The organism is Bradyrhizobium pachyrhizi (assembly GCF_001189245.1).
In the GTDB taxonomy this organism is placed as follows: domain Bacteria; phylum Pseudomonadota; class Alphaproteobacteria; order Rhizobiales; family Xanthobacteraceae; genus Bradyrhizobium; species Bradyrhizobium pachyrhizi.
Window position 1 is genome coordinate 16,018 of the sequence record NZ_LFIQ01000090.1, and the last position, 50,922, is coordinate 66,939.

At 60.8% G+C, this 50,922-nt stretch carries 33 protein-coding genes and 2 pseudogenes; 16 read left to right on the plus strand and 19 right to left on the minus strand.

All coding sequences use genetic code 11. The features are described from left to right. Window positions 1-604 precede the first annotated feature (604 nt). Window positions 605-2,200: a GMC family oxidoreductase gene (locus tag AKL29_RS21820; protein WP_050385586.1), complete on the plus strand. Its 1,596-nt coding sequence runs from the start codon at window positions 605-607 to the stop codon at window positions 2,198-2,200. A 174-nt stretch (window positions 2,201-2,374) separates the two neighbouring features. Here the strand turns inward: AKL29_RS21820 and AKL29_RS21825 are convergent, their stop codons facing one another. The 4 genes from AKL29_RS21825 to AKL29_RS42130 all read right to left on the minus strand — a co-directional run bounded on the left by AKL29_RS21825 (window position 2,375) and on the right by AKL29_RS42130 (window position 7,133). Then, entirely contained in the window at window positions 2,375-3,391 is a 1,017-nt protein-coding gene (locus tag AKL29_RS21825) for a helix-turn-helix transcriptional regulator (protein ID WP_050385587.1), read from the minus strand. Window positions 3,392-3,741: 350 nt separating this feature from the next. Next, complete coding sequence (locus AKL29_RS21830) at window positions 3,742-5,949, minus strand: xanthine dehydrogenase family protein molybdopterin-binding subunit (protein WP_050385606.1); 2,208 nt, start codon at window positions 5,947-5,949, stop codon at window positions 3,742-3,744. Window positions 5,950-5,953: 4 nt separating this feature from the next. After that, window positions 5,954-6,409 carry a (2Fe-2S)-binding protein gene (locus AKL29_RS21835; protein WP_050385588.1) on the minus strand — a complete coding sequence of 152 codons (456 nt, stop codon included), beginning with the start codon at window positions 6,407-6,409 and terminating at the stop codon, window positions 5,954-5,956. A 334-nt stretch (window positions 6,410-6,743) separates the two neighbouring features. Next, a complete protein-coding gene (locus tag AKL29_RS42130; RefSeq protein WP_152977708.1) occupies window positions 6,744-7,133 on the minus strand; it encodes a hypothetical protein in 390 nt (129 codons plus the stop codon). A 1,533-nt stretch (window positions 7,134-8,666) separates the two neighbouring features. On the opposite strand from AKL29_RS42130, the gene AKL29_RS21840 reads away from it, so the two are divergent. Further along, window positions 8,667-11,453: a UPF0182 family membrane protein gene (locus AKL29_RS21840; RefSeq protein WP_050385607.1), complete on the plus strand. Its 2,787-nt coding sequence runs from the start codon at window positions 8,667-8,669 to the stop codon at window positions 11,451-11,453. Between the two features lie 304 nt (window positions 11,454-11,757). Next, the gene (locus AKL29_RS21845; RefSeq protein ID WP_028337056.1) at window positions 11,758-12,051 is read left to right on the plus strand and encodes a hypothetical protein; all 294 of its coding nucleotides are present in this window, start codon (window positions 11,758-11,760) and stop codon (window positions 12,049-12,051) included. 235 nt (window positions 12,052-12,286) lie between these two features. On the opposite strand, the gene groL is transcribed toward AKL29_RS21845, so the two are convergent. The 3 genes from groL to AKL29_RS21860 all read right to left on the minus strand — a co-directional run bounded on the left by groL (window position 12,287) and on the right by AKL29_RS21860 (window position 17,991). Next, a complete protein-coding gene (gene groL / locus AKL29_RS21850) occupies window positions 12,287-13,909 on the minus strand; it encodes a chaperonin GroEL (RefSeq protein WP_050385589.1) in 1,623 nt (540 codons plus the stop codon). Between the two features lie 215 nt (window positions 13,910-14,124). Next, complete coding sequence (locus tag AKL29_RS21855; protein WP_050385590.1) at window positions 14,125-15,141, minus strand: hypothetical protein; 1,017 nt, start codon at window positions 15,139-15,141, stop codon at window positions 14,125-14,127. 12 nt (window positions 15,142-15,153) lie between these two features. Next, window positions 15,154-17,991, minus strand: a complete 2,838-nt coding sequence (locus tag AKL29_RS21860) for a penicillin-binding protein 1A (RefSeq protein ID WP_050385591.1) — start codon at window positions 17,989-17,991, stop codon at window positions 15,154-15,156. Window positions 17,992-18,187: 196 nt separating this feature from the next. On the opposite strand from AKL29_RS21860, the gene AKL29_RS21865 reads away from it, so the two are divergent. Continuing rightward, the gene (locus tag AKL29_RS21865; protein ID WP_028337052.1) at window positions 18,188-18,766 is read left to right on the plus strand and encodes a hypothetical protein; all 579 of its coding nucleotides are present in this window, start codon (window positions 18,188-18,190) and stop codon (window positions 18,764-18,766) included. Between the two features lie 507 nt (window positions 18,767-19,273). Here the strand turns inward: AKL29_RS21865 and AKL29_RS45320 are convergent. Further along, window positions 19,274-19,781 (minus strand): annotated as a pseudogene (locus AKL29_RS45320) (SOS response-associated peptidase family protein); the annotation flags it as partial. Here AKL29_RS45320 and AKL29_RS43400 point away from each other — a divergent pair. Beyond that, window positions 19,770-19,980: pseudogene (locus tag AKL29_RS43400) on the plus strand (c-type cytochrome); the annotation flags it as partial. The pseudogenes AKL29_RS45320 and AKL29_RS43400 overlap by 12 nt on opposite strands. Window positions 19,981-20,401: 421 nt before the next feature. On the opposite strand, the gene AKL29_RS21875 reads toward AKL29_RS43400, so the two are convergent. Both AKL29_RS21875 and AKL29_RS21880 read right to left on the minus strand, forming a co-directional pair. Further along, window positions 20,402-21,313 (minus strand): complex I NDUFA9 subunit family protein, encoded by a 912-nt coding sequence (locus AKL29_RS21875; RefSeq protein ID WP_028337655.1) that lies wholly within the window; start codon window positions 21,311-21,313, stop codon window positions 20,402-20,404. A gap of 123 nt (window positions 21,314-21,436) precedes the next feature. After that, window positions 21,437-21,805 carry a VOC family protein gene (locus tag AKL29_RS21880; protein ID WP_028337656.1) on the minus strand — a complete coding sequence of 123 codons (369 nt, stop codon included), beginning with the start codon at window positions 21,803-21,805 and terminating at the stop codon, window positions 21,437-21,439. Window positions 21,806-22,066: 261 nt separating this feature from the next. Here AKL29_RS21880 and bfr point away from each other — a divergent pair, with 261 nt between their 5' ends. Beyond that, window positions 22,067-22,549 carry a bacterioferritin gene (gene bfr / locus AKL29_RS21885; RefSeq protein WP_028337657.1) on the plus strand — a complete coding sequence of 161 codons (483 nt, stop codon included), beginning with the start codon at window positions 22,067-22,069 and terminating at the stop codon, window positions 22,547-22,549. A 670-nt stretch (window positions 22,550-23,219) separates the two neighbouring features. Here the strand turns inward: bfr and AKL29_RS21895 are convergent. From AKL29_RS21895 to AKL29_RS21905, 3 genes are read right to left on the minus strand one after another with little or no spacing between them, the layout of a single operon-like run. Beyond that, on the minus strand, window positions 23,220-24,233 hold the full coding sequence (locus AKL29_RS21895; RefSeq protein WP_028337658.1) for an SIS domain-containing protein: 1,014 nt from the start codon (window positions 24,231-24,233) through the stop codon (window positions 23,220-23,222). Beyond that, window positions 24,230-25,186, minus strand: coding sequence for an N-acetylmuramic acid 6-phosphate etherase (locus AKL29_RS21900; RefSeq protein WP_028337659.1), 957 nt, complete (start codon window positions 25,184-25,186; stop codon window positions 24,230-24,232). The genes AKL29_RS21895 and AKL29_RS21900 overlap by 4 nt, the downstream gene beginning before the upstream one ends. A 19-nt stretch (window positions 25,187-25,205) precedes the next feature. Next, entirely contained in the window at window positions 25,206-26,144 is a 939-nt protein-coding gene (locus AKL29_RS21905; RefSeq protein WP_028337660.1) for a glucosamine kinase nucleotide-binding domain-containing protein, read from the minus strand. Window positions 26,145-26,284: 140 nt separating this feature from the next. On the opposite strand from AKL29_RS21905, the gene nagA reads away from it, so the two are divergent. Beyond that, complete coding sequence (nagA, locus tag AKL29_RS21910; protein ID WP_244482282.1) at window positions 26,285-27,439, plus strand: N-acetylglucosamine-6-phosphate deacetylase; 1,155 nt, start codon at window positions 26,285-26,287, stop codon at window positions 27,437-27,439. Between the two features lie 617 nt (window positions 27,440-28,056). On the opposite strand, the gene AKL29_RS40950 is transcribed toward nagA, so the two are convergent. Beyond that, window positions 28,057-28,254, minus strand: coding sequence for a hypothetical protein (locus tag AKL29_RS40950; RefSeq protein ID WP_080667310.1), 198 nt, complete (start codon window positions 28,252-28,254; stop codon window positions 28,057-28,059). A gap of 935 nt (window positions 28,255-29,189) precedes the next feature. Between AKL29_RS40950 and AKL29_RS21915 the strand changes: the two genes are divergently transcribed. Both AKL29_RS21915 and AKL29_RS21920 read left to right on the plus strand, forming a co-directional pair. Further along, window positions 29,190-29,615 carry a YybH family protein gene (locus tag AKL29_RS21915; protein WP_028337662.1) on the plus strand — a complete coding sequence of 142 codons (426 nt, stop codon included), beginning with the start codon at window positions 29,190-29,192 and terminating at the stop codon, window positions 29,613-29,615. 241 nt (window positions 29,616-29,856) lie between these two features. Beyond that, the gene (locus AKL29_RS21920) at window positions 29,857-33,216 is read left to right on the plus strand and encodes an AAA family ATPase (protein ID WP_050385593.1); all 3,360 of its coding nucleotides are present in this window, start codon (window positions 29,857-29,859) and stop codon (window positions 33,214-33,216) included. Between the two features lie 68 nt (window positions 33,217-33,284). Here AKL29_RS21920 and AKL29_RS45325 read toward each other — a convergent pair whose 3' ends face one another. The 4 genes from AKL29_RS45325 to AKL29_RS21930 form a co-directional block, all read right to left on the minus strand. Continuing rightward, window positions 33,285-33,698, minus strand: coding sequence for a hypothetical protein (locus AKL29_RS45325; protein WP_244482283.1), 414 nt, complete (start codon window positions 33,696-33,698; stop codon window positions 33,285-33,287). 82 nt (window positions 33,699-33,780) lie between these two features. Beyond that, on the minus strand, window positions 33,781-34,338 hold the full coding sequence (locus AKL29_RS45330; RefSeq protein ID WP_244482284.1) for a hypothetical protein: 558 nt from the start codon (window positions 34,336-34,338) through the stop codon (window positions 33,781-33,783). A gap of 5 nt (window positions 34,339-34,343) precedes the next feature. After that, complete coding sequence (locus AKL29_RS45335; RefSeq protein WP_244482285.1) at window positions 34,344-34,592, minus strand: patatin-like phospholipase family protein; 249 nt, start codon at window positions 34,590-34,592, stop codon at window positions 34,344-34,346. A gap of 478 nt (window positions 34,593-35,070) precedes the next feature. Next, window positions 35,071-37,569: an autotransporter outer membrane beta-barrel domain-containing protein gene (locus tag AKL29_RS21930; protein WP_050385594.1), complete on the minus strand. Its 2,499-nt coding sequence runs from the start codon at window positions 37,567-37,569 to the stop codon at window positions 35,071-35,073. A gap of 1,047 nt (window positions 37,570-38,616) precedes the next feature. On the opposite strand from AKL29_RS21930, the gene AKL29_RS21935 reads away from it, so the two are divergent. Then, window positions 38,617-39,870 (plus strand): Spy/CpxP family protein refolding chaperone, encoded by a 1,254-nt coding sequence (locus AKL29_RS21935; RefSeq protein WP_050385595.1) that lies wholly within the window; start codon window positions 38,617-38,619, stop codon window positions 39,868-39,870. Between the two features lie 757 nt (window positions 39,871-40,627). Here AKL29_RS21935 and AKL29_RS21945 read toward each other — a convergent pair. Next, window positions 40,628-41,392, minus strand: a complete 765-nt coding sequence (locus AKL29_RS21945; protein WP_050385597.1) for a response regulator — start codon at window positions 41,390-41,392, stop codon at window positions 40,628-40,630. Between the two features lie 35 nt (window positions 41,393-41,427). On the opposite strand from AKL29_RS21945, the gene AKL29_RS21950 reads away from it, so the two are divergent. From AKL29_RS21950 to AKL29_RS21975, 6 genes are all read left to right on the plus strand, one after another. Then, window positions 41,428-42,405 carry a cytochrome-c peroxidase gene (locus AKL29_RS21950; RefSeq protein ID WP_082190657.1) on the plus strand — a complete coding sequence of 326 codons (978 nt, stop codon included), beginning with the start codon at window positions 41,428-41,430 and terminating at the stop codon, window positions 42,403-42,405. Continuing rightward, on the plus strand, window positions 42,402-44,882 hold the full coding sequence (locus AKL29_RS21955) for a two-component system VirA-like sensor kinase (RefSeq protein WP_050385598.1): 2,481 nt from the start codon (window positions 42,402-42,404) through the stop codon (window positions 44,880-44,882). Before AKL29_RS21950 ends, AKL29_RS21955 begins: the two co-directional genes overlap by 4 nt. Before the next feature lie 155 nt (window positions 44,883-45,037). Continuing rightward, complete coding sequence (locus AKL29_RS21960) at window positions 45,038-46,633, plus strand: calcium-binding protein (protein WP_082190658.1); 1,596 nt, start codon at window positions 45,038-45,040, stop codon at window positions 46,631-46,633. A 25-nt stretch (window positions 46,634-46,658) separates the two neighbouring features. Beyond that, window positions 46,659-48,800 (plus strand): type I secretion system permease/ATPase, encoded by a 2,142-nt coding sequence (locus tag AKL29_RS21965; RefSeq protein ID WP_050385600.1) that lies wholly within the window; start codon window positions 46,659-46,661, stop codon window positions 48,798-48,800. Continuing rightward, a complete protein-coding gene (locus AKL29_RS21970) occupies window positions 48,787-50,238 on the plus strand; it encodes an HlyD family type I secretion periplasmic adaptor subunit (protein WP_050385601.1) in 1,452 nt (483 codons plus the stop codon). The genes AKL29_RS21965 and AKL29_RS21970 overlap by 14 nt, the downstream gene beginning before the upstream one ends. Before the next feature lie 64 nt (window positions 50,239-50,302). Beyond that, on the plus strand, window positions 50,303-50,824 hold the full coding sequence (locus tag AKL29_RS21975) for a DUF3455 domain-containing protein (protein ID WP_050385602.1): 522 nt from the start codon (window positions 50,303-50,305) through the stop codon (window positions 50,822-50,824). Window positions 50,825-50,922: the final 98 nt, after the last annotated feature.

Sequence of the window (50,922 nt, forward strand, 5' to 3'; positions counted from 1 at the left end):
TGGTTCGCACGGCGTGAAAATCGTTGAATGATTCCAGCATCCGAAGAGCGGATGCGTCCACTGCGGCTACTTCAGAAGACGCCAAAAAATGCGCTTCGCATGAAGCAGTGGCGCATCGACCGCCAGTTCAATGGCGGCGCTTCGGTCCCAAGTCCATCGTCCCCAAGTCCATCGTCGAGAGCTTCTCGTTCTTGTCGGCTTACAAATGAACGGTGTCGTCTTACGTTCGGACAGGTCGCTCGCGGTCGCGACGGATTTGGGATTGCGCGGGCGCACAGCGGGTTGGCGGCGACGGTGCTCGGCCTATCGAGGCGCGTGGAGGTTCGCTGATCGCCATCTCGTGCCAGGCAATTGAAGAGAACGAAAGCTCGGTTTCGTGGCGCGATGCGGCTGTTGGCGTTCCCGGTACAGCATCATGCGGTACCGCGAACGACAATAACGATCGTCTATCGACTCTATGGCGAGAGGTGATTTCCCTCGCCGGAGGTGCAAGGTCACTCTCCAAAAGCAAGATCCAATCGATCTCTGGATTAAGCGCCGCGATAGCGAGGCGCCCTGGGGCATTGATTGGACGACAAAGATGGTGCGAAAGAGAAAGACACTGATGTCCCAGGAGAGGTACGACATTGTAATTGTTGGCGCGGGCGCGGCGGGCTGTGTCGTTAGCAGTTATCTTGCCGAACACACCGATGCGTCGATCGCGCTGATCGAGGCGGGCGACATGGATCGCGACCCGTTCATCCACATTCCGGCGGGCTTCGCAAATATACTGGTCCACGACCGGCATGTCTGGAAATACGAGACAGTCCCCCAGCACGGCACCAAACGAGCCTATCGCTCAGGCAAGGTGCTCGGCGGCGGCTCCTCGATCAACGCGATGTGCTACGTCCGTGGTCAGACTCGCGACTTCGCCGCCTGGCAGGACGCGGTCGGCGACACCGGCAAATGGTCGTATGAAGACCTGCTTCCCGTCTTCATGGCGCAGGAACGCAACGACACCTTCCACGACGAATATCATGGCATCAATGGTGGTCTGGCGGTCCAGTTGCCCAAGGGCATCAACGAGCTAAACCAATACTGCCTCAAGGCCTTCCAGGAATACGGGCTTCCCTATAATCCCGATTATAACGGCGAGAGCCAGATTGGCGTCTCGCCGGTGCAGTCGACGGTCGGAAATCAGCGCCGGTGCAGCGCAGTTGATGCGCATCTGCGTCCGCACCTCGTCTCAGGCCGCGTCACTCTTCTCACCGGCAAGACCGTCGTTCGGATTCTTATCGAGAACAGGCGAGCTGTGGGCGTCGAACTGAAGGACAACGGCCTCGAGAGGATCATGGCTGGCGAGGTCGTCCTATCGGCGGGGGCCGTTCATAGCCCAAAGATCCTCATGCATTCGGGCATTGGACCGGCCGATCAGTTGCGGCAGCACGGCATCGCGGCGATCGTCGATTCTCCGGAAGTGGGCGAGAATCTCCACGACCACCCGATGGTTCCGGTCCGCGCCTACGTGAAGGGCGATCTTGGCTATCAGGCGGCCGCACAGGGACTCGGCACCGTGAAGGCCGGCCTGCGTTATCTCGTCACCAAGGATGGCCCGGCGTCCGGCAACGGTATTGAGACCGTTACCCACTGGAATCCGTCGGACTTCGCCGCCGAACCCACGATCCAATGCTACCACGCTCCTATCATCTTGAATGAACAACTGGGCCCGGCGGGCGACCGCGCGGGCGTCACCTTCGAACTCGTGGTACTTCAGCCCAAGAGCCGTGGCTGGGTGCGGCTGGCTGATGGCGACCCAACGTCGATGCCTCTCATCAACCCGAACTTCATCGGCGAGGATGAGGACTTGAGGGCCGCGGTGGAATCCGTGCGCGCGATCCGCGAGGTTATGGCCCAGGAGTCATTGGCGTCGGTGATCGAGGAAGAGATGGATCCCGGCTCGCATATCCGGTCGGACGCTGAGATCGGGGAATGGGTGAAGCGAGTCGCAACGACGATGTGGCATCCGGTCGGAACGTGCCGGATGGGTCAGGATGGGCGAGCGGTGGTCGACGCAAGGCTTAGGGTCCGCGGGGTCGACGGTCTCCGGGTGATCGATGCCTCGATCATGCCGAATATCACCAGCGGCAATACCAACGCCCCGACTCAGGCGCTTGCGCGCCACGCCACCGCGATGCTGGTCGACGATCTGAAGGGGACCTAGGGAGTTCTGGCACAAGCTGGCGGCAGCGATGGCCGCAGTCCTCCCGTCCGCGCTGGCCAGGGGGAGGCGGCGCCGGTTGGATGCTCTTCGCGGCTTGGGCGCGTGGACGAAGTTCGTGCTATCGTCCGCGCAGTCGCACCTGGCCCTGTGAATCTCGTTATCGGCACTTCACTCTCAGATGCCCTTCCGGGCTTTGCCATCCTTGGCCATCTGCCGGTAGTCGCTCGGATCTCGCTCGAACGCTTTTCGAAAAGCTCGCACAAAACTCGAACGGCTCTCGTACCCCGCATTTTGAGCAACGACGTCGATCGACATCGTCGTTGTCGTCAAGTCGATCGCAGCTTGGCGCATTCTCAAGTCTCGCAAGATGACCATCGGGGATCGTCCAAAGATATCCGAGAAACGCGCCATGAACGCCGACCGACTCAATCCCGCACTGTGTGCCAGGCTTTGAACCGAATGCGCCGCTCCTGGCCGCGCCACCATATCTGCAAAAGCACGGGTGACCTGCTTGTCGGCGAGTATCGAGAATCGCTCGGTCCATCGCCGGGATGACCTGAGGGACCGTCGTACCAATGAGACGACGATTTGCTTGAGCAGAGACGCTGTCATGGCTCCAACGCCGACCTCCTGCTGCAGGAGCTCGTCGATGGCCTCGCGAAGCTTCAGGTCGATCTTGTCGGCAGGCTCGAACTGCTCGATCACCGGTTCGCGGAGGTCTCCAAACAGCCTCACGGACTGACCAAAGAATGCGTTAAAGAAGCCGCATATCTGGACGATTTCGGGTTGCTCGTTTGGCACTGCGACGCGGAGGATGCCGTCTTGATGAGTCCAGCAGTCCCTCGAAATGAGCTTTGGCGGGCCTTTTCCACCGTCAACCTCGATCATGAACGGAGTGTTTGGCGGAACGATGATGAGTAGATGAGGGCGCAACGGCATCTCCGGTCCGCCGTTGATAGACATGCGTCCTACGCCACTCAAATTGTAATGGATCCCGGGTACGTCAATCGTCCCGAATTGCACCCGATGGCCTCGCGGCACCAGTAGCTCGGTCAGCGCGACGACATCGATGGAGAGCGCCAGCATCAAGTTGTTGAGGTCTGTTGTAGACAACTTGACAGTGGCGCCCGCGGGCGGTGAAGCGTTCTGCCCGACGAGGACCTGCTTTGGAATAGCTTTCGAAGCGTGCATTTGTAGTGGCCCTTTACTGCCCGGCTACCGGTGCCGATAGTGCTCCGAAGCCTGTTCTCCAAGGATCAGCGAGGGCGTCGCCTTGCTCATTCGTAGCACTCAACTTCGTCTCCTGCCACTAGACGAAATTAGGACCTGAAGCGAACCAGGCAGCCCTGGTTGGGTTGCCGGTCCAATCTAGGGAGCCCCAAATGTCAGCTCCGAAACGGATCCGGTTTGCAAGGCGTGACGGCGTCCTTCCGAGAAGTGATTTCTTCCGAGCAGAGAATGCGAACGTTCCCATGGTTGTTATGCTGTGCCTGACCGACATCCGTTGCGCATTGCGACGCTCGCGGGACGACGGGAAAGGACTAAGACGACGACTTCAGCACATCCGTATCGATCGGCAGGCTGCGCACACGCTTGCCGGTCGCAGCGAAGATCGCATTGGTCACCGCAGCACTGACAATGGCTGTCGGAGCTTCACCTACGCCACCCGGAGCTTCGGCATTCTTGATCAAGTGCGTCTCCACCACCGGCACCTCGTCGATACGCATCGGCAGATAGCTGTCGAAATTGCTCTGTTCGACCCGTCCATCCTTGAAAGTGATTGACCCATGGAGAGCGGCGGTCAGGCCGAAAATCGTTCCACCTTGAATCTGTGCTTCGATCGTATCCGGATTGACGTACACCCCGCAGTCAATCACACAGACGATCCGCTTGACCTTGACAGAGCCATCGGCCGCCACTTCGACCTCGGCGACCTGCGCCGTGTAACTTCCGTATGCAAATTGCACCGAAATTCCGCGGCCATGCCGCGCGGGAAGGGGGGATCCCCATCCGGCTTTTTCCGCTGCAAGCGACAGAACAGTGAGCGCTCGCGGATTGTGGCCGAGCAGTCCCTTGCGATAAGCGACGGGATCCTGCTTCGCGGCATGAGCGAGCTCATCTATGAAGCTTTCGACCACAAAAACATTGTGAGTCGGTCCGACGCCGCGCCACCAGGACGTCCGGACACCAGGGGGCTCGACCCGGACAAAGTCGACATGGATACTGGGCAGTGCATAGGGCGGCTCAGCCGCCGCTTCTACGGCATCGGGGTCCAATCCGTCCTTGAAGTAAGGGGGATAATAGCGAGCCATGACTGAGGGGCCGGCGATCCGATGCATCCAGGCAACCAGCTGGCCAGCCGTATCAAGTCCGGCCGACAGCCGATCGAGATAATAGGGCCGATACATATCGTGCTGGATGTCTTCCTCGCGGCTCCAGATCACCTTCACCGGGCCGTCGACGTGTTTGGCGATCTTGACGGCGAGAATAGTGCCATCGGCTTCCAGCCTACGGCCGAAACCACCGCCAATCAGATGATTGTGAATCTTGATCGCATCCTTTGGCAGGCCGGTGAGTTCGGCCACCTGAGACTGCGTGATCGTAGGCGCCTGTGTACCGACCCAAATGTCGCAACGATCCTTCTGCAGATGAACGGTACAGTTCATCGGTTCCATCGCCGCATGGGCCAGGAAAGGCACCTGATAGACGGCGTCAACCCGTTGCGCTGCCTTCGCAAGTGCCTTCGCCACATCACCGACGTTACGGGCAACAGCGCCCGGCTTTCTGGATTCCTCTTCCAATTGTCTGACGATATCGGCGCTGTTGACCTTGCCGTTCGGCCCGTCGTCCCATGCGATGGCAGCGGCCTCTAGCCCCTTCTTCGCCGCACCCATGTGATCCGCCACCACGGCAACAGCTTCATCGATATTGATCAGCTGCCGGACCCCCTTCACTGCCAGCGCGGCCTTCTCGTCCACCTTTTTTGCTTTGCCACCGAGCACAGGCGAAATGGCAACTGCTGCAACCTTCATACCCGGCAGTCGCGTATCGATGCCATAGAGCGCGCGGCCATCGACCTTTATCGGAGAATCCACCCGCTTAGCGCGCGTGCCGATCAGGCTGAAATCCTTCGGATCCTTTAGTTTGACGTTTGCCGCAGGTGGGACAGGCAACTTCGCCGCAGCGGTCGCAAGTTCGCCGTAGCTCAGATGCTTCGAGCCCGTTGCATCGAACACGACGCCGTTCTTGGCGCGGCAAGTCGCTGGATCGACGTTCCAGCGTTTTGCGGCTGCCGCGATCAGAAGATTTCGACCCACTGCCCCTGCCTGGCGTAGCGGCGTCCAGAAGGCACGGACAGAAGCGGAGCCACCTGTATTTTGAATGCCTATGATCGAGTTGACGTAGAGCGCATGATTTGGCGGCGCATGCTGAACCTGAATCTGGTCAAGTGTCACTTCCAGTTCTTCAGCGAGAAGCATCGAGAGCGACGTGTAAACGCCCTGTCCCATCTCGATCATCGGAATGACCAGTGTCACGGCGCCGGTCGGATTGATCCGTATAAAACCATTCGGTGCGAACGTACCCGTGATCTCGTTTTCGACCACCTGCGAAGTAGCTGCCGCGAAGACGGACCCGGTGCTTGCACCGGTCAGCACAAAACCAAGCAGCAAACCTGTGCCCTGAAGGAAGCCGCGCCGTGACATCGCTGTTTCATCGACAATCCGCTCTTTCAGAAAAGGCTCATTCATCATTTCAAACTCCCGCAGCGTGCTTGATCGCGGCGCGAATGCGCTGATAGGCGCCGCATCGGCAGACATTGCCGGACATGGCAGCGTTGATGTCGTCATCCGTCGGCTTCGGCGTGTCCTTCAGGAGCGCCGCCGCCGACATGATCTGGCCGGACTGGCAGTAACCGCACTGCACCACCTCCAGCTCCAGCCACGCCTTCTGCAAGGCTGCGCCCTGCGGCGTCTTGCCGATCGCCTCAATCGTGGTGATCGCACCGTCGCCAACGCTGTCGACCGACGTCTGGCAGGAGCGGACCGCCTGGCCGTCGACATGCATGGTGCAGGCGCCGCACAGCGCCTGACCGCAGCCGAACTTGGTGCCGGTCATACCGAGCACATCGCGCAGCACCCACAGCAGCGGGATGTCGCCGTCGACATCGATCTCGTGGGGGGTGCCGTTGATCTTTAGCGTGAAAGCCATGTATCCCTCTTGAGCCCGTTGGGAGTGAGCGGCGAGCCGATGCACCCACGCATTAGAAGTCCTCGGCAGGATCAAGTCGCCGAAGCGGCATATTCGGGGAGATCGAGTTCGGACTGAGGTTTCGCTGGGTGTCGCTCGATGGAATCTCCGACAGCCGTACCGATTAATCGCAGCGTGGGGCGAGGTTTTCCAATAGCTGGCATAAATAGTTTTCATAACGGCGTGGAATATTGCTGCGGTTGGACATCTCTGCCATTCGAAAATCAAGGCGCGGATGCAGTCTGCGGCAGCATTCATTGCCGATAGATCGACTGAGCGCGGTTTAGACTTCCCTTCAGTTTTCCTGTGACCAATATTTGCAATACGGCGGCGCCGAACGCTGCGCATTGCGCCAGCGTCTTACCGCGATGACGCACTGGTCGATGCGCTCGCTGAGGCGTCGGTCGATGGGTGGAAGCGCCTCGGCTTGCCGCGGCGGCCCTACGCGCTCGCGGCCGAATGACTTCAAGTCGGGGGAGTTCGCGAATTGTTTCGACCCGCGCTTCAGTTTCGCCGCGCAGCCGGTGAGGCGCGGATCACCACAATGTCGAGAAGCGCAGCACGCCGTTTGATCAAGAAAAAGGCCGGCGGGCGCTACGCCGCCGACCTCGTCTTGCAGCTGCCGGCTGTCAGGTCCGGTTCCGCTGCATTGCATCTTCCTGGGATCGATTTTGATCCGTAGCATCCTCCGTCTGCTGGAGCCATTGCACGACGGTAGGGTCAAACCCTTACGGAGATAGGCACGCACTGCATCATCCGGTGGAGCCCGCTATCCCTTGGTTTAGGGGCAGCCCATGAGATGCTGCGACGGTCCCGATAACAACACATCTAGGTCGGCGCGGGGACGCGTCGCCGTACTTCGTCGCGCGGGTCAACAGCGAACCATGCGGCCCGCCGCATGTTGGCAGGTCCGAGCCGGGAAAAAGCACCGGTTTGAAGCGAGAAGGCACGAGTAGGCAGGCCTAAACTTAGGTTTGCTCATTCTTAGACAATGTACTGTGCGCGATCGACCTCTGTGCCATGGTTTGGTTGTTCTCTCGTGACTACGCTGGTGCTGTCAATCGCCCGATCTATCGAGCAACAATCGAGGAGTTCCAGCGATGAGAATCATGGATGCAATCGCATTGTCAGCTTTTGCTTGCAGGACGGCTGAGTCAGCCTCCGACTTTGCGAGCGTTGTTCGCAACTTGATTTTGGACGTGCGAGACAGTTACCGGCCCGAGTTGCACTACATGCGTGGCCCTGGTCCGAAATGGCGCGCTAAGCATCAACCCAGTCTGAAATTCGACCTTCGAGCAGTATCACCGGTCGAGCAGCACCAAGTATCGCCATTGCATGTGCGTCGTCGCGTTGCGGCCAACTCCACTCGATAGTCAGGCCGGGTTCACGAAACAAGGAGGCGGAAAACTCATTTTCCGGTCGTAGCTCGAACAGTGGACTTTTGTCTGACGATGCCGAAAACGCCCTATCTTTTAAGGGGGAATGACTGACTCTCTCTCTCTCTCTGCCGCGGTCCCATTGATTCTGATTTGGGTGCGCGTGCGGCTATGCACCTTCGTAGCTTGGCAAAGACGACCGAGCTGGTCGAGAGATCGAGCGAAGTCATCTGCCGCCGGAGGACTTCGCATCGCGTGACGTTGAGCGTCGGCTCTTACACCTCTTGGACCCCCGTTAAGAACCTGACCTTCTTGGCGGGCGTCAACTACGCGACCAGAAATACGCGAGCGGCAGCACCGTAACGCTGCCATTGCAGGCGAGCATCGCAAAGCCCGGTGCTTCTACGAGCTAAAGGATCAACATAGCCTCACGGTGCTACTCCACGCTCAACGCAACCGGTGAATCGCCTGAGAAATCACCAAAACCAGGAAGGAAAGCGAAGCGAACTTCAATGATCTCCAGAAAAAGCCTCCGGGATGTCCTCCGGAGGCTTTTACGTTTCCGCTCACAAAAACCATTGCGCCGGGAGTGGACGCCCTTGCCTACCACGGGGAAATCGGTAGGTAAGCCACGGCAGGAGATAAAATTATGGCGTAATTTCAATGATATAAGAGTTCACAGCTTTATTCCGAATGGCGTGCCAAATCCGCGCCATTTCATAACCTTGTCCGACGCGGCTCCGCCGCGGGAGCGTGACCTCGCGCCGGCCGCTTTGCACTCCGTGTTGTCCCGGTCCCAATCAAGCGGGCGGGCGCCCCTCATTTGCGCTATGATTGCCGCCATGACGATCGGGATTACCGGACCCGAACGGAAGGCACCACGACAAAGTGGCGTGGTCAGGCTGATCGTTGCGATCATTGTCACTGTGATCTGCTTGATCCTGCTCGCGCTCGCGAGCGATTTCCTGGTCGACTGGCTGTGGTTTTCGTCGGTCGGCTATGTGCAGGTCTTCTGGACAACAATCGGCGCCAAAGCCGCCGTCTTGGCTACGGTCTGGACGGCAACGGCCCTCATCCTCGGGGTGAACGGGTGGCTCGCGCTGCGTTTGGCCGGCAAGCGGTCGACACAGGTTGCCGCGGCTTCCGTCGGGCAGGTCGCGGGCAGCGCGCCGCCGGATCCATTTGCGCAGTTGTTCGATCGACTGCCGTGGCCCGCGATCGCCGCAGGCGGGGCAGCCTTGCTCGCGCTGCTCGTCGCGGCGGCCGAAGTCGGCTATTGGGGCATCTTCCTGAGGTATCTCTATCAGGCGCTCTATGGCGCAGACGATCCGCTCTTCAACAAGGACCTCGGCTTCTACCTGTTCTCGCTGCCCGCCTATGTTCTGGTCAAGAACTGGATGCTGCTTACACTGGTCCTGAGCGCGCTCTTCGCCGCAACAATCTATTGGGCTCGCGGCGATATCGAATACGACGTTCATCACCGGTCGATGTCGCCCATGGCGATTGCCCACGGTTCGGCATTGCTTGGTCTTCTCTTCGCGGTGAAGGCCTGGTCCTACGCTCTCGACCGCTATCTGCTGCTCTACGGCGACAACGGCGTCGTCGTCGGCGCAAGCTACACCGATGTCCAAGTGGGGTTGCCGGCCCTGTGGCTCATGATCGGGCTCTCGATCATCGCGGCGCTCGTCGCGTGGGCAAATGTGCGGGCGCGCAGCTACCGGCTTCCGGCGGCGGCGGTCATGCTCGTCGTCACCGGCGCCCTGGCATTGTCCGGCATCGTCCCGGCGCTGTTCCGGCAATTCGTCGTCAAACCAAGCGAGCTGGAGCTGGAGAAGCCCTACATCGAGCGCAATATCGCGCTCACCCGGCAGGCGTACGATCTCGACAAGATCGTAACCAAGCCCTTTGCCGCCGAACAGAAGCTCACCTTCAGGACGCTCGACGCCAACAAGGCGACAATCGATAATATCAGGCTGTGGGACTGGCTGCCCTTGTCGGATACCTACGCGCAGCTGCAGGAGATCCGCACCTACTACAAATTCCATGATCTCGACGTTGACCGCTACTGGCTCGACGATTCCTACCAGAGTGTGATGCTTTCGGCGCGCGAGCTGCGCTCCTCGCTGTTGCCGCCAAATGCGCAGACATGGGTCAACCGCCACGTGCTGTTCACCCACGGCAATGGCGCGGTGATGAGCCCAGTCACCCGCAAGAGCACTGAGGGGCTGCCGCTGTTCTATTTGCAGGACATTCCGCCGGTTGCGGACGGAGGCCCCAGGATCGTCGAGCCGCGCATCTATTACGGCGAGGAGAGCGACGACTACGTCATCGTCAAGGGAAGTGCGCCAGAGTTTGATTATCCGAAAGGCAAGGACAACGCCTATGCGCGGTATGAGGGCGCCGGCGGCATTCCGATCGGCTCAGTGGCGTGGCGAACGCTGTTCGCGTACTACTTCAACGACCCGAACCTCTTGCTCTCGAACTACATCACGCCGGAGAGCCGGATCATGATCCGGCGCAATATTCGGGAGCTGGTACCCGAGATCGCGCCGTTCCTGAGGCTCGATCATGATCCCTATCTGGTGATCAGCGGCGGGCGGATGTTCTGGATGCAGGACGCGTATACGACGAGTTCCTATTTTCCGTCGACGCCGCCCGTGCATGATTTCGATCTCAACTACATCAGGAATTCGGTGAAGGTCGTCATCGATGCCTATCACGGGACCGTCGATTTCTATTTGATGGATCCTGCGGACCCGATTGCCGCGACCTACGCGCGCATCTTTCCGCAGCTGTTCAAGCCGTTCGCGGCGATGCCCGCGGATTTGCAGAAGCACATTCGATATCCGGAGGACCTGTTCCTGATTCAGGCGCGGCTGTTCCAAGCCTACCACATGGAGGCCGCCGAAGTGTTCTACAATCGCGAGGATCTCTGGCAATTCCCGCGCCAGCCGGGCAGCGGCGGCGGCACCTCGGTGATGAGCCCTTATTACATCATCATGCGGTTGCCCGGCGAGGCGCGGGCCGAGTTCTTCCTCATGGTTCCGATGGTGCCGAGCCGCCGCGACAACATGATCGCGTGGCTTGCGGCGCGTTGTGACGCGCCCGACTACGGCAAGCTGATCGTGTACGAATTCCCGAAGGAGAAGCTCGTCTACGGGCCGTTCCAGATCGAGGCGCGGATCAATCAGAACACGGAGATATCGCAACAGCTAACATTGTGGAATCAGATGGGCTCGCGGGTGATACGTGGGGCGAACCTGCTGGCGATTCCGATTGAGAACTCGATCCTTTACGTATCGCCGCTCTATTTGCGCGCGGAGTACGGGCACTTGCCGGAGCTGAAACGCGTGATCGCGGCCTATGACGAACATGTGGTGATGAAGGAGACGCTCGGCGAGGCCTTGTCGGCTCTATTCGTCGAGCCTGGCGCGGCGCGGCCGGTCTCGAGTACGAATGAGGAAATACCTGTCACAGGCCCGTCGACGAGTCAGGCAAGGGACGCGCTCGATCGCTACAATAAGGCCGTTGAACGATTGCGGTCAGGTGATTGGAAGGGCTTTGGCACGCAGTTCGATGCAATGCGCGAGCTTTTGGAGGAAATGAACCGGCGTTCCACCGGCCGCTAGGGCGTCAATTTCTTGAGTTGGACCCTGCCTCCAACCCGGAAATTGCGAACGCGGGTAATTTCGGTGACGGTGCATTCAATATAGCAGGGCGAGATCGGAGGCGGTGAGGACAACCCGAACGCCTGACTGGCAGCCGCGGGCCCAAGCCGGGTTAGAGCACCAGATCACTAGTCGAGTACCTGCCGCGCTCCTATTCTCAGTCGTCATTCCCGGCCTTATGTATTCGACGACGAGCACCAGCGCGACGGTCACTGCGATATGGTTCGCCCGCCGGCGATGCTGGTGAAACCAAGGGAGTTAATCGATGAGGTCACTCCTGTTGCTCACGGCCAGCGGTCCGTTGCTGGTCCTCACATCCCACGAACTACTGGATGACAAGCTCCTTGGTGAGCTCAAGGCCAAGGGCATCGGCAAGTTTGTCGCCTTCGATGTTCCGCTCGGTCTCGCGAAGGAACGCTATGGTGGGCATTTCCACGCGGTCGAGAGCGATTTGCACGAAACAGACGACTTGAGGATACTCGATTTCAATGGCCAGCGGATCTTTCAGTTGTTTCGTTTCAATGAGCTCGGTGCCGCAATTTTGCAAGAACAAGCCTGAGGTCCAGGCACCCGTCTGGTTCGTGCAGGATGCGTTGAGCTTTTGAGAATACCCATCGCGGCGATCCCGAGATCCCGGCGCAATATGCCTCGCAATCGCGTTCTGCAGCCGCCAGCCAGCGGCTCGTTACCGTCGGAGCACGGCCCGAAAAAAGTGTGAAGCGGCTTTCCGAGACGATCGTGCCCGAGCACAGAACCAAAGCACGACAAGGATTTCATTCGAAATTCATCGCTCCTTAGAAGTCGGGTAGCGGCATAGGCGCATGCGTCTCGGTCTTCTTCGGCTTTTCGGCGACCAGTGCTTCCGTCGTGATCAGGAGCGCAGCGATGGAGGAGGCATCCTGCAAGGCGGTGCGCACGACCTTCGCAGGGTCAATCACGCCGGCGTTCACCAAGTCCTGGTAGTCGCCGGTCGCGGCATTAAAGCCCCAATTGTAGTTGTCGTTCTCGAGCACCTTGTTGACGATCAGCGAGCCATCTTCGCCCGCGTTCTCGGCGATCTGGCATGCCGGCGCCCGGAGCGCACGGCGCACGATCTCGACGCCCGCCTTCTGATCGGAGTTGGCCGTCCTGATACCCCTAAGCGCCTTCTGCGCTCGCAGCAAGGCGACCCCGCCGCCGGGAAGAATGCCTTCCTCAACCGCCGCGCGCGTCGCATGATGGGCGTCGTCGACCCGGTCCTTGCGCTCTTTCACCTCAATCTCGGTTGCGCCGCCGACGCGGATCACCGCAACTCCGCCGGCAAGCTTTGCCAGGCGCTCCTGCAGCTTCTCGCGATCGTAGTCCGATGTCGTGCCCTCGATCTGGCCCTTGATCTGCGTCATGCGCGCTTCGATATCCTTTCTCGCGCCGGCTCCGTTGACGATGGTCGTGTTCTCTTTCTCGACAATGATCTTCTTGGCGCGCCCGAGCGTGTCGAGCGCGACATTCTCGAGCTTGACGCCGATCTCGTCGGAGATTGCGGTGCCCCCGGTGAGGATCGCGATGTCTTCCAGCATCGCCTTGCGGCGATCGCCGAATCCCGGCGCCTTCACCGCGGCGACTTTTAAGCCGCCGCGCAGCTTGTTGACCAGCAGCGTTGCAAGCGCTTCGCCTTCGACATCCTCCGCAACGATCAGGAGCGGCTTGCCCGATTGCGCCACCGCCTCGAGCAGGGGAAGCACGGTCTGAAGTGTGGACAGCTTCTTCTCGTGGACAAGGATATAGGCGTCTTCGAGCTCGACCCGCATCTTTTCGGCATTGGTGACGAAATAGGGCGAGATGTAGCCGCGGTCGAATTGCATGCCTTCGACGATTTCGAGTTCGGTGCTGAGGCTCTTTGCCTCTTCCACCGTAATAACGCCCTCATTGCCGACCTTCTTCATGGCGTCGGCGAGGAACTTGCCGATCTCGGCGTCACCATTCGCCGAGATGGTGGCGACCTGAGCGATCTCTTCGTTGGCCGTCACCTTCCTGGCATGAGACCTCAGGTCGTTGACGATCGCGTCCACCGCGAGATCGATGCCGCGCTTGAGGTCCATCGGGTTCATGCCGGCGGCGACCGACTTGGCGCCTTCCTTGACAATGGCTTGTGCGAGCACGGTTGCGGTCGTCGTGCCGTCGCCCGCGATATCGCTGGTCCTGGAGGCGACCTCGCGCACCATCTGGGCGCCCATGTTCTCGAACTTATCCTCCAGCTCGATCTCCCTGGCGACGGTAACGCCATCCTTGGAAATGCGCGGCGCACCGAACGGTCTTTCGATCACCACATTGCGTCCCTTGGGGCCGAGCGTGACCTTGACGGCACTTGCCAGAGTATCAATGCCCCGCAGCATCCGTTCGCGCGCTTCAGTTGCGAACATCACGTCCTTGGCAACCATGATGCGAACCTCCTTTTTTCTCCTTCCATTCCTTCCGGCTCCGCAAGCGTCTCGAGCCGCCTTCGAGCCAGTGCCTTGGTCGTCTGTCGGCGACCGCTGGATCATACAACAATTTCAATCATGTAAGAGTTCGCATTTTTGTTCCGAGTGGCGCGCCAACCTGCACGATATTCCGCGATCGGAGTCCCGATCGGGAGTGCCAGCCCCATGATCGACTAATCCTGCTCATTCCCGCCCATCATGTCGGCGATCGCCTTGATGCGGCTTCTGGCGTACTTCGGCAGGCCGGCGCTCAGCGAATCACCGCTGTTGAAGGAGCTCTTGCCCATCAGCAGCTGCGCCGGCACGAGATTGCGCAGCATGGGTGTATTGCTATATTCCCTTTGCTTGTTCAGCACGTCGTTCCTGACCGCAACCAGGATGTAGACCGTCGCGATGGCGGCTTCCGGCTCGGTCGGATGCCGTTGCAGAACCGCAAGCAGCTTGCCGAACTGGATAACCTGGTTGACCCAAAAGATGTTCTGCTCGAGCGCGCTGGTGACTGTGGTGTCGAGCTCTGTCAGGCCCGGCAGCTCGGCAAGGTGCGGCTGCGTGATCAACATGATCTCACTCTGGAACTCGATGAAATCCGGAATTGGCTTTTTGCTCTCGTCGCGCAGCTTGTTGGCAAGCTGAATGCCCGCCGGAATTTTCCCTTCGAACATGTAACGGGACTGCGCGCAGATTGCCTTCGCGTCCGCGCACCAGCGGCGATCCGGCGGACGATTGTGCGCGGCGACCCCGTCCTTGTTGGGAATAGCATCCCCCGCCACGATCGGCCGGTGCTTGACCGCCGGATCGATCTGCTCGAGGAACGCGATATTCGCATACCGCGACAGATCCAATGTGGCTGCCGGTCTTGGAAGTCGAAACCGCGCTTCTCCCAGGTAGACCGAGAGCTTCAGCTTCGTTTGTTGGTTGAGCGTGGGCTCAACGAAGCCTGGGAAGAGCGAGAGAAAGCGCCGCTGAACCGGGCGCGAGCGAGCCCAATCTTCGAAAGGAATGAGTCCGCTCGAGGAGTCCGCGAGCTTATCGTTGCGTTGGTCGGCGAAGATGACGGTGCGCGGTTTGATCTGCGCGATCGGAACGCTGGCGGCTGCGGGCACGTCCTCCAGCTGGAATTTCTGCGCCGCCGCGCCCGTGCAAGCGGCCACCCAGGCGGCGATGAGGACAGCGGCACAGTGGAGTCTCATGGGCGTCAATGCTCAATTTAGCCGCCACCAGAAATAATCGGGATCGACTCGGAGCGGCGGTCGCGGGAGGCGATCCTCGGCATCGGGATATCCGCGCCAGGAGGGATATTCGCGCGGACCAAGACGCCAGGTCGGGTACGGAAAGGGCGGCTGGTTGTCGCCGTAAGGGTGGTTGTCGTAGGACCACTGCCGGAATGGCCCGGTGTAGCTTGCCGCACGCGAGACGATCCGAAATTGCGTATCATTGGTTCTGCCTGACGGATCCCGCTTGAAGTACTCGGTGAATGCGCGCCCGGAGCCGGCCGGTGCGGGATCGCCAGTATAGGGATCGATCGACAGAGTAACGAGCTGATGCATGGCTTCGCGGGAAGGGCCGTTCAACACCGTCTTGGGCGCGTGCAGCTCCCATGCTGCCTGCACGATCGGCTCGAACATCGGCAGCGCCACTTTTGCTCCGGTCTGGCCACGCCCGAGGGTGCGGCGTCCCCCGTCGCCGTTGTCGTAGCCGACCCAGATCGCGACGGTGACGTCATTGGTGAAACCGACGAACCAGGCATCGGCCCAATTATCAGTGGTACCGGTCTTGCCGCCGACATAGGGCGAGAGATGCTTCACCGTGTGCGCGGTTCCGCGAGCGAGCACGCCCTGAAGCATTGATTTCAACTGGTAAAACGATGCGCGGTCGGCGGAGCCGATCCAGTCCACCGCACGCGGATCGCGCCGGTAGATCGCGCGGCCGTCCTGTTCGATCGTCTCGATCGCATGGGGCTGGGGCCGTGCGCCTTCGTTGGCGATCGCTGCATAAAACGCCGCAAGGTCGATTAGCCGCACGGTTTGGGCGCCGAGCACGAACGGGTAATAGCGCATGCATTCCTTGTAGAGCTGCGCTTCCATCGCGAGCTCGCAGACCCGGTCGAGGCCGTGCTCGGCGCTGTCGTCGAGGCCGGTCGCGAGCAATTGCGCGGTGGCGAGATTCCGCGAGTTTTCCAGCGCACGCCGCAGCGTAATGGCGCCCGAAGCGCCGCCGTCGTAGTTCCTCGGCGACCAGAAACCGCGCTGGCGCGCGGAGCCCGTCGCGCCGATCGGTGCCAGCGTAATGGGTTCGTCCATCACCAGCGTGTTGGGCTGCAGTCCCTTTTGTAGGGCGGCGAGGTAGGTCAGCGGTTTCAAGGTGGAGCCGGGTTGCCGCAGGCTCTGGACGACGCGGTTGAGCTGGCTTGCCGGATACGAAAAGCCGCCCGCCATCGCGAGAATGCGGCCCGTTTCGTTCCCGAGTACAAGCGCCGCTCCCTGCACGGTCGGTCGAATGCGCAGATCGGCACGCGCCACTTGCTTGCCCTTGGCTTCGCCCACCTGAACATAGACCACGTCGTACGGCTTGAGACCGCGCCGGGTCGCGGCGCTCCAGGTGTTCAGCGGCAGGATGCTTCCGTCGGTCAGACCGACGTTGATCGCATCGCCGCGCTTGCCACGCGTATTCTCCAGGACGACCGCCGCTTCCCAGTGAACGTCATAGAGCGGTAGCCGCGTCGTCTTCAACGCCACGAGCCAGGCCGGTTCCGTTACCGTCAGGTTTGCCGCAATCTGACGGACAGCATCGGAAATGTTCGCCTCGGGTCCCTCGAACTTGTAACGACCGCTGTTCAGCTCGTACCGCGCGAGGCCTTCCTGCAATGTTGCCTCAACTGCGCGCTGCAAGGCCGAGTTGACGGTCGAGTGCACCGTGTAGGAGGAACTGGTGAGACTATCGAGGCCCGCGACCACCTTTGCCTCGCGCGCGATGTGATCGACGAAGTGAAAGCCAAAGTCCAGGCGCGTCGGCCGGTACTCGACGAGCTGCGGCAATACTGGTTGCGCCGCGGCGGCGTCGATCATGGCGTCGTCCTGCATGCGGGCCAGCACGTAAGCAAGGCGCTCGCGCGCGCGCTCATGGTGGTGGTCGGGATTGAAGTAGTTCGGTCCCTTGGCGAGCCCTGCGAGCAGCGCGCCCTCGACTGCGGAGAGCGCCTTGGCTGGTTTGCCGAAATAGCTGCGCGCCGCCATCTCGATGCCCCAGGCCCCGCGACCGAGATAAATCGAGTTGAGATAGAGTTCGAGGATTTCCGCCTTGGTCAGGGCGCGCTCCATCCGCGAGGCTACGATCATTTCCCGCAGTTTTCTTTCGTAGGTGATGTCGTTGCCCACCAGCAGGTTCTTGGCGACCTGCTGCGTAACGGTCGAGCCGCCCTGCGGCCGTCCCGGGTGCGTGAAGTTGCCGATGAAGGCGCGGACCAGTCCGCGCTCGTCAATGCCGGTGTGTTGGAAGAAGCGCTTGTCCTCGGCGGCGACAAATGCATTGCGCACTGCTTCCGGGATATCCGCAAGCTTGACCCAGATGCGGCGATTGTTCGGGACGTAAATCTCAGCAAGACGCTCGCTCCTGCTGTCGAGGACTATGCTGGTGCCAGGAAGCCTGAGGTGCTTAAGCTGCGCGACGTCGGGCAGATCCTTGACCGCGCTGTTGTAGAAAGTGATGACCTGACCAAGATCGACCGGAGATTCTTCCGTTTTTTCGACCTTGCAGAACTGCCTGTAGGCCACGTGGAGGTCGGCCAGCTTCAGTCCTTTGAGTGCCTTGATCTCGCTGCTCAATGCCTCCTTGTCGTCCATGGCGGTGGCAATCAGATCGTCTAGGTTGATGTCCTCGATGTCGAAAGCCTTGCGCATGTGGGCGCAGCCGGCACTCAAGAGCTCCGCCACCTCGGAGCGGTCACGTACCGCATCAAACTCCGTCTTGACCCCATCCGGCCGGGTACTGACCTGGCTGAAGGCCAGCGCCGTGGCGAAGATCTTGATGAGAATCGAGTCCATGACCTGCTGCCGGTCAAAAAAACCGTCCCGTGAGGTCCCTTCTTGTAGAACAATACTAAACAAGGCTGTTTCGAGGAAAAAGTTCCCGAGACGCTTCCGCCGCTTCCCGGCCTTGAGCACCGCTCCGACCTGGCCGGGCCGCGGAACCAACGCTGCGGTCAGTGCGTTTTGGAAATACCGCATTGGCAGCGCACTCATGAACGCCTCTCTTCCCGTCGTACTTGCCGCGGCGCTCCTCGGCGCCGCCATAGCCACGATGCCTGCGGACGCTGCTCCTCGAAAAAAGAACACGCGGGCACTTGCCGCGGTGCCCCCTGCAGCTAGCGCCGCTCAGCCCCCTGCGGACAGATTTTTGGCCTGCGACGTCCGGGTGCGCGACTATCTTCGCGAAGGCGGAGCGGCGATACGGGTGACCAAGATCGAAGTGGACGATGCCCGACTGCAGTTGAACATTCATCATGAGTACGGAGAGGCGGGAAAGTCGTCTCGAAAATACCTCCGCGGGGACAATGAAGAAGAAATGCGCAAGAATCTGCGTGGAATATTGGATGAGTTCGCTGCGGCTGCGAAGGCCGCAGCGGCTGGTCGCGCTTGGTATGTGATCGCTGCTCGCAAGGTCATGCCGGAGCTCCGCGACAATTCGGGCGACACCACGAGTCCGTGGACGGCCATCGTCCTCGCGGATTTCGATGGAAAATGCAGACCCATCACGTTCTATCAGACGGTCGAGCGGAACAAGCTCGATCCTGAACTGAGCAAGAAATTGGATGAGTGAAGTTTTGCGCGTGAAGTGATTTGCAGTCGTAGCGACCGCACCTGGACTCCATGAGAGGCGTGGTGAGGATGCTCAATTCAAGATAGCGCTAAATCGGCAATTGTGTGTGCTGTCGGCGGTGAGTTTGCCGTATTGGCGGCGAGGCTCGGGTTTCGCGCCTAGAGCATGATCCGGAAAAGTGCGAAGCGGTTTTCCGAAAATCGCCATTCAGCTTTGAGATCGCGATAAGTTCCGATCGTTCGTCAGGCATTCAAAAGCTCCCAGAGGGAGCGCTTCGCGTAGCTATTGAACGAATGACTTGCCTGACGGCGCAAGAGATATTTCGTATTGTCGTACGTTTAATTGGCTTGGACTCGCCGAATTGGGCTCACCGATCACTTTGCCTCGTCCGAGCAGTAGGATGGCCTCCGGCCCGCGCGGATGCAGGCCCGAAAGATCCCGCCCAAATGCCGCGGCCGGCAGCTTGTGCTTTACTTTGGGCGTCGGCGACGAGACGCCACCACGGCCTCATGGTGACACCAAGATATCTTCCTTCGCCTCACCGCGTGCGACGATCACTAGCGCATCGTCGGTCAACGGACGCCGCAGCGCCTTGGCCTCGTCCCATGGCGCGCGCATCCAGACATCGCGCTCCTCGTCGGTTGTTAGGACCGGCATCGCCTTGGGATGGATCGGTGCCACGACTGCATTCGGCGCCGTTGTCAGGAAACCATAGACGAGGTGGGCCCGGGGATCGGTTAGGACTTCGTCCAGCGGTCACCCTTGAACTCGGTCCAGATGCCGGCGAAGGCTGTCAGTGGCCTATCGTTTTTCAGCGCGAACCAGACGGCGTCCTTTTTCTTGGTCTCCGGGTTCGGCTCCGGGGCGTATTCAGCGAAGTTGTTGAACGGCACCAGGCACCGATTTTCCGGCTTCAGCCAGCCGCGCCAGTGCGGCGATGATGTGTTGCGGATGTTCGTGACGGGGGTCCGCCCGTGCGCGGTGGAGGCGGCAGGCCGGTGCGTTGCCGAACGATGCCTTCGGTGTTCAGGTGCGGAGGGACGCGACCTCATCACCGCGACATATGCGCATATCGGCCCGGAAGTCGCGGATACCGCAAGGCGGTTTGCGGGCAACAATCTCGCCTGTAGCAACTGCCATCTCGCAGCCGGAACGAAGAGTTTGGATTGCCGATGTCCGGCCTGTTTGAATTGTTTCCGCAATACAGTGCAAGGAACCGCGCTAACAGGCCGAACACATGGCTGCTCCGACCACCGCCGCAGGCGTGAAGAAAACCCTTGCCCGGAGCCGTCCACACATGGCCCAAAGCGTCCGGCCTCGATGCTTGCTTTGCCTTCTGCTGCTGGCGGTAGACCGGACGTCCGTGCGGCATGAACCAATCGACGCTCATGACCCATCGCGTCATTTCGCGGCGACGCCGCACTCCAGTCGCTTTCGGACTGAAGCGGATACAGAGCCACGCTCACCAATCCTGATTTAGAGGTACGCGTCCAAGGTCAGTTGACCCCGAACTACCTGCGGCTGCCGACGGCGCGCAGCCATATTGCCGCCGTCGAACGCCGGATACGCCATCGCGTCCTGTAACAGCAGCGCGCGAACCCGCCATCTGAAGCGGATTTAACCGATGAGCCCTCGTCATCCGCACTTTGACAGCATCTTTTGGAGTATTGCCTCAACCGGCTGCGGCGAAATCCCAAGTTCGACAAGGCCAGGCGACGACACGGTATCGATCTGCATCAACTCCACCTGATTGCGCGTGAGAATCGGGTCCGGGAGTATTTCGGAAGCCCATGCCAGCGCGTGCCAAACGGCGAGCGGGATCGGGACCAGGATGGGCGCGAGGCCAGCCTGATGCGCGACGATTCGGACCAATTCTTCGTAGGAATAAACGCGAGGGCCGCCGCACTCGGAGATCGTCGGTTGCGTCTCGGCTCGCTGGATGATCCGGACAGTCGCCTCCGCCACATCTTCCACATAGGCCGGCTGCAGTTTCATCGAGCCGCGGCCGAACATCGGATAGATCGGCAGTCGCCGGAGAAGATTGAGGATGGTCGTAAGAAACGCATCGTCCGGTCCGAACATGACGGCGGGTCGGACGATTTGCGCGCCGGCAAACGTAGCCCTGACCACCAGTTCACCTTCGCCGCGCGCTCGGATGTACCGCGATTGAGACGCGGCATCGGCGCCGATGCCTGACAAGTGAACGAGTCTTTTGACTCCGGCCCGGTGCGCCTGGGCCGCGACCCGTTGGGCGGACTCGACATGAACGGAATGAAACGTCTCGCGCCCGTGCTCGACGTAAAGGCTGACGGCGTTGACAGCGGCATAAGCGCCGGCAAGCGCATTTGCGACGGACCGTTCGTCGTGAATGTCGGCCTGGACGAACAGAAGTTGGGAATCATGCGGTCCAAACTGACTGCGCCCGCGATCTGGATGCCTTGACGCGATCCGGACGGGAAACTCGTGATCGCGCAGATGCTGAACGATGCGGCGGCCGAGAAATCCGGTTCCGCCGAATACAGTGACGGTGCGACCGTTCGTTGCCATCCTTTGATCTTTGCTCGAGAGAACGCGCCATAGCCCGAGCCGAAGCTGACGTCAGGGCGATGGCCGTCTGTCGGAACAATACCCTTTCGCAGCGACAGTTGGAATGCAGGCCGCTTCGAACCGCTATTGGACGGAAGCCCGATGCAAAGGTCGAGCGAAACTGAGTTCGTGGCCGTCGGGGTCAGCTAGGTGGAAGAAGCGCTCACCCCATTCGGCATCGCGGGGCACAGTCGCCGGCTGGTAACCCACCGCGAGCGCGCGTTCGTAAAGTGCGTCAACATCGGTGACGTAGAAGATGACCCGACCCCACCAGGACCAGCGCCGTTCGGCGGGCTGGTCGATGAGGTTGAGGTAGCTCGGACCTGCTCGAAAGCTAGTGAACGACGACCATTCGCCGCCATGCAGGACCTCAAATCCCAGGGCTCGGTAGAATCGGACAGCTCGCGGCATGTCATGGGTGCCCAGCGTGAGCGCGCTTATCCCCTCGATCATGGCCAGAACTCCCTGTTCTACCTCCCTACGCTTTTGAAGTCGCGGCGCAGAGATTAACCTCTCATGTGTGTCGAACGGTGAGCAAGTCAACGCCGAGCGCCCCTTTCCTTGCGTCGCCGCTCACGGCGAGCGGTAGATGCCCCAAGCTGCTCGAACCGAAAGCGCTGACGCTCTAAACTCTCCATCGCGTCGGCCAAACATCAAGTCCAGGCGCCCACACAACCAATCGATCCCAGTGGCACCCGCGAAAAGGAGCGGAGCATGAAGGGCGATAAAGACGTCATCGAATACCTCAACAAAGCGCTGCGCCACGAGCTCACCGCGGTGAACCAGTATTGGCTGCACTACCGCCTGCTCGACAATTGGGGCTACAAGGTGCTGGCCAAGGCGTGGCGCAAGGAATCGATTGAAGAGATGCAACATGCAGACAAGCTCATCGAACGCATCATCTTCCTCGATGGATCTCCCAATATGCAGACGCTGGAATCCCTCCATATCGGGAAGACCGTGAAGGCCGTGCTCGATAGCGACTTGCAAGCCGAATTGTCGGCGCACTCCCTCTACGCTGAAGCTGCGACCCATTGCCATCGGGTCAAGGACTACGTGACGCGGGATCTGTTTGAGCAACTCATGCACGATGAGGAAGAGCATATCGATTTTCTGGAAACCCAGATCGAACTCGTCGCGAGGATCGGACTCGAGCTATATGCCCAGCGTCATATCGGAGAGCTCGACCAGGACTAAAGTGCCAACGACTGCTTTCGGCCCAAATGCGAAGTTGCGGCCAACGGCGAGTACGTCCGGTTATGGGGGGAAAGCGGAAGTGAATGGCCGATTGTTAAGACGGCGCGATTGACCCCAACCGGAAGGGATTCAACGGCACTCAAGCAGTCTGCTCTTATGAATTTGTTTGGCCTCAACCTGGCCTGGATGAACGGATGTCCCTCAAACCGACCCGAACGACCTTAGCGGACATGGCAGCTCCCTGTGGCGCGACTATCGTTGTAGCGGATCATTGAGTTACACTCAGAAGCTCTCGGTTTGCTATTCGGGCATTCCGCCAGAGAAAAATCCGATTGCGGGTCCAGTGCTGGTTTGAGCCGGCAATTGTCGGAATGGCCATCTTCCCGCGATATTACGCGTCGCTTGATTGCGGAGCGCGAGCCCCCACGAACGAAAAGTGCACGTATCTGGTGCGGCTTCTGGTGCGCCGGTGGTGCTGCAGGCAACGAGAACGAAGTAAGCTATTGATCTCCTTGGTGGGCCCGGCAGGACTTGAACCTGCAACCAGACCGTTGTAAGCGGCAGAATAGCGATCAGCTTCGTCGCCCTTGCCGCGCATTCGGTCGCTTCTGCTCGCGTTTGTTACGTTTTGACGATGTCGCTCCCGCTTTGGTCGCCAGCCAGCGATCAGTCAAAACGTCTCGGTAACCTTGCTCAGGCGAGGGGGACGATCCGGGTCAAATCCGCGCGCGCATGCCGCCTGCTCGATCATCCGGTAGGCCGGAACGAGCATGGTGATCGGGTCGGTGGCGGGGTCATCCTCGACCAACCAAGGCAGCGAGCCAAGCGGTCCGCCGCAGAGATGCAGCGCGATCTTTTGCTCGCGCAATTCCTCTGCCAGTGCGTCCACCGTGGCCGCCGTTTCATCCATGACACGCATCATGACAACTGGCGTGCGCGACGATAACGCGGCACGTGGCCCATGCTGCAGTTCGGCGGCACTCAGTCCGATGGAGGGCAGGCGCATGATTTCCGAAAGCTTGAGCGCGATCTCCCTCGCCGAGCCCAGGCCCAGGCCCCGAGCCGCCACAAACACAGCTGATGCCTTGACGAGATCATCGGCAATCTCCGACCAGTCGAGCGCCAGCGCGCGGTGCAGGCGCTCGGGCAGCCGGTCGAGGGCTGACCGCAGCGCACGATCTTGCGCCAACTCGGCAACCAGTCCGGCACTGGCGGCCATCGAGCCGATCACGGTCTTCGTCGCCGCTACGGAGTGTTCTTGACCGGCTTCGATCGGAACGACGAATTCCGCTTCGTCAGCCACCGGCGACGACGTCGCATTGACGATGGCAATCGTGCGTGCGCCCGAGGCTCGTGCCGACTTGGTCGCTGCGACGAGATCCGGGCTGCGCCCGGATTGCGAGATCACGATGAACAGCGCATCGCGCAGCATCAAGGGTGTGCAAAATGCCGTGACCACCGAGGGAGCACTTGCTGAAACGGGAAGGCGAAGCCGCGTCTCGACAAGATACCTCAAGAAAACTCCGGCATGCCCGGAGCTTCCCCGACCACACACGACGCACAAGGGGGCGGAGTCAATCCCAATCCGCTGTGCGATGTCGCGCGCGGCGGGTCGGCTGCGAACAATGTTAGCGACAACATCCGCGCTTTCCCCGATTTCGCTCGCCATCGCGGATATCGTCATGGCTCAACCACTCCGCCTCGGCCGCGTCCCGCCGCTCCCTTTGGGAGTCGGTCACGATGCGAGTCACGATTCCTGGCGAGTTCGACAAACACTTGCCGAAGGTTGCCGTCACAGTTCTCCAGAACGGTCTCCGCATCAACCCTGTCGACACCGAGCGCCAGAAGGACTGCGATCTTGATGTCTCCCTCGGCCTGCTCGAGCGAGCGTGCCGCGTGCGACGGATTACAGCGCGCGATTTGCGCCACCATGGCCTCGGCGCGCCGCTTCAGCTTGGCATTGGTCGGCGGCATGTTCACCATCATGCCGCGATATACCCGGCCAAGGCGCAGCATGATCCCTGAGGAGATCAGGTTGAGCACGACCTTCTGCGCGGTGCCCGCCTTCATCCGCGTGGAGCCGGCGATCAGCTCTCGGCCGGTCTCGACCAGGATCGGAAACTTTGCCGATGCCAGCAGTGCGGTGCCGGGATTGTTGGCGACACCAATCGTTACTGCATCGAAAGACCCTGCCTGCTGCAGCGCCGCGACCGTGAACGGCGTTGTGCCGCTGGCGGCTACCGCAATCACCACGTCGTGCGGCGTGAGCCGTGCGGCGCTGATCTGCGTGACTGCATCATCGACATCGTCCTCCGCGCCCTCGATGCTGGTGACGAACGCGCTGTCACCGCCGGCAACGACGAAGCGGACGCGCTCGCGGGGCCAAGCGAAGGTCGGCGTCAGCTCGGCCCCGTCCTGGACCGCCACGCGGCCTGACGTGCCAGCGCCGACATATACAATGCGACCGCGGTCGCCCAACACCGTCTTGGCCGCTTCGGCTGCCGCAGTGATCGCGGGAAGGGCATGGCCGATCGCGGCGACCGCCGCAAGCTGGCCCTCCCACATCGCTTCCATCGCTGACGTCAGCGACCATGCATCAAGGTCGGCAAATCTGGGATCGACTTCTTCGGTGGCCATATCCGTGATCCAAGCACCATCAAACGCGGAACTTCGAAGCCTGTTCATGGTCAGTTTCTCTCTTGGGCGGGTCCAGCTTGCGCAGGTCGAGCCGCCCTCGGGCCACAAGCAGCGCGCCGGCCGCTGCGTCGGCGTCAGGACGCCTCAGGCGGGCGCGCAGATCAGGCGTTAGCCAGGGCGTAATCGCATCCGCGAGCCCGCCCACCAGCGCGAGCCGGTCAATTCCTTTAGCCAGGAACAGATCAAGCAGATCGCCAATGGCATCGGCCGCGCGTTCGACAATGCGGCGACCGACCGGATCGCCCTGATTGGCGTGCCGCATCACGGTCGGCGCGAACGCGGCGTAGTCGGTGGCCCGGGCTTCTTCAGACCACGCCACGGCCTGATAAGGATCTTGATCGAATGCGCCCAGCACCTCTGCAAGCAATGGTGTCAGCTCGCCGCGGCGATCCGCGGCCCGCAGCGCCAGTCGAACGACCTGCAGGCCAATGTCGGCGCCGCTGCCTTCGTCCGAGACTGGGAAGCCGTAACCGGCGATGCGGATCTCGCTGCCGCCAATCAGGCCGACACCCACCGAGCCCGTGCCGGCCACCACGATGGCCCCGTCCGCGCCGCTATGGGCGCCGAGACAGGCAGCTAGGCCATCGCTGACGAAGATAACGGACGCAAAGGGATGCGGGATCTCTTTGAGCGCCGCTTCCGCGCCCCGGCGACCAATGCCGGCGAGGCCAATTCCGGCGTGCATCCGCGCGAAATCCTCGCGCGTCAGTTCGGACTGTGCGGCCGCCGCTTCGGTGGCCTCCATGATGGACCGCCAGGCCCTGTCGAAGCCAATACGGGTCGTGGCAGGCCCCGAGCTCGCTTCACCGAGTACCCTGCCGTTTTCGTCCTCGACCCGGGCGCGGCAGCGGGTTCCGCCCCCATCGATGCCGAGATAGGTGGTACCTTTTGTTTCCATTAGAAGTTAACGCAAGGATTTAGCTCCGGGTCCCCCAAGCCCGTTGTGTACATATAAGGACCTGTACAGCACGGGACTCGCCTCACGAGTCCGTGATTGCCATTCTCGGATCAGCACTTATGGGCCAAGCTGGGTCTTCCGTGGTTTTCTCGATTGCAGCGCAGCACATCTTTGATGGTGCCGACATGCGCGGGCCGGGGTCGGTCAGGATATCGGAGGGGCGGATCGAAGGCATTACCGAGGAGGCGCGCGCCTCGATCCACCTTCCTCGGGATGCGATACTTGCACCCGGATTCGTCGATGTTCAGGTGAACGGAGGCGGCGGCGTTCTTCTCAACGACCAGCCAACGGAGGCCGGCGTTCGCCGCATCGTCGAGGCGCACCGCAAGGCCGGCACCACGGGCTGTTTGCCAACCCTCATCACCGATCGAAGCGAGGTCATCGAACGATTGGCTGTAGCAGCTCAGGCGTGCCTCGAAATTCCTGGCGTGCTCGGCTTTCATCTGGAAGGTCCGGCCCTCAACAGGTCTCGCAAGGGCATTCATCCGGAAGCCGAGATACGCGTGCCCGATCGGTGCGATCTCGCCGCCATTAAAAGCTTCGGGGACCGCGGTCGCTCCATGGTGACCTTGGCACCGGAATGCGTGCCCGCGTCCATGATCGATGAATTGATCGGCGCCGGATTGCGTATCGCGGCCGGCCACAGCGACGCCACCGCAGCCGAAATCGGGCAGGCGGTCGATCGCGGCGTCTCGGGGGTGACCCATCTGTTCAATGCCATGTCGCAGTTAACCGCCCGAGAGCCCGGCTTGGTGGGTGCCGCGCTGGGAGATGACCGGTTGTTTGCAGGGATCATCTGCGACGGCATCCACGTTGACCGCGCCTGCTTGCGTGTTGCCTTGCGCTGCAAGGGACGCGATCGATTGACACTGGTTACCGATGCCATGCCATTGGCGGGCACGAGCGACCGGCAATTCCTGCTACAGGGAAGGGAGATCACGTTGCACGACAATCGCCTGACTGACCGGGATGGCACGCTCGCGGGCGCTCACCTCACCATGATCGAGGCGGTGCGCAACGCTGTTGCGCTCATCGGAATCTCCCTTGTCGATGCTCTTATCATGGCTTCCCGGACGCCCGCGGCATTTCTGGGCCTTGGGTCCGAGCTTGGACGGATCGCGCCCGGATACCGCGCGGATCTTGTCGCCTTTAATCCGAACTTTGAGGTCGTCGGCACATGGATAGGCGGTGTCGGTTCGATGGGTGAGGCGAACAACGCTTCCGAGCGGGGTTAGATGCGCAACCAGCCCAAGCGGGGGGAGTGTGAGCGCCAAACCTGACAGGGGCCTGACGAGTTATCTGCGCCAGTAGACTGCGTGGTGCACGTCGCCCGGCAATTACGCCCTAGTCAGTGCCCGAAGAACAACCACAGCAGGATGATCACAGGAATTGGTACGCCCAAAAGCCAAAGCAAAACACCTCGTCCCATCGCGCTTCCCTCCGTTGTTTATTCGCGCCAATGGCAACTACGGAAGACGCGGCCACGTTCCTAGCCGGCCGATCGCGTCGTCATCACCGCCGAGCGAAGGTGAAGGGCTGATAACGGTAGTCATCCCTTAATGATGAGGCGCCCCAGGAACGCATTGCAGGCCCGCTCGGCTTCAGCGAACGAACTGAAGGGAGACCCGGATACGTGAGCCGCTGGCATATTCAGAAAGTCGGGGCGATATGATGCAACAAAGCCCGGCTCTCCATGCAATCCAGGTCCACTCCGGCTCTCGTTGCTGATGACGAATGAATAGTCGTCGCTGCTTGCGATCCATATCTCCAGTTCAGTATCGACTCGGCGGAAGTGTAGGGCCATTTCACCCTCCACAAACTTTGATCCTCCGTGATCATCCACATGGGACGCTTAGCCCGCTCTTGTGCGGTTGGCCGCTTCAGCCTCCCGCGCCAGCCGTTCGGCCTTTAGGCGCTCTCGATTATCGTGGATCGCTTTTTGCGCTTTGGCGTAATCCGTCATAGCATCCTTCGGCCTGACCGTTTTGAATGCCTTGTTTGCTTCGCGTTCCGCGGCCGTCGGCGCCCGTCGGTCTCGGTCTTTAGCCATTGTTGACCTCCCATTTGGGCTAACTAGTCAACGCGCGGAGCTAGCTTTCGATCCTATCAGCTCGGCCCACGGTCGGCTCGAGGATCTTCGACACCAAGCGCTTTGAGCCACATGGCGCCAATCGGCGCGGTCGCTATCCTGCACCGAAACCCCGTGAACAAACAGCGATAAAGGTGGTCAATCAGGATCGAGTTTCATTGCTCTTGTTGATTGTTTCGGTCGCTGATTACGTTCCGGACGTAGGGTCCTGGGGCGGCAATGGCAGCTGAAACGCTCCTACAAGGCTGATATGAACCTTTGGCTCTTCATCGTTGGGATAGGCGACTGAAATTGCAGCAGATGCGAACGCCCTCCGAGCGCACCATAATCCTAAAGCGATACGTCGTCGCTATGGGCTTCACATTGGCCAAGCATCCGGCTCGAGAATTGGTGCGCGAAGCATTTGCTACCATAACGCACGAGATGCGCCCACTGGTACCTCTGAGCGACAGCGAAAAGGGACTTAGTGCTAAGCTACATGTCTGCTTGTCGAGCGATAGGCGGCAATCGTCTCTTGGGACACCGTCAGTTTTTGGACCCGAAGCCGACATCAGCGCTTGGTGAGGCGCCGTGACTGCCTCAAACGTGCCAGCGCTATGCGCAGGCGGTTGCAGGATGGTGGCGCTGCCTCCTGCGTAGCGGTCCCACATTTCTTTTCTTCTAGATCCTCGACCAGCTCGAGCCCAGCACGCATCGGATCGTTCGCAATCTCATTGGGATCAAAACCGCTCAGGTCGCTGGTGAGGCGCGCAGCGCTGGTTAGTCAATGTTGCTGACGGTAATTCCCCGGAATTGCTGGCGCGCCGACCCGGTCTGGGATGCCTCATTCAACGCATCCGCTTCTTGTCAAGTCAACGTCCGCCCTGCATTCGCATCGAACATATTTGGAGATGATCATGCGTAGCATAGCCTTGATGATTGCATTCGTGATCTCGTTTACCGCACCGGCTTTGGCTCAAAAAGCCGAGATCGAGGCCATCAATGCGAAATGGATTGAATTGTTCAACAAGGGCGACTTCTCTGGAGTTGCGTCACTCTACAGCACGGATGCGACCGCATTCCCGCCAGGTTCTGCGATGGTGCACGGCCGATCAGCCATCGAGGCAATGTGGAAAAGCATGGCGGAACAAGTTGGCGATCCGAAGCTCGCAACCCTTGACGTTAAGCCCCTTGGCCCATCCGCGGCGCGCGAGATTGGGACGTTCGCCCTCAAGACCAAGGGACCGACACCGAAGGATGTGACTGGAAAGTATGTCGTGGTTTGGGAGAAGGTCGACGATGATTGGAAGCTGACCACCGACATCTGGAACGAGGGCAACTAGGCATCTCTGTTCATAGCTGTGCTTCGCGCCAAACGCGGCTTTACGTTGAGTTGGCTATTGCACGGTCGAAGGCGCGCGCGCGATCGGGGCCTCATGGCATCGCTTGGCAGTGCCCACCTTTCGCCGGAGCCAATGTGTTAAACTGGCTGAGATGTCTCGCGATCGGTGCTTCCATTTGCAGATGTGCCTTCGCAGGTCTCTGCAATATGCTACTCATATCCCTATTGGCCATAGGTATACCATGACAGGTATTGCAGAGTGGCTGGCATCGATCGGTTTGGGAGAGTACGCCGATCGTTTCGCAGAGAACGCCATCGACCTCTCGGTCGTCGGCGATCTCACGGAGCAGGACCTCAAGGACCTCGGCGTCCTGCTTGGGCACCGACGCAAGATGCTGCGCGCGATTGCGGCACTTGAGGATGATGTCGCTGAATCGGACCAAGCGGCTGCCAAACCAGCGCCGCGAGACAGCGCCGAGCGGCGCCAAATCACGGTCATGTTTTGCGATCTGGTGGGCTCGTCCGCACTTTCGGCCCGGCTGGACCCGGAGGACTTGCGCTCGATAATCGGCGACTATCACGCCTGCATCGCTGAGGTTATCGCCCGGAGTGAGGGCGTTATCGCGCGCTACATGGGGGATGGCGTGCTTGCCTATTTCGGCTACCCCCTGGCGCACGAGGACGATGCCGAGCAGGCGACACGCGCGGGGCTGTCACTGGTCGATGCCGTGGCCAACCTTCAGGCAGATATCGGCACCAAGCTGCAGGTTCGCGTTGGCATCGCTACCGGTATGGTCGTCGTGGGCGATCTGATCGGCGAAGGCGCCGCCAAGGAGCAGGCGGTGATCGGTGAGACACCGAATCTGGCTGCTCGTCTGCAGCAGTCCGCCGAGCCCGGTACGGTGCTGATCTCCGAGAGTACGCGCCAGCTCACCGAAGGATATTTCGAATACTGCGATCTTGGCTCCATCGCGCTGAAAGGATGGGCCGAGCCAATACCTGCCTGGCAGGTGCTCGGGACGACTGGAGTGGAAAGCCGCTTTGAGGCTCAGCACAGGACCCGATTGACGCCCTTGATCGGGCGAGACGAGGAGATCGAGCTGCTGTTGCGGCGCTGGCAGCATGCCTCTTCGGGCGAAGGTTGCGTAGTGGTTCTAACTGGCGAGCCAGGTATCGGTAAGTCGCACATCGCGCTGGCGCTTCAGGAGCGGCTCCAAGCCGAACCACACATTACGGTCCGCCATTTCTGCTCGGCGCACCATACCAACAGTGCGTTGTATCCGTTCATCGACAATCTCGAACGTGCTGCCCGGTTCGAAAGAGGCGAAGCGCCGACGGAGAAGTTTGCCAAGCTTGAAGCTCTGCTGTTGCGGTCTGGCGCCGACGCAGATCGTGTGGTGCCGGCTCTAGCAAACCTTCTGTCGCTGCCGATCAGTGATCGTTACCAGCTGCCCGAGCTCAGTCCGCAGAAACGCAAGGAGATGACGTTGGCGGCATTCTCGGCTCAGCTCGAAGCGTTGGCTGCGCGGCAGCCAGTATTCATCATCTTTGAGGATGCCCATTGGTCGGACCCGACTTCGATGGAGCTGCTCACGATTACACTGGAGAAGGTGCCACGACTCCGAGTGCTGCTGCTCATCACCGCGAGACCAGAGTTCACGCCGCCCTGGCCTGGTCATGCACATGTGACGACCGTCTCGCTTACACGGCTGAACCGACGCAACGGGGCGGCATTGATCGAGCGCGTCACGGCAGGCAAGACGCTCCCGGAGGAGGTCTTGGACCAAATCCTCGCTCGCACCGACGGCGTGCCCCTGTTCGTCGAGGAACTTACCAAGGCGGTGCTCGAAACCGGCTTACTGCAGGAGCGAGACGACCATTACGTGGTCAGCGGTCCGCTACCCTCGATGGCGATTCCAACGACATTGAACGCATCGCTGATGGCTAGGCTCGACCGATTGGCCCCCGTGAAGGAAGTTGCTCAGATCGGCGCCGTTGTGGGGCGCGAGTTCTCGTACGAACTGCTGAGCGTGGTCGCCAAGCTGCCAAGGCAACGGCTTGAGGAGGCGCTTGCCCAGTTGGTTCAGGCGGAGTTGATATTCTGCCGAGGCGAGATACCCCGGGCGGTCTACACCTTCAAGCATGCGCTCGTGCGGGACGCTGCCGAAGCGGGACTTCTGAAGAGCCGACGCGCAGCGCTGCATGCCGCCGTCGCCAACGCTTTCGAGCAACGATTCCCGGAAATTGTGGAGTCTCAACCCGAGACTCTCGCACTCCACCTTACCGAGGCGGGATTGTTCGAAAAGGCGGGAGAATATTGGCTCCAGGCAGGCAAGAAAGCGGCCATGCGCTCCGCCAACCTCGAAGCGATCGCACACTTGCGCAAAGGCATTGAGGTCTCGGCCCATTTGGCCGACGGTGCACTTAAGGACCGGCTGGAGCTTGATTTCCGGTACGCGCTCGGGCCCTGCCTCATTGCCAGCCAGGGGCCGGCCTCGCCCCAGGCGGTGGCGACCTTTGCGCGAGCGCGCGAGCTGTGCCAGCGGCTCGGAGATCCCCCCGAGCGACTACAAATCATGTTTTGGTTGACCACCGCGAGCGTCATTCGTGGCGAGTTGCCGGTCGCCGAGGAAATGATCTCGGTGTTGCTTGATCTTGCGGAGGGTCGGGGCGATCGACCAACGTTGCTCAACGCGATGCGTGGGCAGGGGATGATACGCCTTTTCATGGGAAATCTCGTAGATGCCCAGGAGGTGATCGAACGGGCCTTCGAAGCGTTCGAAGCGAGCAGCGAGCATGACAGATTGGCGGCGCGTGCTGCCGGCCAGGATGCGGGTGTGGCCGACCTGGCTCTGATGTCATGGGCGCTCTGGCTGCAGGGCCGTGCTGATACGGCACTCGCGCGTGTAAATGCCGCCCTTCAGCGTGCCGACGTCATCAGTCATCCGCATTCGCAGGCCTATGGATGCTATTATGCATCCATTCTCCACGCTCTTCGGGGTGACTTCCGAAAGGCACACCGCTATGCCGATCGTTGTCTCGCCTTGTCGGAAGAACTCGGATTCCGGCAGTGGCGAGGATTGGCTCGCGCCATCCGGGGGATAAGCGCCACCTTCCTTGATCCTTCGTCCGCTGCGCTCGAGGAAATCCGCACGGCGATGAACGAATATCGCGGCGCGGGCTATCAGCTTGGCATCACAGCACTCTATGTGCTCCTGAGTGCGGCTTTGTTGTCGAGCCATCAAAGCGAAGCTGCGCTCGAACTGATTGAGCAGGGTCTCGCTACAACCGCCCGCAATAGCGAACGGATATTTGAGGCCGAGCTGTATCGATTGAAAGCGCGCGTATTGCTCGTCCGCGATGCACCGGAGGCCAGCACCGATGCACGATCACTGCTCGATCACGCATTGACAACTGCAAAAAGCCAACGCGCCAAGGCCCTTGAACTTCGAGTAGCAGTAGACCTCGCCAACTTGTGGATCGATCAGGACAGAACCAGCGAAGCGCTCGACCAGCTCGTGCCCATCTATGGCTGGTTCGTCGAGGGTCTTGAAACGCAGGATTTGAAGCAGGCAAAGGCATTACTCGACCGACTGCGGTAATTCCGCCTGGACTGCGGATATTGGAGCTTGGCTCAGCAGGTCGGTCTCAAGGCTGTTTTACCTTGCCGTTACGCAGCCCGCCTTCGACATTCGTGATATGCCTCCTTTACCTCTCGCCATCCCGCCTCATCGTTTTTCGCAGGATTCTCATTTATGAAATGTGGCCCGTCATGCGGCGGACGTTTTCCGTGTTCGTAGTATGCCTTGATTGCTTGTTCAGCAGCGATCCTTCCCAACTTTCTCCCGCTGTCCAGGTTGCTGTGGTTCCATTTGAAACTGATGTGCCCCGGCACATGAATCTCGACTATTGTGCCCTTCCACGGATGCTCCCCGGATTTTGGCTTGTCGTACCGCACGTGATATTTGAAGAGCTTGACATCATCTTCGCCAACGGTCGCTGCGAACAATTGGCAGAGATTTGCCAAGGCATCGTGAAGGTTTTCCGGTTTGCGGACTTGCTTTGAATCGACGATCCTGCTCACCTATATCTCGTCCAGCTCATCGCCTGGCTTATGATGCTCCTGGAGCAAGCTCTCGAAGTTGACCGTATCGACCAGTGCTCCTTCAGTAGGTAACTCCGTCGATCTCTACGGTTTCTTCGACGAAGGGAAGGGCTGAACACGCACATAAGCTGGATGCGCTGATAGGCACTTTGTACTCTTTCCCGTCGACCTTCTTGTTCTCATCGACCTTCTTGGGCATTGGGCGGTTGGAAAACAACGCGAGTTTATGCTCATCGAGATTCCAGGCGTTGTGGAATATGAATGGCTTTTCGGGTCTTCCCAGCGCGTCGAAATTTATGCTCTTCATAAACTGGCTGTGTGGATAGTTGATCCTGGAGAGGCCGGTGACTTGGGACAGATACATCATTGACGTGAGATAACGAACGAAGGGATTTGGTGCCAGCACCTGATTAAGAACCCATCTGTTTAAGTCTCCCTCATCCGGGCTCGTGAACTTCTTCCCGCCGTCCGTGTCGGGCTGTTGAGCGAACCAGAGCGACATGGATTCCCTGAAGGCAGTCGCGCCCCTGTTTGGGTCCCACAAATCCTTATAGGTATTGGGATCTGCGACGAAGTTGGTCAGAGCCTTGCCGATGCTTTCCCAATCCGGGCCGAACACCGTGTTTATGGGAAGCGCCTATAGCTTTCGTCGTCTCGAAACACGCCATTCTTGAAGAATTGATGGGTCAGTTTCGCCCTGTCTTTATTGTCAACGTTGTCAAACTGATTGTAGACGATCCCAACCCAGGCGCCGATGCAGGACAATGCCCACACGTCAAAGGTTATACCTGCGTTGGCAAGAGCTTCCAGAACTCCAATGTGCAGCCCTGCCGCCGGACCACCACCGCCGAGCGTAATCGCCCTCTTCACCATTGGTTGCTCCATCAAATTTTTTACATGGCTTATTCTCTGATCAAGTTTCTGAACCGCGTAAAACTAAAAGACTGATCGTTTGATGGGTCCGCGGGCTTTCGGCCGCACCGAATGCCGTTGAATCCAACTCGAAAACTGATTGATCGCAGCATTGCGAAACACGATACGTGCGACGGAACGGTGGACGTCGAGGTTTCGGCGCCTTCTCGAGCCTGCTGATCGCGCTGGGCGCACGCCGGCCAAGAGCTCGAGCAAGCGTATCGCGGTCTGGCCCGCCCATTTGTGAACCAATTCACGGTAGATATTTAGCGTTGATGTTAGTAGGGGAGATGTTGTCCAATTGTGGCTTCCGCTTCTGGCCCGTTCGAGACATCCAGCGATATCCGCTCTGTGGCCGCTATCGGGGGAAAGCGGAAGTCCCCCGGCGCGCGCAATTTTGGGCGCAGACTGGCACGGCTATCCAGTTGCCGCGGGTCGGTTACCGGCTTCTCGCACGAGCGTTCGCGCGCCATCGCTCGGGGAGGCTCTGCGGCGAGGCGGCCGGTTTCCACTGCAGGGACACGACCCAGTTGTCGAAGACCGTGTTGAAGCTCCCGGACTGGTACGAGAAGTTCTCGCTCGCCGGCCAAAAGTAGCCGGCATCGGCTGCGTAGGTAAAGAGCGTCCAGGTATGGGGCTTCTTCCAGAACGCGTTGCCGCCGTCCGGGTCCCCGTCGAGGGTGCTGAAGTCGAGGAAGAGCCAGAGAGGTGCATTCTTGGTGCCGAGGTTCGTATCCGGCGAGTTGAACTGCAGCGCGTTCCAGTAGATCCCAGGTCCGGCTCCGGGATCAGCATCGTCCACGAGCTTCTGCAGCCGCCAATAAAAGCTCGCGTCGCCGGTCATAGTGGTCTCGCCGGTGAACGTGATTAGGCCAGCTCGCGGGCCTGACTGGATGATGCCGCTGATGGAGGTGGTCCCGCTGATTGTTCCGCTCCCTTGTAGTATGCCGCCGGGAGCAGGCGAATCGGTGCCGGTCGCTGCAATGGTGACCGGGCCCGAGACCGTCCCACCATTCATGAACAGTGTGCCCGACTCGCCGACAACAACCGCGCCGGTCACCGTGCCGGCGACCTCCAGCGTCGCCGCGTAGGATACCAGCACCTCGCCGGCACCCGTTGCTGATCCACCGGTACCGCGGGCAATCAGCGTACCCCCATTGACCCTGATCAGACCGGAAAGCATGCCGCTGCTGTCTGCACTCAGGGTCAGCGTGCCGGGACCGAAGATCGTCAGGCCCGCCGATCCCTCGATGGCGGCTGCGATCTGCGAACTACCGCCGGTAGCATTGGTGTAGATCAGGCCTTCTGCCGCGCCGAACGAAAGGGTCGCAGTAGCGATGCTGCCGCCGTTCATGATGAGGCCCGCGGCGTCGCCGCTCGCCTGGCTTCCGACCAGAATGCTCGCATCGCCGCCCGTAATCGCCCCGCCGTTCACTTCGAGCGCCGCTACCTGCGGCACACCGCCGCTCTCGACCGCCTGGCTGTCGACGACCTCATAGACGGCATCGGCCGAAACGTCGTTGATGCTGACATCGGTCGACGACACGGTCGCGGCGCTCGCGAAGCCCTCGGAGGGCGAATAGGTCAGGAACTTGCCCGAGCTGGCCGCGTCGTCGTCCTCTCCGAGAATGTAGGGAGCGACGATCCCGTTCATGACGATGGGCAGGTTTGCTCCCGTTCCTGCCACGAACACCTGTTGCGTCAGCCCAAGCTGGGCCATGCCGCCGCCCGGCACGATAACAAGAGTTCCGCCGGAGTTGCGGACAATGTTCGTCAGAGTACCGTCGTCATTGCCCCCGATTACGACGCGATAGTTGCCGCTTCCGGAAAGCTGCAAGGCGCCACCCGTAGAGCCGATGACGAACGTCGCCAGAGATCCCGAGGCGATCTGCACATCGACCGTCGCGCCGTCCGAACGAAGCTCGAGTATTCCGCCGTTCGTCACCGTCACCCTGAAGCTGCCAAATGGTGTGCCGGATGTCCGGGTACTTGCCAGCGTCCCAGCGCCTACGGTGTTGTGTCCTATCAGCTGGTTCGTGTTGGTGAGCAGGAGCGTGCCTTCGCCGTATTTGTGGAGGCCGCCCAGCCCGGTGATCGGCGCGACGACGGTCAGCGTGCCGCCGTTCGTGTTGATGACCTTAGGCTGGTTGATCGTCCAAGTGCTGGGTTCATATCCGGATGTCGAGGGCAGCGCCGACGGCGAGATCGCCCAAGCTTGCCCCTGCCAGAGCACGGCGTAGACGCCCCACCCGGTGAGCGCGTCGGTGACGACCTGGCTGTAGTCTTCGGAGGGTAGCGGCAGATTTTCCAGCGTCCATCCGCTGGGCATTTGCGCGATCTGGACGGTCTGCGGATTGCTAGACGGGAGGTTGGGTACGTTCTCGAACGAGGCGGGGAAAGCGTTGTTGATGGTGATCGTGCCGCCCGTCAGGTTCACCGTTAGCGGCGCGAGGACGTGACCGCCGTTATTTTCCATGTATTCCTTCGTCGTCTGGGAAACGGAATACCAGCCAACCGCGAAATTGGCCAAGACGATCGTCTGCGGACTTTCGGACACGTTCGGGGCCAACCGATCGGCGAGCCACGCAAGGTCCGGATTAGAAGTGCTCGTCAAATTATAGAGATCAGGCCCGATTCCGCAGGCCGACAGATAGTCGGCCATCCCGCTCGTCATGCCGTCCACGAAGCTGCCGCTCTCGCTCGACGTCCGCATCAAGCCCGCGACCACCCTTTCCAGGTTGATCGCCACGGGGTCGTTCTCGCCGTTGTAGACCACAGGAGCAACCTGCGTGAAGCCGTTTGCCGACAGCCAGTAAAGGCCCATGACCATCGACGTCGGGCCGCAATAGGCTTCACCGTCCCCCGGCAGGCTCTGCCCGAAGGGCCCGAAATCGGTCTGGATGATCGAAGGCGTGCTCTTGATGGGGTCGTTCCACATGGGGCTGGTCCACTCCTGTCCGACAAGGCCACGGTACGCGCTTGACCCGCAGGTTAATGTCCCGTTAATTGCGAGACGCAACTTGTGAATACGTTAGCGTGTCCATACACTCTAAGAGTGTAGAGCGGAATCTTGAAAGTACGCAAGCTGGGTCTCCAGCTTGGCCGGCAGGGACGGCTTAGGAGTTCAAGCGCGGGCGCCGGGCGGCAGCATGTTCATCGTGAGTGGCGCATATCTGCCACCAGCGGCGATGTCCTGCGGCAGGGCATGACAACAGGTGGTGTCGCGGCCGGTCCGCGTAACGCGAACGTCTACTTCCGAGGCATGCTGCGAATCCTAGAAGTGGCACCTTTGAGATATGGCGACCGGCTCTGAAGATGTCCGTTCATTGGGGTAGACCGGAAGTACCCGACTGATTGCTAAAACGGCGCCTTTGACCCGAAGCGGACCATCACCCCTCTGGCACGGCGGTGAGGCGCACGTACCCTTACAGAAGCGCTCGACCCAGCAAGGTAAATCGGATTGTCGCCTTGTTGCGCAGCGAGCAAGCGACGGATGGTGAACCCGGAGTTGAGTGCAAGTCCCCGCTGTTGCAGCGGTTCGCTCATCTAGCGCGCCGGTCAAGCCCAAGGCAGCGGCGAGCGCCAAATGAGCGAGAGGATGATTGCGGTTCGCGTCAGTGCTTCTTCGTAGCCAACTGACGGCCTCGGCGTCCGAACCGAGCTGTAGCTTGGCCACGCCCGCAAAACGCATCCACCGGTAGGCGTCAACGTCGCGAGGGGAGAGATGGAAGGCCTCGAGTATATGATCTTCGGTCTCGACAGCGCGCCCCATATTGAATTTAGCTAAACCAAGGGCAGCAGCATGAACGTCGGCCGAATTCCACGCTGTAATTTCGCTGGTTTGACATCGTGACCTGACCGCAGGTTCACCCGAATGAAGACGGCGGAGGAACTTTCGGTTTCGCAGCGAGTCATAGTCATGACGCGATGCTGGCCGCCAAGGAGGGAAGCCAAGGGAGAGATCATGTCAAAGTCCGACCTTGGAATGGCTGCTGCCGGCGTTGCACTGGTCGTTCTGGGAGCGCTGCCGAGCGCGGCCGAGGCGGGCTTCCGCCTGCGCGTTGGCGGCCCCGTGAGCGTCGCGCGCTTCGCGATGGCCGGCATGCTGTCGGTCGCAGGTCTCCGCCACGCGCGGATGGCGGCGCACCACAGCCACGTCCGAATGGCTGCTTTAGGACCGCAAGATCTTCGCCCCGCCGCCGAGTCGATCCGCCCGACTGAGCGCGCTCAGCTCACTGCCGTCGCGGCGCTGGCCGGCTGGCAGGGCGGCCGAGCTGCGCAAGGCTGGTGGCAGCACTCCGACGGTTCATACGGCTGGGTCGGTCCGCTCTTCTGGCCGTTCGCCTATAGCGATCTCTATGACTACGCGCTTCTCAATGATGGCAGCGGCTTCTGGGCCTATGGCTACGGCGATCTCTACGCCGCGATCTTCTCGCCCTATGCTGCAAGCGATCTCTCAGCGTTTGCGGCCGAGCGCCCCGCCGGGAGGCGGCATCGCAAAGCGCCCTCCGTGCAGGAGCTCTGTGGCGGCGATACGGCCGAGACGACCGGCCTTCCCCTCGAGCGGATTGGCCGGGTGGTCGCGGCGAACGAGGCGCAGCGCGCAGCCTTCGACGAGCTCGCGAGCGCCTGGATTTCGGCCGGCGACACCATCCGCGCCTCCTGTCCAGCACAGGCCGCAACCACCGCGCCGGAGCGGTTCGCTGCTATGCAGAGCCGCGTCAACGCGATGCTGAGCGCAGTTGCGGCCATTCAGCCGCCATTTCAAAAATTCTACGATCTCCTAAGTGATGAGCAGAAGGCGCGGCTCAACACGCCCGAACGCGACCGCCGCGCTAACTCTGCGGCCGCGAAGCTGAAGGAGATGCAGGACGCCGCCTGCCAGGCGAGCCGCGAACCGCAGGACGAGCAACAGGCCGAAAAGCAATACCGCCAGCTCGTCGCCCAGCAATGGCCCCTCGACGACATCGCTGCCAGCCTGAAACTGACCGATACCCAACGCGCCGCGCTCGAAGTGGTGCAGGACACCACGATGGGCACCATGGAAGCCTTAAACGCATGCCCGCCAAAGGACGCGCTCACCCCGCCGGGCCGCCTTAATGCCATAAAGGCGCGGTTGGAAGCGATGCGAGAGGCGATCATGAGCGTGAACGACGCGGTCGACGATTTCCGTTGGAACCTGAGTGACGAGCAGAAGACGCAATTCGAGGGGCTCGGTCCGAAGAAGCGGGGCGTGTGATTATTCCATCCACAAGCGGCGCTGATCGGCTAAGGCAACACTTCGCGTCGCCTGTCGCATTTGCTAGTCATCCGTTAAGAAGGGCTGGACATGCGAGCATGCGCGATAGGGGCGGGCTCTAAGCAGTTCCAACGCGCGACCGAGGCGTCGTCCAACATGATCTTCGAGGCGCGCACGTGATCAACTGAACCCCTTTGGATGTCGCTTATTGGCCCTTAGCGGACTAGATTGGCGTCATGGCTGACTTCCGCTTTGCCGGAGATAGCCGACTTCACCGCCAAAGGGAGAGACTGCTTCTGTCCGTGCCTCTCCGTCGGCCGAAGGCGAGGATCGTGGGTGGCACTGTCGCGTCCACTCATCAGCAGGTGAGCTTGCCTGACGCCGATGCGAACTTTCGTGTGAACGAAAACAGCACGTATCTGGTGCGGTTTCTGGCTGCGGGCAACCAGGACCCAGTAAGATACTGATCTTCTTGGTGGGCCCGGCAGGACTCGAACCTGCAACTAGACCGTTATGAGCGGCGGGAGATCGACCGGCCTTGTTGATTTTCCCGCGGTTATGTTTGCGTTCGATCGCGTTTGTTGCGTTCCAGTCGGGTCGTTTCCGGTGCGAAACTGGTGCAGTCCGGAGGGCAGTTCTTGGCGAGTACGCAACACGCTTCCGTATCGGATGAGGGTGCGAAAGACCACCGACTTGCCAGCGTAGCAGTCGACCAAGTCACTGGTCACCGTCTTTCTTACCGCGACCTAGATCGAGACTAGAGGCGATCGACGGGAACGGCGAATACATATCCGACGCCGCGCTCGGTTTGAATCATGCGCGGTGCGCTAGGATCGCGCTCAAGCTTGCGCCGAAGGCGGAGAATTTGCACGTCAATGCTACGATCAAAAACATCCTCGTGAACGCGAGTAGCATGCAGCAGTTGCTCACGACTGAGTGGCCGCTGCGGCGCCTCCAGGAAGGCGAGCAACATTGCGTACTCACCCTTGGTCAAGGCTACTGGCAGGCCGGTGGGATCCGTAAGTTGCCGAATCCTGAGGTCGAGTTGCCAACCAGCAAAGCGAAAACGGCCACGTTCTGGATTTCGCGGCGGTGCCGTTCGTCCGGCATCGAACCGCCGGAGGACCGCACGTACGCGCGCGAGTAGCTCGCGCAGATTGAATGGCTTAGTCAGGTAGTCGTCGGCGCCGAGTTCGAGCCCAACCACCCGGTCGATGTCGTCGCGGCGGTGGCCGGTGATAATGATTACAGGTACATCGGAGTTCAACCGCACTTCGCGCAGCAGATCCAGCCCATCCTCCAGACCCAGCCGAAGATCGAGGATCACCAGATTGACCTCGTTGCCATCAAGTTGATGGACCATTTCCTCACGACTGGTTGCCGTCAGGGTATGGATGCCGTTCTCCTCAAAATAGTTTAGGATCATGCGCTGCAAGGCAAGATCGTCCTCCACAAGGAGAACGCACACTTGGCGATCAACGCTTCCGCAGGGCCCGTGTTCAATCAACGATGAAGCGTTCATTGCATCCAGTCCCTTCAACGATGCCAGCTGCGACAATGACCACTGCAAAAACAAGCAAGACGGCGCATATCCTGCTGGCCCTTTTTTGTCTGACCACTGACTCGATAGCGGCCGCTCAATCACCAGCCCTCCACGCTCACACCGATCGTGAGCCGATCACGCCAATTCCGGTCGCGCCGGTTCAGGACCCACAACGGGTTCTTCTTGGCGAGCGATTGTTTCGCGACCGGCGGCTATCCCATGGCGATACACATAGCTGCACGTCATGCCACGATATAGCGACCAACGGCGCTTCCGCCAATACCCGCGACGCGCCCGAGGGGCAACCGATGGCGCTCAATACGCCGACGGTCTTCAATGCAAGCTTGAATTTTCGTTTGAACTGGGAGGGGAATTTCCGTTCGCTCGAGGAAGGAGTCGAGAGCAGCCTCGGCAATTTTGCGATCATGGCATCGAGTGTTGACGAAGTCGTGAGCAAGCTTCGCGCCGATCCGGAGATGGTGCGAGAATTTCGTGCCGCTTATGGGATAGAGCCCGACCGCACCAGCGTCCTTGATGCAATCGCGACGTACGAACGGTCGCTGGTCACGCCAGGTAGCCGGTTCGACCGGTGGGTTGCAGGAGAAGCCGACGCTATTACTCCCGAGGAGCTGGCCGGCTATCAGGACTTCAAGTCACTTGGCTGCATTACCTGTCACCAAGGTGTTAACGTTGGAGGCAATCTATTTCAGCGACACGGCATTTTTCATCCGTTGGGTTCACCAGAACCCGTCTTGCTTCGCGTACCCAGCTTGCGAAATGTTGCGACCACAGCACCGTATTTTCATGACGGCAGTGCTGCCACCTTGCCGGAAGCGGTAAGGATCATGGGCTTCGCTCAGCTCGACCGTGTGCTCACGGATCAACAGATCGCGGGCATCGTTGCCTTCCTCAACACGCTGACTGGCAGCTATCGAGGCCAGGCTTTGAGGCCGGCCGCCGTCACTCCACGCAACGGCGGCATCCCCCGATGAAATTCCTCCCCGTTGGCCTCGGGTTCACGCTGCTGCTCGCGCTCCTGACTTGGTTACTGCTGCGAGGAATCGATACGAACGCACCCAAATACGCCATGGCACTTCGCGCGTTCGACGACTACGCGCTGGCCGAAACCTCACTTCATCGCGACGTTCTCCAGGCGCGCGCGGGCCTGCTTCGCGACTACGACAGTTTTTCCGGCGCCGTGCAGGCGATGCGGGTCGCGGTGGCCCAGCTTCGGTCCTACGCTCAAGCCGAGGGACTTGATACGCGGCCGGTTGACAGGCTCGAAGCGTCGGTCGCCCAGCAGGAAGACCTGATGGAGCTGTTCAAGACCAACAATGCTCTCCTGCAAAACTCGCTGTCCTTTGTCGCTCTCGTGAGCACCGATCCGGCTTCCCGTAGCCACGACGCTCAACTCGCGCCGGCGATGAGTGCGCTGGCGGCCGCGGTCCTCTACCTCGCGCGCGACAGATCGTCGGTTGCCGTCAAGGCGCTCCAGGATCGCATCGACCTGTTCGCTGCGCTGGCCCCCACGGCCGGGCCAGACGCGGACACAGCTCGCGCAATGCTAGCGCACACTCGCTTGCTGCATGATTTGCTGCCCGCCGTCGATGAAACCCTCCGAACCTTCACTGCCATACCCGACGCACAACCCCTCGAAGAGACCCGCGTGCTGTTTGCCCGCCATCGCTCCGTGGTTGAAGCCGGCGAACAGCGTTTCCGGCTGCTTCTGTACCTGGTATCACTGCTACTGCTCATCATGCTCGCGCTTCTCGGCCTGCGGCTGCGTGCCCGTGCTATCGCGTTGCGAACGCGAGCAGCCCTTGAGCATGTCATAGCCGAGAATTCGACGAGCCTCATCAATTGCTCGCCGGCCGAAGCTACCGAGCGGCTGAAGCAAGTGTTGGGCGAGTTCGGTCGTTTGATTAACGCTGATCGCGCCTACGTAGTGCTTGGCGAAAATCCGGTTCGCGTGCATACCTGGTCGAGGTCCGGAGAGGCGTTTCCACCGGGCTGGCCCCAACGGGCACTGGGATTGTCCGAACAGCTCGGCGTGGCTGAGCCGGACAACGTCGCCGTTACGGATATTGCCGCGCTACCACCTGGTCCAGTCAAGGAAGCGTTGACGAAGGCCGGCGCACGCGCATGGGTCAGCGTGCCTCTCGTCCGACCCGGTCGGCTGATCCGAAGCATCATGGGCTTTGACTACTCTAAACCGATACGAAACTGGAACTATCCGGCGCCGATTGTGCGACTCGCAGGTGACGCGGTGGCCAATGCGGTCGAACGTGAATTTCTCGAGCGCGACAAGGCGAAACTCACGGTGCGGCTGGAACGGGCGCGTCGAATGCAAATGGTCGGGTCGCTCGCAAGCGGAATTGCACACAACTTCAACAATATCATTGGCGCGATTGTTGGCTACTCGGAGATGATTGAGCCGCATCTCACGCGTGGCAGCAAGCCGACCCGGCATATTGAGGAAATACGGCGGGCGGCGGAGCGCGGCCGCGACCTGGTCGACAACATCCTCACATTCGGACGACGGACCGATACACTCACCCGTCCGGTGCAGGTGCGCATGCTCCTGGACGAGGCAGCGTCACTTCTGCGCGCCTCGTTTCCCTCCGGCGTCGAGCTCGTCTTCGACGAGGTTTCGCCCGACCTCGCGGTATCGGGCCAGCCAGCGCAGCTGCAGCAGGTCATTATCAATCTATGCACCAATGCCGCGCAGGCGATGGCGGACGGCGGTTGCATTCGCGTGACCGCGGTGCACCGCGAAGTGACCACGTTCCTTCGAATGAGCGACGGTGAACTCTCGCGGGGCCGCTATGCATGCATTGCCGTCAGCGACAGCGGACGTGGATTCGACAAGCGTGTGGCGCGCCGAATATTCGAGCCGTTTTTCACGACCCGATTGGGAGGCACCGGCCTCGGTCTCGCAACCGTTCGCGAGATCGTGCGTGATCATGAAGGAGCCATCGATGTGCAAAGCGAGCCCGGACGCGGAAGCCGCTTTGAGATATGTCTGCCGGCGCTGGCGGCAGACAGCGCTGCAACGGCCGGGCAGCCATCACTCCCGCTCGGGCGCGGCGAGACGGTGATGATCGTCGAGAGCGAGTCAGACCACCTCCTGCAGGACGAAGAAAGGCTCGCTGCACTCGGATACGAACCGGTGGGGTTCGAGCAGGGAGACGATGCACTCGGAGCATGCCGTTCCGAGCCCGATCGATTCGATGTGTTTCTGGTCACGCAGGGGGCGCAGACCCACGCCAGCCTGGACCTCGCACGGGCTTTACACCGCATCGCACCGCTCCGGCCGGTGCTGCTCGCCGCCGCTTCCACGATCGATGTCAGCGTCAATGCATTGACCGAGGCTGGAATTTCCGAGGTGCTGCGCTGGCCATTGACAAGCAGCGAACTCGCAGCAGCGCTGGCGCGTAGCCTTCGCAGGTCCGGCACGTTACAATTGTAACACGATAACCATCGCCTGAAATCCTTTCGTAGCGGGGAGCGGCCACTCTGGCGGCTCAACTTTGTACGCGCGTGCGCAGATTGCCGCGGACGCGAACAGAGCAAGCAAGCGCGCGCAAATGCGCTGACTATCGATTTTTCGAAAGGATCATCATCATGGCTACTACAGCTTTCTTTCGCGCCCGCCAGCTGACAGTGTTCGGCGACAACCTCAACAACACGATCATCGCCAGCCGCGATGCGGCCGGCAACGTCCTCGTTAACGGCGGGGCCGTACGCGTCCTGGGCGGCACCTCGACGGTTGCCAACACGTCACAGATTCAGATGTTCGGCCAGGGCGGCGACGACACGATCGCGCTCGACGAGGCAAATGGCCCGCTGCCGGCCGCCCTGATGTTCGGTGGCGCGGGCAACGACGTGTTGAAGGGCGGTTCCGGCAACGATCAGCTCTTCGGCGGCTCGGGCAATGATACGCTCCTCGGCAAAGGCGGTAACGACCTGTTGTTCGGCGGCTCGGGCGACGACACGCTGACCGGCGGCGCCGGCGACGACCAGATGTTCGGCGAGGCCGGCAACGATCGCATGATCTGGAATCCGGGCGACGGTACCGACCTGATGGAAGGCGGCGATGGCAATGACACTGCCGAGGTCAATGGCGGCAACGGCTCGGAGACTTTTACCATCACCGCCAACGGGGCTCGCGTGCGTTTCGATCGCATCACCCCGGGTCCGTTCTCCGTCGACATCGGCACCACGGAGAGCCTTGTTGTCAATGCCAATGGCGGCGACGACGTCATCACGGCCGGAAACGGCCTTTCCACCCTTATCCAGCTCACCATCGATGGCGGAGCGGGCAATGACACCATCACCGGCGGCGACGGCAACGACAGGCTGCTCGGCGGTGACGGAAATGATCTGATCACCGGCGGGCGCGGCAATGACACGGCGCTCCTCGGCAACGGCGATGACACGTTCATCTGGAATCCGGGCGACGCCAGCGACATTGTCGAGGGCGGTGAGGGTAGCGATACGCTTGTGTTCAACGGCGCCAACATTGTCGAGCAATTCACTGTATCCGCCAACGGTCCGCGCGCCAGGGTGACGCGCGACATCGGCGGTGTTGTGATGGATGTCAAGGGGACCGAGAGGATCGACATCAACGCCTTGGGTGGTGCCGACACCATCACCGTCAACGATCTCAGCGGAACCGATGTCGGTCTGGTCAATGTCAATCTCGGCGTGGGCGGAGCCCCCGACAACGTGGCCGACACGGTCGTCATCAACGCGACCAACGGCGATGACGTGATCTCGATCAACAACGACAACGGCGTGGTGACGATATCGGGCCTCGCCAGCGAGGTGAGGATCGCCAATTTCGACGCCAACGATACGATCGTCGTCAACGGTCTTGGCGGGGACGACGTCGTCGTGGGCGCTGGGCTGAGCGGTATGCAGCTCGTCGCCCATGGTGATGATGGCAACGACGTTCTGATCGGCAGCCCCGGCAATGACACGCTGGCCGGCGGGGCGGGAGACGACGTGCTGATCGGCCTCGGGGGACATGATTCCCTGGATGGCGGCCCCGGTTCGAACACCGTGCTCAACTCGCTCGCGGCGACCGGTCCGAATGCCGCCCTGCTCAGCCAGTTCATGGCCTCGAGCTTCGTGTCGGCGGGTGGCGGTCAAGGTGCAACGCCGGTTGCCGATCCACCGTCCGCCCAGCAGCCATTGCTGGCGCACCCCCACGCCTGACCGACCGTCGCCCTGGAGAAAACCAATGAGCACCGAAGCCAGCGCCGCAAAGCCGGCCGATCCTGGTCTCGAAGCGCTAGTGACGCTGCTGCATCTCCAGGGCGTCGCGGCCGATGCCGGACAAATCGCGCATCGGCTGGGAACGGACAAGATAGGCGCACCGGAGATGCTCCGGTGCGCCAGGGATCTCGGACTCAAGGCGCGGGTCTGCCGGACCGACTGGTTGCGGCTTGCGAGCACACCGCTGCCCGCCATTGCTCCCCTGCGCGATGGCGGGTTCCTGCTGCTCGCCAAGGCTGACGAGGAAAAAGTCCTGGTCCATTCGCCGCTGCAGCGCCGGCCCATCTTGATGACGCGGGACGAGCTTCTGGCGATCTGGGACGGCGGTCTGATCCTGATGACCCGCCGTGCCGGATTGGCGGACGTCACCCGGACGTTCAACATCACCTGGTTCCTGGCGGCAATCCACAAATATCGTCGTCTTCTGAGCGAGGTCCTGCTCGCCTCGTTCTTCCTGCAACTGCTGGGGCTGGTCTCACCGCTGTTCTTCCAGGTCGTCATTGACAAGGTGCTGGTGCATCGCTCCCTGAGCACCCTCGACGTCCTCGTTCTTGGATTGGTCACCGTCTCGGTGTTCGAGACCGTCCTGGCAATCCTCCGGACGTATCTGTTCGCGCACACGACCAATCGCATCGACGTCGAACTCGGGGCGCGTCTCTTTCGCCACCTACTGGCTTTGCCAATGGCCTATTTCCAGGCGCGGCGTGTCGGCGATTCGGTCGCGCGGGTGCGCGAGCTGGAGAACATCCGAAATTTCCTCACCAGCTCGGCGCTTACACTGGTCATCGATCTCCTGTTCACTTTCGTCTTTGTGGCGGTGATGTTTCTCTACTCACCGCTCCTCAGCTGGATCGTGCTGGCTTCCTTCCCGTTCTATATCGCGATCTCGGCGGGGGCGACGCCGCTGTTTCGGCGGCGCCTCGACGAGAAGTTCCGGCGCGGTGCCGAGAACCAGGCCTTCCTGGTCGAGAGCGTGACCGGAATCGAGACGCTCAAGGCCATGGCGGTTGAGCCGCAGATGCAGCGCCGCTGGGAGGAGCAGCTCGCCGGCTACGTTACCGCAAGCTTCCGGGTCCTGAGCCTTGGCAACAGCGCGAGCCAGACGGTCCAGCTGGTGAACAAGATCGCTACGGCCGGCATCCTGTATTGCGGCGCGAGGCTCGTGATCGACGGCAGCCTCACCGTCGGCGAACTCGTCGCCTTCAATCTCCTGGCGGGAAGGGTGAGCGCGCCGGTCCTGCGGCTCGCCCAGCTTTGGCAGGACTTCCACCAGGCGCGGCTCTCGATAGCGCGGCTAGGCGATATCCTCAATACGACCGCGGAGCCGACCTATGCGGCCGGACGTGCACGGCTGCCGGCGATCCGCGGCGATATCGAGTTCGACCACGTCTCGTTCCGCTACCGCGTCGACGGCCAGGAGGTCCTGCACGATATCTGCTTCGACGTCCCGGCCGGCCAGACGGTTGGCATCGTCGGCCCCTCCGGGTCCGGTAAGAGCACGATCACAAAGCTGGTCCAGCGCCTCTACGTCCCGGAGCGCGGACGGGTGCTGGTGGATGGAATGGATATCGCAATGGCCGATCCCGCCTGGTTGCGCCGTCAGATCGGCGTGGTCCTGCAGGAGAACGTGCTGTTCAACCGCTCGGTGCGCGACAATATCGCGCTCGCAGACCCGACGATGCCGATGGAGCGCATCGTCGCCGCCGCTCGGCTCGCCGGTGCTCACGAGTTCATCCTCGAGCTTGCCGAGGGGTATGACACCGTGGTCGGCGAGCGTGGATCCACGCTGTCGGGCGGCCAGCGCCAGCGCGTCGCGATCGCGCGCGCGCTCGTCAACGATCCACGCATCCTGATCTTTGACGAGGCCACCAGCGCCCTCGACTATGAGAGCGAGCGTATCATTCAGCAGAATATGAGGGCGATCGCTAGCGGGCGCACGGTGCTGGTGATCGCGCACCGGCTTTCAACTGTTCGCACGGCAGACCGCATTGTGACGCTTGATCGCGGCCGCCTTGTCGAGGATGGCAGCCACGACGTGCTCATCAAGAGCGGCGGCCGCTATGCATCGTTGCACCGGCTGCAAGGGGGACTCCATGAAGCCGGCTGAACAGGCGATCGCTGCCCGGGTCGCGCGACGCGTCGTCCCGCATTCCAATGCGCGGCGCCGCCTCGAAGAACTGGCATTTCTGCCGGCCGCGCTCGAAATCGTGGAAACGCCGCCCTCACCAATCGGCCGTGCGATTAGCGCCGCCATTATTGTGTTGTTCTGTGCGGCGCTAGGCTGGGCCTGGTGGGGCACGGTCGACATCGTTGCGTCGGCGACTGGTAAGATCCTGCCGGGAGGCAGGGTCAAAGTCATCCAGCCGTTCGAGACCGGGGTTGTGCGTGTGATCCGGGGGCAAGACGGGATGACGGTTAAGGCCGGTGACGTTCTGATCGAACTCGATCCGACGGCCAACGGGGCCGAGCGCGATCGCCTGCGTAGCGACCTCTTGGCCGAGCGGCTCAATATCGCGCGGCTGCGGGCGGCGCTCGGCGCTGGCGATGATCCGCTCGCCGAATTCAAGGCCCCCGCCGGCGCAGATCCGGAACTGATCGGAATTCAGCGTCAGCTCCTGCTGAACCAGGTGACCGAGCATCGCGCCAAGATTGCTGCGCTCGTCCGTCAACAAGCGCAGAAGGAAGCCGAGCAGGCCACGATCGCAGCGACGATCCACAAGCTCGAAACGATCCTTCCGGTCATCCAGTCACGCGTCGACATTCGCAAGACGCTTGTGGACAAGGAATTGGGTTCGAAGCTCAGCTATTTCGAGGTGTTGCAGCTGCTGGTCGAGCAGCAGGAGGAGTTCGGCGTTCAGAATAGCCACCTGCGAGAGACGGAGGCCGCGATTGCCGCGATTCGCGAAACGCGTGGTCAAGCGGTAGCGGAATATCGGCGCACGATCTCCGACGAACTTGCCAAGGCGGAGCAGAAGGCGAACGGCCTCACCCAGGACCTGATCAAGGCCGAACAGCGGATGAAACTTCAACTGCTCACCGCTCCCGTTGATGGCGTGGTACAGCAGCTAGCGATCCACACGGTCGGCGGCGTGGTCACGCCGGCGCAGCCTCTGCTCGTGATCGTGCCGAGTGACAGCCGGCTGGAGATCGAGGCGATGGTGCCGAACAGCGACATCGGCTTTGTGCACGCTGGACAAGACGCCGAGATCAAGGTCGACACCTTCAATTTCACGCGCTACGGCCTCCTGCATGGCGAGGTTCTTTCAGTTTCACAGGACGCACTGATCAGCGACCGCGAACAACAGCGCCCCGGTGACCCGGCGCCGAGATCTCCGAACGAGACCAGTGAGCCGAAGGGACAGCAACTGAACTACGCCGCGCGCATTTCGCTTGATCGCGACTGGATGCAGGTCGAAGGCAGGATCGTCAGACTGTCACCCGGCATGGCCGTGACGGTCGAGATCAAGACCGGATCGCGGAACATCCTGAGCTACCTGCTTTCGCCCTTGCGTCGCTACCGCCAGGAAGCGCTCCGTGAGCGTTAAGCCCGGAAAGTACTTCGCTTGAGCTCCGACCACTTGGATTGAATCACTTGAAGCCAAAAGGCCGATGAAGATCTCTTCGAAAGTTTTGCATGGCACGGTCTCGCTTGTTTCTGTTGTTCTCGTTGTCAAGGCGTTGGCGGAACCGCTGTTGGCGTTGGACAAGAATAGGATCATCGCTACCCTTCACGCTGAAGGCGCCCAGATTTACGAGTGCAAACCAGACACCTCGATGCCGGCATCGCAGGTTCAGGCCCTGACATGGCAGTTTCGCGAACCGATCGCTACGCTCATGGTTGACGGACAATCGATTGGTCGGCACTACTCCGGGCCAAGTTGGGACCACATCGACGGCAGCGGAGTGAAGGGCAGGGTGGTCGCGAGCATGCCAGCTGCTACCACGAGCGACATTCCGTGGCTGGAAATCGAAGTCGTGGACCGCCGCAACAAGGGCATCCTGTTCGATGCGGCAACTGTTTTGCGAATCAATACCAAAGGCGGAATGGCGCGGGGACCGTGCGAAGGCGCCGGCGCATACCTCAGCATCCCGTATGCTGCGGACTACTTGTTTCTGCGCAGGAGCGATTAGGGTCGCATGTGCGCTTGGGACACCAAGGTGACAGCGTCGAAGGTCGGCTTCGCTCAAAGCATCGACCGCGCCGGCTACTTTGCATGGGGTTGTTTTTC

Bases quoted from the DNA above. Each gene is read 5' to 3' on its own strand.
- AKL29_RS21820 (WP_050385586.1), top strand. From the start codon at position 605: ATGTCCCAGGAGAGGTACGACATTGTAATTGTTGGCGCGGGCGCGGCG.
- AKL29_RS21825 (WP_050385587.1), bottom strand. From the start codon at position 3,391: ATGCACGCTTCGAAAGCTATTCCAAAGCAGGTCCTCGTCGGGCAGAAC.
- AKL29_RS21830 (WP_050385606.1), bottom strand. From the start codon at position 5,949: ATGAATGAGCCTTTTCTGAAAGAGCGGATTGTCGATGAAACAGCGATG.
- AKL29_RS21835 (WP_050385588.1), bottom strand. From the start codon at position 6,409: ATGGCTTTCACGCTAAAGATCAACGGCACCCCCCACGAGATCGATGTC.
- AKL29_RS42130 (WP_152977708.1), bottom strand. From the start codon at position 7,133: ATGCTACGGATCAAAATCGATCCCAGGAAGATGCAATGCAGCGGAACC.
- AKL29_RS21840 (WP_050385607.1), top strand. From the start codon at position 8,667: ATGACGATCGGGATTACCGGACCCGAACGGAAGGCACCACGACAAAGT.
- AKL29_RS21845 (WP_028337056.1), top strand. From the start codon at position 11,758: ATGAGGTCACTCCTGTTGCTCACGGCCAGCGGTCCGTTGCTGGTCCTC.
- groL (WP_050385589.1), bottom strand. From the start codon at position 13,909: ATGGTTGCCAAGGACGTGATGTTCGCAACTGAAGCGCGCGAACGGATG.
- AKL29_RS21855 (WP_050385590.1), bottom strand. From the start codon at position 15,141: ATGAGACTCCACTGTGCCGCTGTCCTCATCGCCGCCTGGGTGGCCGCT.
- AKL29_RS21860 (WP_050385591.1), bottom strand. From the start codon at position 17,991: ATGGACTCGATTCTCATCAAGATCTTCGCCACGGCGCTGGCCTTCAGC.
- AKL29_RS21865 (WP_028337052.1), top strand. From the start codon at position 18,188: ATGAACGCCTCTCTTCCCGTCGTACTTGCCGCGGCGCTCCTCGGCGCC.
- AKL29_RS21875 (WP_028337655.1), bottom strand. From the start codon at position 21,313: ATGGCAACGAACGGTCGCACCGTCACTGTATTCGGCGGAACCGGATTT.
- AKL29_RS21880 (WP_028337656.1), bottom strand. From the start codon at position 21,805: ATGATCGAGGGGATAAGCGCGCTCACGCTGGGCACCCATGACATGCCG.
- bfr (WP_028337657.1), top strand. From the start codon at position 22,067: ATGAAGGGCGATAAAGACGTCATCGAATACCTCAACAAAGCGCTGCGC.
- AKL29_RS21895 (WP_028337658.1), bottom strand. From the start codon at position 24,233: ATGACGATATCCGCGATGGCGAGCGAAATCGGGGAAAGCGCGGATGTT.
- AKL29_RS21900 (WP_028337659.1), bottom strand. From the start codon at position 25,186: ATGGCCACCGAAGAAGTCGATCCCAGATTTGCCGACCTTGATGCATGG.
- AKL29_RS21905 (WP_028337660.1), bottom strand. From the start codon at position 26,144: ATGGAAACAAAAGGTACCACCTATCTCGGCATCGATGGGGGCGGAACC.
- AKL29_RS40950 (WP_080667310.1), bottom strand. From the start codon at position 28,254: ATGGCTAAAGACCGAGACCGACGGGCGCCGACGGCCGCGGAACGCGAA.
- AKL29_RS21915 (WP_028337662.1), top strand. From the start codon at position 29,190: ATGCGTAGCATAGCCTTGATGATTGCATTCGTGATCTCGTTTACCGCA.
- AKL29_RS21920 (WP_050385593.1), top strand. From the start codon at position 29,857: ATGACAGGTATTGCAGAGTGGCTGGCATCGATCGGTTTGGGAGAGTAC.
- AKL29_RS45335 (WP_244482285.1), bottom strand. From the start codon at position 34,592: ATGGTGAAGAGGGCGATTACGCTCGGCGGTGGTGGTCCGGCGGCAGGG.
- AKL29_RS21930 (WP_050385594.1), bottom strand. From the start codon at position 37,569: ATGTGGAACGACCCCATCAAGAGCACGCCTTCGATCATCCAGACCGAT.
- AKL29_RS21935 (WP_050385595.1), top strand. From the start codon at position 38,617: ATGGCTGCTGCCGGCGTTGCACTGGTCGTTCTGGGAGCGCTGCCGAGC.
- AKL29_RS21945 (WP_050385597.1), bottom strand. From the start codon at position 41,392: ATGAACGCTTCATCGTTGATTGAACACGGGCCCTGCGGAAGCGTTGAT.
- AKL29_RS21950 (WP_082190657.1), top strand. From the start codon at position 41,428: ATGACCACTGCAAAAACAAGCAAGACGGCGCATATCCTGCTGGCCCTT.
- AKL29_RS21955 (WP_050385598.1), top strand. From the start codon at position 42,402: ATGAAATTCCTCCCCGTTGGCCTCGGGTTCACGCTGCTGCTCGCGCTC.
- AKL29_RS21960 (WP_082190658.1), top strand. From the start codon at position 45,038: ATGGCTACTACAGCTTTCTTTCGCGCCCGCCAGCTGACAGTGTTCGGC.
- AKL29_RS21965 (WP_050385600.1), top strand. From the start codon at position 46,659: ATGAGCACCGAAGCCAGCGCCGCAAAGCCGGCCGATCCTGGTCTCGAA.
- AKL29_RS21970 (WP_050385601.1), top strand. From the start codon at position 48,787: ATGAAGCCGGCTGAACAGGCGATCGCTGCCCGGGTCGCGCGACGCGTC.
- AKL29_RS21975 (WP_050385602.1), top strand. From the start codon at position 50,303: ATGAAGATCTCTTCGAAAGTTTTGCATGGCACGGTCTCGCTTGTTTCT.